The organism is Aeromonas sp. R5-3 (genome assembly GCF_040908225.1).
GTDB lineage: Bacteria > Pseudomonadota > Gammaproteobacteria > Enterobacterales > Aeromonadaceae > Aeromonas > Aeromonas dhakensis.
Map to the genome: position 1 here is coordinate 456,586 of NZ_JBFODH010000021.1, position 55,095 is coordinate 511,680.

The window sequence follows — 55,095 nt, forward strand, 5'->3', positions numbered from 1 at the left end:
GGCAGGCGCACTGGGTGGGCAGAGATGGCCTCAGGGCAGGTCGAGGGTGAAGCGGGCGCCGCCGAGCGGGGACTCGTCCACCATGATCTGGCCGCCGTAGCTGTGCACGATTTCGGTGACCACCGCCAGCCCGATCCCCTGGCCGGGGGAGCTGTCGGCGCGCACCCCGCGCTGGAAGATCTGCTGCGACTTGCCCGGGTCGATGCCGGGGCCGTCGTCCTCGATCTCGATCCGCAGTCGGTCGAGCCGGCGGCTCACCGTCACCTTGATCTCGCTGATGGCGAACTTGAAGGCGTTGTCGAGCAGGTTGCCCATCAGCTCCATCAGGTCCCCCTGCTCACCGGCGAAGAAGACGTCGTCGTCGAACTTGAAGCGGGTCTGCAGCTTCTTGTGGCGATAGACCTTGGCGAGGCTGGCCAGCAGCTTCTCGATGAGGGGCACCGGCTCGGTCCCCTTGCTGGCGAGGCGCTTGCGGCCGGTGACGGCGCGGCGCAGCTGGTACTGGATGATCTGATCCATGGTCAGGATCTGCTCATTGATGTTGTCGTGAATGTCGCGCCCGAGCTTGACCTCCTGCGCCGTCATCTGGATCAGCGCCAGCCGGGTTTTCAGGCTGTGGGCCAGGTCGTTGAGGGCATGCTGGTAGCGCTGGGTCTGCTGGCGCTCGTTCTCCAGCAGCTGGTTGACCGACTCGGTCAGCGGCGTCAGCTCCCGCTCATAGTCGTTGGAGAGCGCCTCCCGCTTGCCGGCCCGGATCTCGTCGATCTGGCGCGCCATGGTGCGCAGGGAGCCCAGGCTCCAGAAGCTGGTGAGCAGCAGCAGGGCGCCGAGCAGGGCGTAGGCGAGCAGGGCCTGGCGGATGCACTGGTAGAGGTAGTCGCGGGTCTGCAGCAGGTAGCGCTTGGCGGAATCGACCATCACCACGTAATAGGTGGTGGGGCCGTCACCGTGGTTGCGCAAGAAGCGCAGGCTGTAGATGAAGTAGCTCTCACCGTTCTTGATGGTGAGGCGCTTGAAGAAGTAGTCCTGATCCAGCCCGCCCAGGTACTTCATCAGATCGTCGCAGATGGAGTCCTTGACCTGGATTACCTCCGGCATGTGCAGGCTGGACCAGCTCAGCTGGCCGTCGGCCCGGCAGATAAGAGTGTCCAGGTTGGGGTCGATGGCATCCGGTGTGAGCCGGCCCAGATCCGTGCTGGCCTGGGCGTCCGGCATCTTGGAGGAGAACAGCTTGGAGAGGTTCTCTTGCATGCGGGTGCTGGCCTTCTGGGCCTGCTCATCGGTGTGGCCCAGATAAAGGATGTAGACCGAGAAGGACATGATGAGCGCGATGACCAGCATGGCGCTCAGCATCAGCTTGATGTGCAGCGAGCGGCGGATGAAGCGCATGGGGCGCGGCAGACGAAAGCTCATCAGCTGCACGACAGATTGAAGATGTAGCCCTGGCGGCGGATGGTGGAGATGGGCTGGATGAGCCCCTCCGGATCCAGCTTCTTGCGCAGCCGGCTCACCATCACCTCTATGGTGTTGGGGTCCCCCTCGCCGTCGCCGTAGAGCTGATCCAGCAGCTGCTGCTTGGAGACCACCTGGCGGGCGTTGCGCATCAGGTATTCGAGGATCAGGTACTCAAAGCTGGTGAGCACCACCGGCGTACCGGCGATGGTCAGCTCCTTGCGGGAGAGATCCAGCTCGTAGTCGCCAGCCTTGACCCTGGGAGAGATGAAGCCGGCGCTGCGGCGCACCAGGGCGTTGAGGCGGGCCAGCAGTTCGTCCTTCTGGAACGGCTTGACCAGGTAGTCGTCCGCCCCCGCTTCCAGCCCCTCCACCTTGTCCTGCCAGTTGCCACGCGCGGTCAATACGATGATGGGGAAGGGGATCTGCTGCTCGCGCAGCTGGCGGATGAGCTGCAGACCGTCCATGTCCGGCAGGCCCAGATCGATGATGGCCACGTCGATGGGGTAGTCAGCGGCGTAATGGAGCGCCACCTGGGCGCTCTCGGTGCTGTGCACCTGATTCTGGGCTTCGGTCAGCAGGGTGGTGAGGTGGTGATTGAGCAGCTTGTCGTCTTCGACCAACAAAATTTTCATAAGGTGCGCGATCATGGGGATCCAGGCTGTCAATTAGAGGGCTTATGACGGGGAGAGTCAATCCGGATCCTAACAGCCCCGCCTGTATCGGGACTGAATCAGCCCGCCATTGGTTATATGCCTCCAGACCATGCGCAGACGCTTCGAGCAATCATGGTTGAACACTTTTTTCCTTGCATTGCACCAACAAAAAAGCCAGTCAGGAGCTGACTGGCTTTTTATTGGCGCTTATCGGGGATCAGTCGATGAGACTGGCCCACAGGTCGTACTCGTCCGCTTCGTCGATGCGGACCTTGACCATGTCGCCGGGCTTGAGGCCGGTTTCACCGTTCAGGTAGACCAGGCCGTCGATCTCGGGGGCATCGGCGGCGGAGCGGCCTGTGGCTCCCTCTTCGTCCACCTCGTCGATCAGCACCAGCATCTCTTTGCCCACCTTGCGGGCCAGCTTGCGGATGGAGACCTGCTGTTGCAGCTCCATGAAGCGCTGGAAGCGCTCTTCCTGCACTTCGGCCGGCACCGGATCCGGCAGCTCGTTGGCCTTGGCGCCCTCGACCGGGCTGTATTTGAAGCAGCCGACCCGATCCAGCTCCGCCTTGTCGATGAAGTCCAGCAGCATCTGGAACTCTTCTTCGGTCTCGCCAGGGAAGCCGACGATGAAGGTGGAGCGCAGGGTTATCTCGGGGCAGATCTCGCGCCACTTCTGGATCCGCTCCAGGGTGCGCTCGACGGTGCCCGGGCGCTTCATCAGTTTCAGGATGCGCGGGCTGGCGTGCTGCAGCGGGATGTCGAGGTAAGGCAGTACCTTGCCGTCGCGCATCAGCGGGATGACGTCATCCACGTGCGGGTAGGGGTAGACGTAGTGCAGGCGCACCCACATGCCGAGCTTGGCCAGCTCTTCGCACAGGGCCACCATGCTGGTCTTGACCGGCATGCCGTCGTAGAAGCCGGTGCGGTGCTTGACGTCGACGCCGTAGGCGGAGGTGTCCTGGGAGATGACGAGGATCTCCTTCACGCCGGCCTCTTTCAGGCGCTTGGCCTCGGCCAGTACCTCGCCGATGGGGCGGCTCACCAGATCCCCGCGCATGGAGGGGATGATGCAGAAGGTGCAGCGGTGGTTGCAGCCTTCGGAAATCTTCAGATAGGCGTAGTGGCGGGGGGTCAGCTTGACACCCTGGGCCGGCACCAGGCTGGTGAAGGGGTTGTGGGTCGGCTTTTCCACGTATTTGTGGACGTGGCCGAGCACCTCTTCATAGGCGTGGGGGCCGGTGATCTCGAGCACCTTAGGGTGGATCTCGCGGATCTGGTTCTCTTTGGCGCCCAGGCAGCCGGTGACGATCACCTTGCCGTTTTCGGCCAGGGCCTCGCCGATGGCTTCCAGCGATTCCTGTACCGCGCTGTCGATGAAGCCGCAGGTGTTGACCACCACCAGCTCCGCATCGTCATAGCTGGGCACCACGTCGTACCCTTCGGTACGCAGCTGGGTCAGGATGCGCTCGGAATCGACCAGGTTTTTGGGGCAACCCAAGGAGACGAATCCTACTTTGGGGGCCTGTTTTGTGTTGGACATCGCTCAATCACTCTTAGGTGGCTCTAGTTTTAGGGCGCGGATTTTACCGGAATGGCTAACCAAAAACTATACAGCCGGCACGTTGGAAGCGAACAATCTCTTTGCCCGGGCCACAATGGGTCGTCAAAGGAGAAAACCATGGTGGCAACAGGCCTTGCCGGCCGGCCAGCGGGGTTGTGATCTCTGTTGCTGACGCTTGAGTCAATTTGGCAGGAGAGTAAAAACAGGGGTCACTATACTCCCTGCAGGAATAGCAGAAGGACGTGCGGGATGGAGAGTTCATTTGGCGAAAAAGTGCAGAACGTGCACGCCACGCTCAGGCAGCGGTTTGACAAGTTGAGCCGGGTTGCGGTCGCCATCTATGACCAGCAGACGGACAAGCTCAAGACCTTTGCCCACAGCACGGAGGGGGGCTCGCCGCTGTTGCAGTACGAGGTGAAGCTGAGCGAGGTGCCCTCCCTGCGCTATCTGGCCGAGCGCCAGCAACCCAGGGTGCTCGATACTCTGGGCTCGCTGCAGGGGTCCCCCGCCGAGCACAGCCGCAAGCTGCTGGCGGCCGGTTATGAGTCGAGCTACACCGAGCCGCTGCTGTTCAACAGCCGGCTGTTTGGTTTTCTGTTTTGCGATGCCAGGGAGCCCGGCTACTTCGATGCAGCCATTCGCGGTGAGCTGGCGGCTTATGCCCAGATCCTGGCAGCCATCATCGCCGTTGAGTTCTTCTCCATCCAGACCCTGAACGGGGCGCTGACCACGGCGCGGGAGTTCAGCCGCTACCGGGACGAGGAGACCGCCAACCATCTGCACCGCATGTCGGCCTATTCACGGCTCATCGCCTGCGAGGTGGCAGCCCATTACCCCCTCAACGACGAGGAGGTGGAGTTCATCCATCTCTTCTCCGAGCTGCACGACATCGGCAAGATTGCGGTGCCGGACGCCATCCTGCTCAAACCGGGCAAGCTGACCCCGGAGGAGTACGCGGTGATGAAGATCCACCCGCTCAAGGGACGGGAGATGATTGCCCTGATGATAAAGGAGTTTGGTCTGGACGGCATCCATCACACCGACATGCTCAAGAACATCATTGCCTACCATCATGAGCGTTTCGACGGCCAGGGCTACCCGGAGGGGCTGGCGGGGCAGGCGATCCCGCTGGAGGCCCGCATCGTCACGGTGGCGGATGTGTTCGACGCGCTCACCAGCGAGCGTCCCTACAAGCAGGCCTGGCCGTTCGAAACGGCCTTCGAGTACCTCAAGACCCATGCCGGCAGCCAGTTCGACCCCGTCTGCGTCGCGGCGGCGCTGCGCAGCAAGGAGGCGTTTCGCGCCATCCATCAGCAGTATCGGGATCCGGCCATAACCTGACCTCTCGTTCACGCTCTCGGTGCTAGGGTCGGCTTGCCTACCGGGGTGAATGCCTGGGGGCGGGCTCTGCAATTTGATAGAGATGCTCGGAACAAGCGCTTGCGCAGCCACAAGGCCGGTCGCTAGTGCCCTGGCGCTCTGCCGCTAGCCGGGTTTGGCGCCACCAGAGCAGGGCGCTCATGGCCAGGATCAATGCGAAGGCGGCCAGCATGCTCAGCAGCAGGTGTGACATGGTTCGTCCCCTTGTTGATGATTGCAGCCGCACTGCTCTGCCTGGTGACAACCACTTTCCCTACCGATCTGTTTTTCCTTGCGGCCGTTGCAGGATGGCCGGATCCCCTTGATAAGACTCCCGGCCTTGCTGGCCTTGCGGCGTGACGGACTGCCCTGGCTGGCGTCGGTCAGCGGCTGAAAGTGGGCAGCAGACAGATCAAGGTGCACCGAGCGGTACTGCCATACCGATATCCCGGCATCGAGCAGTCGGCCCAGCATGTGCTCACCGATGTTTCGCACCAGCACCTGAGTGACGGCATGGGCCTGTAGCGTCGCCAGCAGGGCCTGTTTGCCACGGCAACCCTCGCCGTTGGCCGGGTTGGACATGGTCGCGAGCACCTCGCCGGCTGGACTGACAATCTGCAGTTGCTCAGCCCGGCTGACGTGGGCGGATGGCCGGCCCCGGCTCAACAGGATGGCATGGTTGCCTGGCACGGCTGTTGTATTCACGTTCTGGTTCATTGCGCGGTTTCTCCACTGGGTTGCGGGGGGGCGGGTTGCATCAACAGGGCCTTACCTAAACTCAGGCACTCCACCACCTTGTAGCGGGCGCGCTTGAGGGTATTGGCCAAGGTCTGGCGAGAAACGCCCATGAGTCGGGCGGCCTCCTGTTGCTGCATGCCCTCCAGATCCACCAGGCGCAGCGCCTCAAACTCATCGGCGGCGAGGGCCACCTGCTCCAGTTCATGCATGGGGACACCATTGGGCTTGAAGCAGCTGTTGGCGGGGCGACCACAGATACGGCGGGCTATTTTTGGTCTCGGCATAACGACTCCTAATTTGCATATGCCACATATACGCCGCATAAATGGCATATGCAAGTTAAAGAAAAATGTAATTGAAAGGCATGATCTTGTTGAGAGGGAGGTTGCGGCTTCACGAGCAGAGTTGGCGGCAACTTGATCATTTCAATGATTCCTGTATAGTTGAAATGAAGGCGCATCCAACGAGAGACAAACATGAACAAAGAGACGGCCACCAAGGTCTTTGAATCGCTGGCATCCGGGATCCGGCTCGATGTGTGGCGGCTGCTGGTCAAGGCGGGGCTGGATGGGCGGGTCGCGGGCGAGCTGGCCGGCGAGCTCGACATCGCCCCCAACACCCTGTCGTTTCATCTCAAGGCGATGCTCAATGCCGGCCTCTTGTCGGTGGAGCAGGAGGGGCGCTTCCTGCGCTACCGCGCCAATATCCCCTTGATGCTGGATCTTATCGGCTATCTCACCGAGGAGTGCTGCGCCGGCCATCCGGAGGCGTGCGGCATGATGCGCGCCGAGTCTACTTGCTCACCCCATGTGCTGCCTGCGCAGCCCTGCTGCCACAAGGAGTAATGCCATGTCAGTCATTCAGATTTTCGACCCCGCCCTCTGCTGCGCCAGCGGCGTCTGCGGCACCGAGGTCGATCAGGCGCTGGTCACCTTTGCCGCCGATTTGGCCTGGGCCAGGGAGCAGGGCGTTGCCATCGAGCGTTTCAATCTGGCCCAGCAGCCGCTGCAGTTTGCCGAAACACCTGCGGTCAGCGCCTTTCTCACCCACGCCGGGGAGGAGGGGTTGCCGTTGGTGCTGGTGGAGGGTCAGGTTGTGCTGACCGGCCGCTATCCGAGCCGCGGCGAGCTGGCCCGCTATGCCGGACTGCCCGCGCCGCAGGCCACCATCAAGGGCATAGTGAAAGCGGCCTGCCGTCCTGGCAGTGGTTGCTGCTAAGACATTGATATTCCAAACCATGTCGTAACGGGAGAGGCTATGTATCACTTTCTGACCAATCCGCCGCCGTTTCTCTTTTTCACCGGCAAGGGCGGGGTGGGCAAGACCTCGCTGGCCTGCGCCAGTGCGGTGGCCCTCTGTGACGCCGGCAAGCGGGTGCTGCTGGTGAGCACGGATCCCGCCTCCAACGTGGGGCAGGTGTTTGCCACCGACATCGGCAATCGCATCACCGCCATCGCCGCTGTGCCCGGTTTGTCGGCGCTGGAGATAGATCCCCCGGCGGCGGCCAAAGCCTATCGGGAGCGGATCGTCGGGCCGGTGCGCGGCAAGTTGCCCGAGCGCGTGGTGCGCAGCATCGAGGAGCAGCTCTCCGGCGCCTGTACCACCGAGATCGCCGCCTTTGACGAGTTCACCGCCCTGCTCACCGACCCGGCGCTGCGCTCGGAGTACGACCATATCCTCTTCGACACCGCCCCTACCGGCCACACCATTCGCCTGTTGCAGCTGCCGGGGGCCTGGAGCGAATTTCTGGCGCAGGGCAAGGGGGATGCCTCCTGCCTGGGCCCGCTGGCGGGGCTGGAGAAACAGCGCAGCCAGTATGCCGAGGCCGTCGCGGCGCTGGCCGACGACGCTCGCACCCGGCTGGTGCTGGTGGCGCGCGCCCAGCACTCCACCCTGCGGGAAGTGGCCCGCACCCACGAGGAGCTGGCGGCCATCGGCCTGGCGAACCAGCAACTGGTGATCAATGGCCTCTTCCCCGCAGACGCTATCGCCGGTGACACGCTGGCGCAGGCCATCTGGCGGCGTGAGCAGCAGGCCCTCGCCGACATGCCGCAGGGAATAAAGGGGCTGGCCCGGGATCAGGTGCCGCTGCTGGCTACCAATCTGGTGGGCGTCGAGAGCCTGCGCCAACTTCTGCAGCCACAGGATGCTGGTGAGCAGGCACCACTGGCAACGTCAGCCCATCTGCCAGCCCAGCCCGAGTTGAGTTCGCTGGTGGACGAGCTGGCCGCCGACGGTCACGGCCTCATCATGTTGATGGGCAAGGGCGGGGTGGGTAAAACCACCCTGGCGGCCGCCGTGGCGGTGGAGCTGGCAAGCCGTGGCCTGCCGGTGCACCTCACCACTTCGGATCCGGCCGCGCACCTCGGCGAGACGCTGGCAGGCAGCCTGTCCCATCTCGAGGTGAGCCGCATCGACCCCCGCGCCGAGACCGAGCGTTACCGCGCCCAGGTGCTGGCCACCAAGGGGGCTGCGCTGGACGAGCAGGGGCGGGCGCTGCTGGAGGAGGACTTGCGCTCCCCCTGTACCGAGGAGATCGCCGTGTTTCAGGCCTTCTCGCGCATCATCCGCGAGGCGGGCAAGCGCTTCGTGGTGATGGATACCGCCCCTACCGGCCACACCTTGCTGCTGCTCGATGCCACCGGCGCCTACCACAGGGAGATCGCCCGCCAGATGGGGAACAAGGGGTTGCACTTCACCACCCCCATGATGCAGTTGCAGGACCCCAAGCAGACCAAGGTGCTGATCGTCACCCTGCCCGAGCCCACCCCGGTGCAGGAGGCGGCCAATCTGCAGGCCGATCTGCGCCGTGCCGGCATCGAGCCCTGGGCCTGGCTCATCAACCACAGTCTGCAGCAGGCCGCGGTCAGCTCGCCGCTGCTGCAACTGCGGGCCGAGCGCCAGTTGCCTCATATCGAAGCGGTCGAGCAGCAACACGCCAGCCGCTATGCCGTGGTGCCGCTGCTCGCCGAGGAGCCGGTGGGGGCGGATGCCCTGCGTCGCCTCTGCCTGCACCACTGAGCAGTCAGCATCACTGAACAAGTGCCCCGGCCGCTTGGTCGGGGCTGATGAACATTTGTCGTTAACGAAAGAGATGCGGGATGACCGCATCGGGAGTCGTCATGTCTGCAACCTGTGATGCCAAGAGCCAACCGGCGATTGGCTTTTTTGAACGTTACCTCACCGCCTGGGTGGCCCTCTGCATTCTGGTGGGGATTGGGCTAGGGCAGGGCCTGCCGGATCTCTTCAAGGCCATCGGCGCCATGGAGGTGGCCAAGGTCAACCTGCCGGTGGGACTGCTCATCTGGGTGATGATCATCCCCATGCTGCTCAAGATAGACTTTGGCGCCCTGCATCAGGTGAAGGGGCACCTTAAGGGGATTGGGGTCACTCTCTTCATCAACTGGCTGGTCAAGCCCTTCTCCATGGCCTTCCTCGGCTGGCTCTTCATCCGGGTGTTGTTTGCCGACTGGCTGCCGGCTGATCAGCTCGACAGTTACGTGGCGGGGCTGATCCTGCTGGCAGCGGCCCCCTGCACCGCCATGGTGTTTGTATGGAGCCGCCTCACCAATGGCGATCCTTACTTCACCCTGTCGCAGGTGGCGGTGAACGATCTCATTATGGTGTTTGCCTTCGCTCCGCTGGTGGCGCTGCTGCTTGGGGTCTCCAGCATAGTGGTGCCCTGGGATACCCTGCTCACCTCCGTGGTGCTCTACATTGTCATCCCCGTCATCATCGCCCAGCTGCTGCGCAAGGCCTTGCTGCAAAAGGGAGAGGCCCATTTTGACGGCGTCATGACCCGCATCCAGCCCTGGTCGGTGGCGGCCCTGCTGCTCACCCTGGTACTGCTGTTCGCCTTTCAGGGCAACGCCATCATCGAGCAGCCGCTGGTCATCGCCCTGTTGGCGGTACCGATCCTGATCCAGGTGCTGTTTAATTCGGGATTGGCTTACTGGCTCAACCGCAAGGTGGGGGAGAAGCACTCGGTGGCCTGCCCCTCCGCCCTCATCGGTGCCTCCAACTTCTTCGAGCTGGCGGTGGCCGCCGCCATCAGCCTGTTCGGCTTTCACTCAGGCGCCGCGCTCGCCACCGTGGTCGGGGTGCTGATCGAGGTGCCGGTCATGCTGCTGGTGGTGCGTATCGTCAACGCCAGCAAACCCTGGTACGAAGCGGGGCTAAGCCGTTAACAGATGGCCGCTAACCCTTTTTATCCAATGTTTTTATTCACTTAAGCCATGAGAGACATGCCAATGAGTGCGATCACCATCTATCACAATCCAGAGTGCGGCACCTCCCGCAACACCCTGGAGCTTATTCGCAACAGCGGCGTCGAGCCGACCGTCATCCACTATCTGGAGACGCCCCCCTCCCGCGATGAGCTGGTGGCACTGATCGCCGCCATGGGGATGCCGGTGCGCGAGCTGCTGCGCAAGAACGTGCCCCCCTACGAGGCGCTCGCTCTGGCAGAAGATCGCTTCAGCGATGACGAACTGATCGACGCCATGCTGGCCCACCCGATCCTCATCAACCGCCCCATAGTGGTCACCCCCCTTGGCACCCGACTGTGCCGCCCGTCGGAGTTGGTGCTCGATATATTGCCCGATCAGCAAAAAGGGGCCTTCGCCAAGGAAGATGGCGAGCAGGTGGTGGACGAGCACGGCAAGCGGCTGCGTTGACAGGGAGCGGGGCCGAGCGTCACCGGCTGACCCGGACGGTGCAGATGCACTTACCGGGTGGGCGCCGGATCTGCTACTGTGACCCTCGACTCATCACAGCGGGGGAAACAGCATGAAGATTCGATTCCTGGTGATAGCCACGGCACTGGCGCTGACCTCGGCCCCTGGCCTGGCCGACTGGGCCAAGGTGAAGGCGGCCGCGACCGAGCTTGGCAACGCGGTGAGCGACACCAGCAAGGAGGCGTGGCAGAGCGTCACCGATTTCTCCAAGGCGACCTGGGCCTCGGTCTCCCAGTGGGGCTCGGAAGCGTTCAATACCGCTGGCGCCTGGACCGACAAGAGCGTGGCCACCGGCAAGGAGTGGCTGGCGGTGGCCGACAAGAAGCTCGACGAGATGCTGGAGCCCAAGACGGCGGACGAGGCGCGCCTCGCCCTCAATACCATGGCCGACACCGCCCTGGTGCGGCTGTTCAACGAACAGCCCTCGGCCAAGCTGTTGTTTGACAAGGCATACGGCTATGCGGTGTTCGACTCGCGCAAGTTCTCCCTGATGCTGCACACCAACCAGGGGGCCGGGGTGGCCGTCAACCGTGCCACCGGCAAGCACACCTACATGAAGATGTTCGGCGCCGGGCTGGCGGCCGGGCTGGGTGGCAAGTTCTATCAGCAGGTGATCCTGTTTGAGGACAAGGCCAGGTTCGATGCCTTCGTCAGCCAGGGCTGGGAGGCGACCTCCGAGGTGGGTGCCGTGGCGGGCAAGGAGAGCGCCGAGTTGACCGCCAAGTACAACGGCGGCATGGCCATCTACCAGATCGGCGAGAAGGGACTGCTGCTGGACGCCAATATCTCGGGCTCCAAGTACTGGGTGGACAAGGATCTGACCCGCTGATTGAGCAGAGGCCTCGCCCTCGCCAGTTTTTCTTCACACGGCGCGGATTGCCGTCTGTTTAATTGGTGCGGATTACAGTAAAAAGAGGGCCTTAGGCCCTCTTTTTCATGGGCGCAGCCAGGTTCGTCAGCAAGACAAGGAGAGTGGCATGACACAAGCATCAGCACAGGACGGGGCGGACGGAGCCCTGCGTCGGGAGTGGGACAAGCAGAGCATCTATCTGCGCCTGCAGGAGGGGATCCCCACGGCCTTCTGGGTCAGCGGGGATCTGGTCTCCCCCCTCGAACCCGGCGCCGAGGGGTCGGCATACCAGGGCCACTTCGGCTGGGGGCGTGCCGACGAGGCGACCATGGCTCTGGCGCAGGCCATCGTCGCCAGGCTGGTGGCGGTAGGACTGGTTCCCCCCGAGCTGGCGGCGAGCCGCGCGGGCTACCTGCATGACGAGGTGCTGGTCAAGCTGCCCGCCGGGGAGCACTACGATCTCCACCTGAGCTATCTGAGGCTGCTGCTGGGGGAGGGGGCCGTGCCGCGCCCCTGAGGGGCCGGCCCATCATCCGGCGACCATAAGAACCCCAGCTTCGAGGGTACTTCTCCCTAATTGGCACTCTTATTGCTTGGAGCCTGTCAGTGTCAATGATTTGTCTGGGGATGAAATATGGAAATCAGTGCAAGCAGCCTGATGCAAGAGATGCAGGCCCTCAAGGTGGAAGCCGGCGCCACGCCGCTCACCCAGCCTGGCCGTCAGGTCAGCTCCGATTTTGGTCAACTGCTGCAGCAGGCCCTTGGCAACGTCAACGAGCTGCAAGGGGCTGCCAACGATCTGCGCACCCGTTTCGACATGGGCGACAACTCGGTCGACCTGTCCGAAGTGATGATCGCCGGACAAAAATCCTCCATCGCCTTCGAGGCGACGGTGCAGGTGCGCAACAAGATGGTCGATGCCTACAAGACCATCATGAACATGCCGGTGTAACTCAGGCCCATGGCGACTGAGCATCATGAACATGTCAGCAATAAGGACATAAATCGTGGCTACTGATCAAAACGGCGAACTGCTGATGAACGATGAGGGCACCGCCGCCCTCGATGAGAATGAGCAGAAGAGTTCGGCACTCGGCTTCCTCTCCAACACGGACGTGCTGCGCCAGATCACCCTGATCCTGGGGCTGGCCATCTGTCTGGCCATCGCCGTTTTCATCCTGTTGTGGGGCAAGGAGCCGGACATGCGTCCCCTTGGCACCTATACCACCCAGGAGCTGGTCAAGACCCTCGACTTCCTCGATCAGCAGAAGATCCCCTATCAGGTGGATGGCAAGAGCGTGCTGGTCAATGCCGAAAACTTCTCCAACATCCGGCTGGCGCTGACCCGTGCCGGTCTGGCCAACGCCACTGACGCCAGCACCGACGGGGAAGACATCCTGCTCAAGGACTCCAGCTTCGGGGTCAGCCAGCGGATGGAGAGCGAACGCCTCAAGCTGAGCCGCGAGCGCCAGCTGGCCAGCGCCATCGAACAGTTCCAGAACGTGGCCAAGGCCCAGGTGCTGCTGGCCATCCCGAAAGACAACGTGTTTGCCCGCAACGAACGCAAGCCCAGCGCCACCGTGGTGCTGAGCCTCAAGGGCAATGCCCTCGGTCAGGGGGAAGTGGACTCCATCGTCGACATGGTGGCCTCCGCCGTGCATGGCCTGGAGCCGACCCGCGTCACCGTGACCGACCAGAACGGCCGCCTGCTCAACTCCGGCTCCCAGGATCCCGTCTCTGCCCAGACTCGCAAGGAGTTTGCGATGCAGCAGAAGCAGGAGCTGGAATACAAACAAAAAATTGACGCCATCCTGATCCCGGTGCTCGGCGCCGACAATTATACGGCGGAGGTCGACCTCTCCCTCGATTTCTCCCAGCAGGAGCAGACCCGCAAGACCTACAACCCGGATCTGCCGGCGGTGCGCTCCGAAATGACCATGGAAGAGAACAGCGCCAATGGCAGCAACGGTGGCGTGCCCGGCGCCCTCTCCAACCAGCCGCCTGCCGCTTCCAACATTCCGCAGCAGGCGACCGGCCCCAACGCCGAAACCACCGCGTCCTCTTCCGGCCGCTCCCGCAAAGAGGCGACCCGCAACTTCGAACTGGATACCACCGTCAGCCATATCCGGCGCCAGATGGGTGGCATTCGCCGCATGACCGTCTCGGTAGCGGTGGACTACAAGTCGGCCACTGCCGCCGATGGCAAGGTGAGCCGCGAGCCGCGCACCCAGGCCGAACTCGATACCCTGCGTCGTCTGCTGAGCGGCGGCCTTGGCTTTGATGTGACCCGTGGTGATACTCTGGAGGTGGTCGCCATCCCGTTCAACCGGCCCGAGCTTGAAAACGTGGCCGAGGCGCCGCTCTACGAGCAGCCCTGGTTCTGGCGCGCGGTGCGCATCGCCGCCTCCGTGCTGGTCATCATAGTGCTGATCGTCACCGTGGTGCGCCCCATGCTCAAGCGCCTGCTCTATCCGGATGCCAAGCCGGAAGGGGAACTGGATTTCGACAACCACACCGTGCTGGGTGGGGATGACGAGCTCAGTCTGCTGGCGGCTCAGGCCGAAGCCGAGCCGGTGTTCGGGGTACGTGACGGCCATCTGAAACTGCCGGATCTGCACCGTGACGAAGACTTGCTCAAGGCGGTACGTGCCCTGGTGGCGAACGAACCGGATCTGGCCGCACAGGTCATTAAAGAATGGGTAGCGAACAAAGATGGCTGACGAAAACAAGACACAGGTCACCGGCAATGACATCACCGACAGTCAGCGCCAGATCCTGGATCAGATGAGCGGCATGGAGATGGCGGCGGTATTGATGCTGAGCCTCAACGAAGAGGACGCCGCCCAGATCTTCCGCCATCTCGAGCCCAAGCAGGTGCAGCGGCTCGGCATGTCGATGGCCTCCATGTCGGATTTCAGTCACGACCGGGTGGCGGCGGTACACCGTCAATTCATCGACGACATCCAGAAGTACACCAACATCGGTATCGGCAGCGAAGACTTCGTGCGCAAGGCGCTGGTGGCCGCCCTTGGCGAAGACAAGGCCAGCAACCTGGTGGACCAGATCATCCTGGGGTCCGGTGCCCGCGGCCTCGATTCCCTCAAGTGGATGGATGCCCGCCAGGTGGCCAGCATCATCCAGAACGAACACCCGCAGATCCAGACCATCGTCCTCTCTTATCTGGAGCCGGAGCAGTCCGCCGAGATCCTGAGCCAGTTCCCGGAGCAGGTGCGCCTCGATCTGGTGATGCGTATCGCCAACCTGGAAGAGGTGCAACCGGCGGCACTGCAAGAGCTCAACGACATCATGGAGAAACAGTTCGCCGGTGCGGCGGGTGCCCAGGCAGCCAAGATGGGCGGCCTGAAGGCGGCGGCCAACATCATGAACTACCTCGACACCAACATCGAGGGTCAGCTGATGGACTCCATCCGCGAGTCGGACGAGGAGATGAGCCAGCAGATCCAGGACTTGATGTTCGTGTTCGAGAACCTCATCGACGTGGACGATCGCGGCATCCAGACCATGCTGCGGGAAGTGCCTGGCGATCTGCTGCAGCGGGCCCTCAAGGGCTCCGACGACCAGATGCGCGAGAAGATTTTCAAGAACATGTCCAAGCGTGCCGCCGAGATGCTGGCAGACGATCTGGAGGCCATGGGGCCGATCCGGGTCTCCGAAGTGGAAGCCGCCCAGAAGGAGATCCTCTCCATCGCCCGCCGTCTGGCGGATGCCGGCGAGATCATGCTGGGTGCCGGTGGCGGCGAGGAGTTCCTCTGATGAACGCTTGGTTCGACGTGCATAGCACTCCCGGCAGCGTGATGACGAGGAGTGCGGCAGCCAGATGAACAACAACAAACTGCGCGGCTATGTCAGACCCGACGGGGACGAGAGCCAGGTTCAGGCCTGGGGCTGGCCGGAGATGGAGGTCGAGGCCGAGGTCGAGACCAATGCCCTCGGGCTGACCCCGGACTGGTATCGGCAGGAGGAAGAGGTGCCGGTCGAAGAGCCGGCCGAGGAGCCGGCCCCCAGCATCACCGCCGAGGAGCTGGAAGCCATTCGCCAGGCCGCCTGGGAAGAGGGGATGGCCGAGGGGCGTGAAGCCGGTTACGCCAAGGGGCTCGAGGAGGGCAAGCTGGAAGGCTTGCAGCAGGGCCATGCCGCCGGACTGGAGCAGGGCAAGGAGGAGGGGCTGGCCCTCGGCCGCGAGCTGGTGGAGCAGCAGATGAGCCACTGGCAGGGGCTGATCGATCGCCTCGCCAACCCGCTCAAGGAGCTGGACAGCGCGGTGGAGCAGCAGCTCATCGCGCTGGTGATGCAACTGGCCCGCGCCCTCATCCGTCACGAAGCCGAGACCTCGCCCAGGCTGCTGCTCGAAGCGCTCAAGCAGGGGCTGGCGCTGCTGCCCGCCGCCGAACTGGGGGTCACCCTGATGCTGCACCCGGACGATCTGGCCCGGGTCGAGCAGGCATTTGGCGCCGAGGAGTGCGCCAAGCGCCACTGGCGACTGCAAAGCGATCCCACCCTCTCCCCCGGCGATCTGCAACTGGCCACCGAACTCTCCAGCATCGATCTGACCCTCTCGGGGCGCATCGACCAGCTGCTGCGCAACTTTCTGCGGGACAACGCCGGCCAGGATGGCCGCGGCTAGCGGCCTTGCCTGCTTGCCCTGCCTATTTTTCAACGCATTCAACACCAGCTTTCAGGAGGCCGGATGAGCGGCTCGTTACTCAATCGGTTGCAGGGGTATCGGGTACGCGATATCGCCCCCAAACCCCCGGTGGCCGGCAAGCTCACCCGGGTGGTGGGCTTGACCTTGGAGGCCATCGGCTGCCGCGCCGCCATCGGGGCACTCTGTCGCATCGACACCCAGGATGGATCGCTTGAGGCCGAAGTGGTCGGCTTCTCCGGCGATCGCCTGTTTCTGATGCCGAGCGAACAGCTCAAGGGGGTCATTCCCGGCGCCCGGGTGGTGCCCATCACCGAGGAGCATGGCATTCCGGTCGGCATGAACCTGCTGGGCCGGGTCATCGACGGCATCGGCCAGCCGCTGGACGGGCTCGGTCCCATCCTCTCTTCCCAGACGGTGCAGTTTGCCCAGCACCGCATCAACCCGCTCTCTCGCCGCCCGATCCATCAGCCGATGGACGTGGGGGTGCGTGCCATCAACGCCGTGCTGACCGTGGGGCAGGGCCAGCGGATGGGGCTGTTTGCGGGCTCCGGCGTCGGCAAATCCGTGCTGCTCGGCATGATGACCCGCGGCTCGGTGGCCGACGTGGTGGTGGTGGGGCTCATCGGCGAACGGGGCCGCGAGGTGAAGGAGTTCATCGAGGAGATCCTGGGAGAGGAGGGGCGCGAGCGCGCCGTGGTGGTGGCGGCGCCGGCCGATGCCTCGCCGCTGATGCGGCTCAAGGGGTGTGAAACGGCACTGGCCATCGCCGAGTACTTCCGCGATCAGGGGCTCAACGTGCTGCTGCTGATGGACTCGCTCACCCGTTACGCCCAGGCCCAGCGCGAAATCGCCCTGGCGGTGGGCGAGCCGCCGGCCACCAAGGGCTATCCCCCCTCGGTGTTCGCCAAATTGCCGGCGCTGGTGGAGCGGGCCGGCAACGGCAGCGACGGCCAGGGCTCGATCACGGCATTCTTCACCGTACTGACGGAGGGGGACGATCTGCAGGATCCCATCGCCGACGCGGCGCGGGCCATCCTCGACGGCCACATAGTGCTGTCGCGCGAGCTGGCCGACTCCGGCCACTACCCGGCCATCGACATCGAGAAGTCCATCAGCCGGGTCATGCCCATGGTGACCTCGCCGGAGCACATGGAGCTGGCGCGCACCCTCAAGCAGTTCTACTCCCTCTACCAGCAGAACCGGGATCTCATCACCATCGGCGCCTACAGCCAGGGCTCCGACCCCCGCATCGACCGCGCCATCATCCAGAAACCCTATCTGGATCAGTTCTTGCAGCAGGGAATGCGCGAGGTCATTCACTACGATGCCGGCCTGCAGGCCCTGCAGCTGGTGGCCATGCCGCTGATGCGTTGACGAGAAGATGAAGGGGAGGCGTGACCATGAGTAAAGGCTTGATGATGTTGTCGGAGCGGCTGGTGGAGGCCGAGCAGCAGGCCGCGCTGGCGCTGGCCAAGGCCCAGCAGGATCTGAAGATCTTCTTGGAGCAGCAGGATGCGCTCAACCAGTACCGCCAGATCTACCACCAGCAGTGGACCGACCGCGGTCTGCAGGGGATCGGTGCCCAGCAGAACAGCCAGTATCACGCCTTCATCAACAAGCTCGAGCAGGCGGCGACCCAGCAGTACGAAGGGGTACTGCAGGTGCGCCAGGCGCTGGAGCTGCGCCGTGAAGAGTGGCTGGCCGCCCAGCAGCGGCGCAAGGCGGTGGAGCTGCTGCTGGCCAAGCAGGCGGGGCGCGAGCAGCTTAAAGCCCAGCGCCAGGAGCAGAAGATGCTGGATGAGTACGCCACGCTGCGCCGTTTCCACCATTCTGGCCTGTAACTTGCTTTCTTCTTGCCATCCCGTGTGCGCCTCACTCCCTGCGGGGAGCTGAGGAGAAACCCGAAGCCGAATGCCGTCAGGAATCTTCACCATGATGCAGACACTGTTAACCAATTCTTCCGCCGCACCGACAGCCGCCGCTGCCGACAAGAGTGCGGTGTTGACGGCGAGTCAGGATGGTAGCGAAGGAGCCCTGCAGAGCGACGGCAAGGGCGGCTTTTCTGAGGTGATGAACCGGGTGCAGCAGGCCGGCAAGGGCAATGCCAAAGCCGATGGCCATGTTGCCAACGCTGATGGCAAGACCGGGTCGCGGCCTGGCACCGGGCCGGAGCGTGCCGGTGCAGTGGAGAGCGACAAGCCGCTGCAGAACGCCAAGGGCGAGGCTGCCAAATCTTTGGCGAATGAAGCCGAAGAGGCCGCTGGCGCCGACGACAAGCCACAGAAGGGGAGCGATCCCGACCCCGCCCTCGCCCCCAACGACTTCCTGCAGCGTCTGCAGGATGCCCTCAAACAGGACACCTCCCTGGTCGCCCCGGCGGCCATCACTCTGGTCGCCAGCACACCCGTGGTCGAGACGGACGGCAAGATGTTGCCGCCGGATGACGCGCAGGCTGCGTCGGCCGAGACATCGGCCACCCTCACCCAGCCGCTCGCCGGCAGCGGTGACAAGCAGGGGACGACGACCGCTGCCGCCGCGCTGGCCCGTCAGGCTGCCAGCTTGCTCACGGGCGAAACCAATGCACCGGTTGATGCGAAAGCCGCGCAGCCGGATGCCGTCGTGACGGATGACGCCGCCCTGGCGGCTCAGTTGCAGGAAGCCGGGAAAGAGGGCAGTGGCAAGGAGAGCGGCGCCGGTGGCGCCAATGCCGACCAGCATGCCGATAAAAATGGCAAGGATGCCAAGGGAAGCAAAAGCGAGCTCTCCGCCGCCGAGCGGGCGGCCTTGCAGAGCAAGGTGCCAGCCGCTGCTGCGGTAAGCGGACAGGATAAGGAGAACGCCCAAATCCAGATGGAGGGTGCCGACAAGGGGGCCAAGCCTGTGGTGCCGCCCATGGCCGGCAAGGGTGAGCCTGCCAGACCTTCCCCGCTGCAGACCACCCACAGCACAGTGGCGGCTCAGCCGGGCGCAGCCAGGGCGTTTGCCGAGGGGATGAGCCGGGCCGATGGCGAGGCGAACCTGACCTCTGAAAAGGCGCAGCCGCAGAGCGTTGTCGAGGGGGATGGCCACTCCAAACCCGCAACGGCGGCCAAGACGGAGAGCCAGCCCGCGCCTGCTGCCGGCAGCACGCCGGCGCCGGCCGCCACCCCGAACGAACCCGTGCTGGTGGCGCCGCAGCAAGTGCTGGCCAGCAGTGAACCCCAGGGCCCGCAAGCCTCCCTGGCCAGCCTGTCGGCCGGACTCAAGCAGATGGAAGCCACCGAGCGCAGCGACAGCGCCAGAGGCAGAAGCGAGGTCAAGGTTGACCTGAAACAGAAGGCGGCAGAGCTGGCTCGCGGCACCAGCCAGGGCAGCAGTGAGACGACCGCCACCCCGGATAGCAGCCACAGCCAGCAGGTACAACAGAACAGCCAGCCCCAGGCGGTTGGCCATGACAACCGGCCTGCCACCGCCGAACTGGCCGCGCGGCGGGATCCCGCCAATCTGCCCCACCTTAAGCTGGCCGACCCGGAGGCGCCGGCCCAGCTGCACCAGAAGGTGAACCTGATGCTGGCGGACAAGCTGCAGCAGGCGGAGATCCAGCTTGACCCGCTCGGGCTTGGCAAGATGAAGATCCAGATCCAGATAGACTCCTCCAACCAGGCCAACGTGCACTTCGTGGTCCAGCACGGCCAGACCCGGGAAATGCTGGAGCAGGCCATGCCCCGGCTGCGTGATATGCTGGCAGGGCAGGGCATCCAGCTTGGCCAGACCCAGGTGCAGCAACAGCCGCAACAGCAGTCACAGGGGCAGTCTGGCTTCTCCGGTCAGGGCCAGCAGGGACAAAAAGGCAGCGGATCTTTTGCCGAAACAGGCCAAACTGAGGCAGAGGTCACGGGCGCCGGCATGAGTTTGTCGAGGGAATCGACAAACGACCGCGGAATTGATTTCTATGCTTGATGCCAGCCCGAGTAAGTTTATGATATCGAACAAGTTTGAGACTAGGGTGGACAAGGGATGGCAGACGATAACGAACTGACGCTGAAAGATCCGGCGGCAGGCAAGAAAAAGAAGCTGATCATGATTATCGCCCTGGCCGTGATTGTGCTGGGCGGCGGTGGCGCCGGTGCCTGGTTCATGCTGGCCGGCGGTGACAAGCCGGCGGCGGAAGCTGCGGGGGAGGGCAAGGATGCCAAACCCAAGGAGGCGGCGCCTCAGCCCTCGCTCTACGTGGGCATGCCGCGCCCCTTCGTGTTCAACGTCTCCGGCGGTCAGCGCGACCGGCTGGTGCAGATCAAGATCCAGCTGATGGTTCGCGGTACTGCCGACGAAACGCTGGCCAAGCAGAATATCCCCCTCATCGAAGGCACCCTGCTGCGGGTCTTCAGTGCGGCCACCAGCGAGCAGCTGATGACCTTCGAGGGCAAGGAGAAGCTGCGCAAGGATTCACTGGAAGAGTGCCGTCGGGTGCTCAATGACCTGGTCTCTTCCCCCGTTATCGAACAAGTGCTGTTTACCGGCTTTGTCATGCAATAAGGGTGAAGCGTGAGCGATCTGTTAAGTCAGGACGAAATTGATGCCCTCTTGCACGGGGTCGATGATGTCGAAGAGGAGGAGATAGGCGCGGCGGGGGATCCCGGTGTCGCCCAGTTTGACTTCTCCTCCCAGGACCGCATCGTCCGTGGTCGCATGCCAACCCTGGAGCTGGTGAACGAGCGTTTCGCCCGCCACATGCGGATCAGCCTGTTCAACATGATGCGCCGCACCGCCGAGGTCTCCATCAACGGCGTGCAGATGCTGAAATTCGGCGAATATGTCCACACCCTGTTCGTGCCGACCAGTCTCAACATGGTACGTTTCCGCCCCCTCAAGGGGACGGCACTCATCACCATGGAGGCGCGGCTGGTCTTCATTCTGGTGGAGAACTTCTTCGGTGGTGACGGCCGCTACCACGCCAAGATCGAGGGGCGCGAGTTCACCCCCACCGAGCGACGCATCATCCAGATGCTGCTCAAGCTGGTGTTTGAGGACTACAAGGATGCCTGGGCGCCGGTGATGGACGTGGGCTTCGAGTACCTCGACTCCGAGGTGAACCCGGCCATGGCCAACATCGTCAGCCCCACCGAGGTGATCGTGGTGAGCTCGTTCCACATCGAGCTGGATGGCGGCGGCGGTGACTTCCACGTGGCCATGCCCTACTCCATGCTGGAGCCGATCCGCGAGCTGCTGGATGCCGGCGTGCAAAGTGACAAGGGCGACACCGACGTGCGCTGGAGCAAGGCGCTGCGCGACGAGATCATGGACGTCAAGGTGGAGCTGCGGGCCAAGTTGCTGGAGACCGAGCTCACCCTGCGCGAGCTGATGGAGCTGCAGCCTGGCGACATCATCCCGGTGGAGATGCCGGAGAACCTGCTGGTGTTCGTGGAGGACTTGCCCACCTTCCACGCCAAGATGGGCCGCACCAAGGACAATGTGGCGCTCAAGATCACCGACAAACTCAAACGCCCGGAAGGGGTCAAGACAGAGATGCATCTGGTGACCCGGGGCGGCGTACGCATCGATGGCGAGGCCGAGCTGGAAGAGCTCGAGCGCAGCATCGGAGACCAACAGCAATAAACGACGGCCTGCCTGGGCAGACCGTCACGAAAACAGCATAAGGAATTCAAGATGAGCGGAACTGAGGAAGAGGATCTGATGGCGGATGCCTGGGCTGCCGCGCTGGAAGAGCAGGTGACTGCCGAAGCCAAGCCCGCTCCTCTCGAGGAGCTCAAGGACGATGCCCCCATCAGTGCCGAGGAGCGGCGCAAGCTGGATACCATTCTGGATATCCCGGTCACCATCGCCATGGAGGTGGGCCGCAGCCAGATCAGCATCCGCAACCTGCTGCAGCTCAACCAGGGCTCGGTGGTGGAGCTGGATCGGGTGGCGGGCGAGCCGCTCGACGTACTGGTCAACGGCACCCTGATCGCCCACGGCGAGGTGGTGGTGGTGAACGACAAGTTCGGTATCCGATTGACCGACGTCATCAGCCAAATCGAAAGGATCAAGAAGCTCAAATGACCAGACTCATAGTGTCACCGTTTGAGGGGCCCCGGATGCTGACCAAGAAGTTCGGTATCCCTTCTTTGTTGGCCGACGTTATCAGCCAGATTGAAAGGATCAAGAAACTCAAATGATCCGTCTCTTTCCACTGTGGCTGCTATCCCTTCCCGCACTGGCCGAACCCGGTGCGGGCGCCAATCCGCCCAGCCTCACCTCCTGGCTGCTCTCCAGTCTGATGGTGATTGGCCTCATCCTGGTGCTCGGTTTCCTGCTCAAGAAAAGCAAGATTGCCACCGCCATGGGCGGCGGCCAGATGCGCGTCATCGCCAGCCTGCCGGTGGGCTACAAGGAGAAGCTGCTGGTAGTCAAGGTGGGCGAGCAGCAACTGCTGCTCGGGGTGACGCCGCAGCAGGTCAACTTTCTCTATCGCCTGGAAGAGCCGCTGGACGAGAGCCAGCCCCAGGCATTTTCCCAGCAGCTTGGCAAATTGATGGGCAAGCATGAAAAAAGCTAACGGCTCACGGCCGCACGGTGGGCTGCTGGTCGGCCTGTTATCCCTCCTGATCCTCTGCTCGCCGCTGGCGCTGGCCCAGGACGGCATGTCGGCGGTCACCATCAAGACCATGGCGGACGGCAGCCAGGAATACAGCCTGACCCTGCAGGTGCTGGCGCTGATGACGGCGCTCTCCTTCCTGCCGGCCATGGTCATCATGATGACCTCCTTCACTCGCATCATCATAGTGCTCGGCATCCTGCGCCAGGCCATCGGCCTGCAGCAGAGCCCCTCCAACCAGGTGTTGATCGGTATCGCCCTGTTCATGTCGTTCTTCATCATGTCGCCGGTGCTGGATCGCATCAACAACGAGGCGCTGCAACCCTATCTGGCCGAGACCATCCAGGCCAAGGAGGCGCTGGAGCGGGCCGAGCTGCCTATCCACCAGTTCATGCTGGCCCAGACCCGGATCAAGGATCTCAACACCTTCATGGAGATAGCGAACGTGCAGGTGGACAAGCCCGCCGACGTGCCGCTGCGGGTGCTGATCCCGGCGTTCGTCACCAGCGAGCTCAAGACCGCCTTCCAGATAGGCTTCATGCTGTTTCTGCCCTTCCTGGTGATAGACCTGGTGGTGGCCAGTATCCTGATGGCGATGGGGATGATGATGCTATCACCCATGCTGGTGTCGCTGCCGTTCAAGCTGATGCTGTTCGTCATGGTGGATGGCTGGAACCTCATTCTGGGGTCCCTGGCCAACAGTTTTGGTCTGGGTGCCGGTGGTTAAGGGCGAACGACGCAAGGAGCGAATGGCATGAGTCCTGAAACCTTTATCGACGTGTTTCGCGAGGCGCTCTGGCTGGTCACCATCATGGTGTGTGCGGTGATCCTGCCGAGCCTCTGCGTCGGCTTGCTGGTGGCCATCTTCCAGGCTGCCACCTCCATCAACGAACAGACTCTGAGCTTTCTGCCCCGTCTCATCGTCACCCTGTTTGCGCTGGGGGCGGGGGCGCACTGGGGCCTGCAGAGTCTGATGGACTTCTTCATGCTGATGGTGAGTCAAATTCCCGAGGTGGTGGGATGAGTAGCCAGGCCGTGCGCCTGCCGCTGCCGCAGGCCGGCAAGGTGCCCGCATGACCTATACAACCGCTCTCATCATGGAGTGGTTGTCTTCCATCGTCTGGCCGTTGGCGCGAGTGAGCGGGCTGCTGATGGTTATGGCAGTGTTCGGCAGCCGGCTGACACCGGCCCGCATTCGTATCAGCCTGGCGCTGGCGCTCACCCTGATGATCGCCCCTCTCTTGCCAGCCATGCCCAGGATAGAGCTCTTCTCCGTCGGCAGTTTTCTGGTGCTGGGGCAGCAGCTGCTCATCGGCATCGCCCTCGGCCTCATGACCCAGTTTCTGATGGAAAGCTTCGTGATGGCCGGCCAGATCATCGCCATGCAGACCAGCCTGGGTTTCGCCACCTTGGTGGATCCCATGAACGGCCAGTCGGCCCCTGTGGTGGGTCAGTTTTATCTGATGCTGGCGACCCTGGTGTTTCTGGCGGTGGATGGCCACCTCATCATGCTGCGCATGGTGGTGTTGAGCTTCGAGACCCTGCCGGTGTCGGACAGCGGCCTCAGCCTGCCCTCCATCCGCGATCTGATCGGTTTTCTCGGGGTCATGTATCAGGCCTCGCTGGTGATGGCGCTCTCCGCCATCGTCGCCCTGCTGCTCATCAACTTTGCCTTCGGCGTCATGACCCGCGCCGCCCCCCAGCTCAACATCTTCAGCATCGGTTTTGCGGTCAGCATGATGTCGGGCCTGCTGATCCTCTGGCTCACCATAGGTGGCTTCCTCGGTCACTTCGACAGCATGTGGGAGCGGGTGCAGGAGACCAGCTGCACCCTCATCGGCACCCAGTGTCTGGGGGGCCAGTAAGATGGCAGTGGGGCGCCGTTATCTGCCGCAGGCCGCGCTGGCCTGCGCCCTTGCATTCGCTCTGCTGAACGGCGGCGAGCGGGCGGGCGTTTCGGCTCGCCCACTCAACCTGTGCGGGGGTCAGCATGGCTGATACTGATCAGGAACGTACCGAACAACCCACGGGCAAACGACTGCAACAAGCCCGGGAAAAAGGGCAGATTGCACGATCCAAGGAGCTGGGCACCGCCAGCGTCCTGCTGGCGGCCGTGTTTGGCCTGCTGATGGTCAAGGAGAGCCTGGCCGGCGCCATGGTCAAAGTGCTCACCATGGGCTTTACCCTGGACAGGGAGCAGGCGTTCGATCCCAACGCCATGATGACCATGCTGCCGGCCCTGCTGCGCGAACTGCTGCAGCCTCTTGGTCTGCTGTTCATGCTGGTGGCCATTGCGGCCTTCGTCGGCAACGTGCTGATGGGGGGGATGAACTTCTCCTCCGAGGCCATGCTGCCCAAGTGGAGCAAACTGAGCCCCCTCAACGGCATCAAGCGGATGTTCGGGGTGCAGTCCCTGGTCGAGCTGGTCAAATCCATCGCCAAGGTGGTGTTCATCACCTTGTTCGCCTGGTGGATGCTCTCCAGCCAGTTCAACCACCTGCTCAACCTCTCCCTCGAGGGCTACCCGGGCGGCATCATAGACGCGCTGGATCTGCTGCTGTGGATGCTGATCATCCTCTGTTGCGCCCTCATTCCCATCGTCGCCATCGACGTGCCGTTCCAGCAGTGGAACCACATGCGCCAGCTCAAGATGACCAAGCAGGAGGTCAAGGACGAGTTCAAGGACAGCGAGGGCAAACCCGAGGTGAAAGGGCGGATCCGTCGCCTGCAGATGGAGATGGCGATGCGCCGCATGATGGGGGACGTGCCCAAGGCGGACGTGGTGATCACCAACCCGACCCACTACTCGGTGGCGCTCAAGTACGATTCCGCTAAGCCTGGTAGCGCGCCCAAGGTGGTAGCCAAGGGTACCGATGAAATCGCAATGAAGATCAGGGAGATAGCCCGGGAGTACGAGATCCCTGTGATGCCCTCTCCGGCGCTGACCCGCGCCATCTATCACGCTACCGAGATAGGCCACGAGATCCCGGAGGGGCTGTTTGCTGCCGTGGCCCAGGTGCTGGCCTATGTCTATCAGCTCAGGAAGTTCCGCCGTGGCCGTGGTCGTCGCCCCAACCCGCTGGCCAAGGATCTGCCCATCCCGCCCGAATTTCGCAAATGACAAACTTCTGACACAGTCAAAATAAAAGCATTGTATTTCAATGCGTTGCATTATTGGCTTGATGTTTGCTTTAATCTGGCATCAGCGGTTTGAGATTGAGAAAAACGATGAAACTCCAGGCATCATTGGGCCGTATCAAAGAGTACAAGTGGCTGTTGACCAAGGGCGTGGGGACGCCGCTGCTGGTGCTGGCCTCCCTTGGCATGGTGGTGCTGCCCATCCCGCCGCTGATGCTGGATATCCTCTTCTCCTTCAACATCGCCCTCTCCATCGTGGTGCTGCTGGTGGCTGTCTACACCCGCCGGCCGCTGGAATTTGCCGCCTTTCCGACCGTGTTGCTGATAGCAACCCTGCTGCGTCTCGCCCTCAACGTCGCCTCCACCCGGGTGGTGCTGCTGGAAGGCCACAACGGCAGTGCGGCGGCCGGCCACGTGATCGAGGCCTTCGGCAACGTGGTGATCGGCGGCAACTACACGGTCGGCATCATCGTCTTTATGATCCTGATGATCATCAACTTCGTGGTGGTCACCAAGGGTGCGGGCCGGATCTCCGAGGTGAGTGCTCGTTTTACCCTGGACGCCATGCCCGGCAAACAGATGGCCATCGACGCGGATCTGAACGCCGGCCTCATCAATCAGGAAGAGGCCAAGAAGCGTCGTCAGGACGTGACTCAGGAAGCCGACTTCTACGGCTCCATGGACGGCGCCTCGAAATTCGTGAAAGGGGATGCGGTGGCGGGGATCATGATCCTCTTCATCAACATCCTGGGCGGCTTCATCATCGGCATGGTGCAACACCAGCTGAGCTTCGGCGAAGCGGCCCAGATCTACACCCTGCTGGCGATAGGTGACGGTCTGGTCGCCCAGATCCCGTCGCTGCTGCTCTCCATCGCCGCCGCCATCATCGTCACCCGTCAGAATACCGATCAGGACATGGGTACCGCTGTGCTGGGTCAACTGTTCGACAACCCCAGAGCCCTCATCATCTCGGCCGGTATCCTGCTGATGATGGGCAGCGTGCCCGGCATGCCCCATCTGGCGTTTCTTAGCCTGGGTGGCGTCGCCGCCGCCGGCGCCTGGTGGCTGCTACGCCGCGAGAAACAGCTGGCCGCCAAGGCCGCCAAGGGCGAGCTGATGCCGGCGAACGCGGAGCAGCCTCACGAGCAGAAAGACTTGAGCTGGGACGACGTGATGCCGGTGGACATCATAGGACTGGAGGTGGGTTATCAGCTTATCCCGCTGGTGGACCGCAATCAGGGCGGCGAGCTGCTCAACCGGATCAAGGGGGTGCGCAAGAAGCTCTCCCAGGAGCTGGGTTTTCTGGTGCCTGCGGTGCATATCCGTGACAACCTGGATCTCGCCCCGAACCAGTATCGCATCACCTTGATGGGAGTCAGTACCGGCGAGGCTAATGTTTACCATGATAAGGAAATGGCCATCAATCCGGGTCAGGTGTTCGGCCAGATCCAGGGGATTGCCACCCGGGACCCCGCCTTCGGGCTGGAGGCGGTCTGGGTTGCCAAGGAGCAGGTTTCCCAGGCGCAGACCCTGGGCTATACCGTGGTGGATACCGCGACCGTGGTGGCCACCCACCTGAGTCAGATCCTCTCCAACCATGCCGCCCTGCTGCTGGGTCACGATGAAGTGCAGCAACTGCTCGACATGATAGGGAAGCATCAGAACAAGCTGGTGGAAGGGCTGGTTCCTGAGGTCATCTCCATGGGTAACCTGGTGAAGGTATTGCAGAATTTGCTCAATGAAGGCGTGCCAATCCGCGATATGCGCACTATCCTGCAGACCCTGGTGGAATATGCCCCGCGCAGCCAGGATCCGGAAGTGCTGACGGCCGCCTGCCGTATCGCCCTGCGGCGCCTGATCGTGCAGGAGATTGCCGGACCGGATCCCGAACTGCCAGTGATCACCTTGGCACCGGAATTGGAACGCATATTGCATCAATCCCTGCAGGCAGGGGGTGGTGATGGCGCCGGCATCGAGCCGGGACTGGCGGAGCGGATGCAGCGCTCGCTGGTGGAAGCCACACAACGACAAGAACTGGAAGGCCAGCCGGCCGTGCTTCTGACATCAGGGATACTGCGCAATACCCTGGCGAAATTTGTCAAGAATGCCATTCCTGGATTGCGCGTTCTGTCTTATCAGGAAGTGCCTGATGACAAGCAAATCCGCATCGTCAGTGCGGTAGGACAGAACTAGTTAGCGGAGATGACGGGTGAAGATTAAGCGGTTTTTTGCCAAGGACATGCGAACGGCTCTGGCCGAGGTCAAGGAGACTCTCGGGCCCGATGCCGTCATCATGTCCAACAAGAAGGTCACCGGTGGGGTGGAGATAGTCGCCGCTGTCGATTATCAGTCCCAGGTGCCGGGACCCAAGGACGCGCCGGTTCGCCGTCAGTTGAACGATGAGAGCGTCAATATCTCGTCTGCCGGCCGGCAGATGACGCGCTCCGCGCCGAGCCCGGCCAAAGAGCAGAATGAACACTATGCCGATACCCTGGCCGCCCTGCTGGCCCGCCAGCAAAAACTGAACCCGGCCGGCCAGGGACTCAACGGCGCTGCGCCTGCCGCCGCCAGCGGTGCTCCCCGCACCCTGGCCGAACAGGGACAGTGGGGAAATGCTCCCGAACCGGCCAAGCCGAAGGCGAGGGCTGCCGCGCCCGGCCGTGCTCCCCAATCCCCTCAGCGGGATCAGGAGATGGAAGGGATGCGCAAGGAGATGGCCAGCATCCGCAAGCTGCTGGAGCACCAGATCTCCGGCCTGATGTGGCAGGAGGTGGAGCGCCGCGAGCCGATGCGTGCCCTGCTTATCAAGGAGCTCAAGAAGATGGGCTTCGACGATGCCTTCGCCGATCAGCTGGCCGGCATGATCCCCGAGGATATGCCGATCCATCAGGCCATGGCCCAGCTGGCCGAGGTGCTGACGGCCCAGCTCAAGATCAGCGAAGACGAGATTCTGCGCCAGGGCGGAGCGGTTGCTCTGCTCGGGCCGACCGGGGTGGGCAAGACCACCACCATCGCCAAACTGGCGGCGCGGTTTGCCATGAAGTACGGTGCCGAGCAGGTGGCCCTCATCACCACCGACAACTACCGGATCGGGGCCCATGAACAGCTGCAGACCTATGGTCGCATCATGGGCTGCCCGGTGCGCCAGGTGCGTGATGCCGAGGAGCTGGCCAATGCACTCTATCAGTTCCGCCACCGCCGGCTGGTGCTGATCGACACGGCGGGGGTCGGGCAGCGGGATATCCGGCTGACCGAACAGCTCGATACCCTGGTCAAGAATGCCAAGGTGCGTATCCGCAGCTACCTGGTGATGTCGGCCACCTCCCAGCGTCGAGTGATGCAGGAGGCGGTGGACCATTTCCGGCGTATTCCATTGAGCGGCTGCATACTTACCAAATTGGATGAGAGTCTGAATCTGGGCGAAGTGATTAACGTGTGTATCCAGAATGCGTTGCCCATCAGCTATATCACTGATGGACAAAGGGTTCCGGAAGATATTCAGGTCGCCAATGCGGCGCAGCTCGTCGGAGCTGCCATGGGCTCGCTGGAGCGGGAAACAGAAGAACCCTATTTCTGGGGCACAGGCTTTGGCGAGGCCGAAGATTCGGAGTTTTATGAGTAACATGTATATGGATCAGGCGAGTGGTCTGCGCAAAATGCGTCAAAACAATCGAGTAAAAGTGATCGCCGTGTCTGGTGGCAAGGGGGGCGTAGGCAAGACCAACGTAACCCTGAACGTGGCGGGAGCCATGGCCGCACAAGGCAAACGGGTGATGGTGCTGGACGCCGACCTTGGCCTCGCCAACGTGGACGTCATGCTGGGGCTGCGGGTGCATCGCAACCTCTCCCATGTATTGGCGGGTGAATGCACCATCGACGACATCATAGTCGAAGGCCCTTACGGCATGATGATAGTGCCGGCGACCTCGGGCACCCAGTCCATGGTCGAGCTCTCGCCGGTGCAACACGCCGAGCTTATCCGCGCCTTCAGCGAGATGAAGACCCAGGTCGACATCCTGCTGGTGGATACGGCTGCCGGTATCTCCGACATGGTGCTGAGCTTCACCCGCGCCGCCCAGGACATCATGGTGGTGGTCTGCGATGAACCGACCTCCATCACGGATGCCTACGCCCTCATCAAGATCCTCTCCAAGGAGCACGGAGTGTTTCGCTTCAAGGTGGTGGCCAACATGGTGCGCTCCTTGCGCGAAGGGCAGGAGCTCTACGCCAAGCTGACCCGGGTGACCGACCGCTTCCTGGATACCTCGCTGGAGCTGGTCGCCTGCGTGCCTTATGACACCAATCTGCGGGCTGCCGTGCGCAAGCAGAAGCTGATTGTCGAAGCCTTCCCCAAGTCTCCGGCCGCACTGGCATTCAGAGCGCTGGCCAACAAGGCGGCAAGCTGGCCCATTCCTAACCAACCCGGCGGTCATCTCGAATTTTTCCTGGAAAATTTGCTGCAAAAGCCGGTCATAGCACAGGAAGGTTCCCGTGAATAAAGCCCAAGCGTACTTGCGTCATCAGGATTCCTACGTGCTGGTCGAGCGCCATGCTCCGCTGGTGAAGCGGATCGCCCAGCATTTATTGGCTCGCCTGCCAAGCAGTGTCTTGCTGGATGACCTGATCCAGGCAGGTATGATTGGGCTGCTCGAAGCCTCCCGCAACTTTGATGGCAGCAAGGGGGCCAGTTTTGAAACCTACGCTGGGATCCGCATCCGCGGCTCCATGCTGGACGAGATCCGGCGCGGTGACTGGGTGCCGCGCTCGGTGCACCGCAACAGCCGCACCATAGCCGAAGCCATCGAAAATGTTGAACAAACCCACGGTCGTGATGCTCGCGACACCGAAGTGGCCGCCCAGATGGGGGTCAGCCTCGCCGAGTATCACACCATGCTGCAGGATGTGTCCTGCGGCAAGATCATCGGCATCGAGGATCTTGGCGTCAGCGAGGATGTCATCGGTCACCCCGATGACGAGCCGGGCAGCAACGGCTTTGATGAACTGGCGGCCGAACGTTTCCAGGGGGCGCTGGCCGAACACATTGCCCGCCTGCCGGAACGGGAAGCGCTGGTGCTCTCCCTTTACTACGATGAAGAACTGAACTTGCGTGAAATAGGCGAGGTATTGAACGTCAGCGAGTCTCGCGTGAGCCAGATACATAGTCAGGCGATGCACAGATTACGCGCGCGTTTAAGAGATTGGCATGTATAAGTGTTTGTACTGGCTACACTGAAACAAAACTCTAAGGCATAATCCGCAAAACAAAACCTGCGATCTGCATCATGTAAGTGAGCCGCTCTGGCGGCTATTTAGGAGGGAATTTTGGACAAGAACATGAAAATCCTCATTGTTGACGATTTTTCAACGATGCGCCGGATTATCAAGAACTTGCTGCGTGACCTGGGATTCAACAACACCCACGAAGCAGACGATGGCAACACGGCCTTGCCAATGTTGAAAAATGGCGATTTTCAATTTGTCGTGACCGACTGGAACATGCCTGGCATGCAAGGCATCGACTTGCTCAAGGCTATTCGCGTCGATGACAAGCTCAAACACCTGCCGGTACTGATGGTGACTGCCGAAGCCAAGCGCGAGCAGATCATTGAAGCCGCCCAGGCAGGCGTCAATGGTTATATCGTCAAGCCTTTCACTGCTGCAACGCTCAAAGAGAAACTCGACAAAATCTTTGAACGAATCGGCTAAGGAGCAGCAGGGATGAAGGCCAAAACGAGTGCAATGATTTCGCTCGATCAGGCAAGGATGCTTGTTGCCCATCTTGAGCAAGGTGAATTCGAACAGGCCGACACTCTCATCGCCGATGCGTGTGCACCCAATGCGGCGGCCCTGTTTGACAAAGTGGGTCAATTGACCCGACAACTGCATGATTCCCTACAAGATTTTCGGCTGGATCCCAGGATCCCCGATCTGGCCACCCATGAAATTCCCGATGCGCGGGAGCGCCTCAGCTATGTCATCGACATGACGGACAAGGCTGCCAATCGCACCATGGATGCGGTGGAAGCCAGTCTGCCTATTGCCGATCGGTTAAATGACAACATTCAACTCGTTCTGCCCAACTGGAATGCCCTGATGAGCAGAGACATGAGTGTTGGGCAATTCAAGTCTTTGTGTCACCAACTGGATGATTTTATTAAGGCTTCTGAATCTGATGCCGATAAATTACGGCAACTGCTGACAGAAATCCTGATGGCGCAAGATTTTCAGGATTTGACCGGCCAAATGATCCGCAAGGTCATCAAGTTGGTCCAGGAAGTTGAAACTAAATTAATAGAAATGCTGACTATGTTTGGTGAGGCATCTGCCGAGCATTCTTCTCGCAGCCTTCCTGTAAGCGGGATTGAAGCCGAAGGCCCCATCATGAACCCTGAGACTCGTTCCGATGTGGTCAATGGTCAGGATGATGTGGACGATCTGCTGTCTAGCCTGGGATTTTAATGGAGTGACGCATGGCCTTCGAAGTTGATGAAGACATACTGCAAGACTTTTTGGTCGAAGCATCCGAAATATTGGAACAGTTGTCTGAACAACTGGTCGACTTGGAAAAGCGACCCGATGACAAGAATCTGTTGAATGCCATATTTCGCGGCTTCCATACCGTCAAGGGCGGCGCCGGTTTTCTCTCGCTGACCGAACTGGTGGACGTCTGCCACGGTGCCGAGAACGTGTTCGACATCTTGCGCAACGGCAAGCGGACCGTGACCGCCGAGTTGATGGACGTGATCCTACAGGCCCTGGATGCCATCAATGTGATGTTCGCCCAGGTGCAGAATCGCGAACCGCCTAGCCCTGCGTCCGCCGAAATCCTTCATGATCTGCACGAGCTCTGCAAACCCGAAGGGGAAGAGCAGCTGTTGACTGCCTCTGCAGGCAGCAGTGCTCCGGTGGAGGCTGCCGCTCCCGTGGTTGAAGAGGTGGCTGTGATTGCCGAGCCGGAGCCTGCGGCCGTGCCGGAACCCGCGCAGGAGGCCTCCGTGGTCAGCGGTGGTGGTTCCATCGATGAGATCTCGGCCGATGAGTTTGAACGCCTGCTTGACGAGTTGCATGGCGTCGGGGGGGCACCTACCGCAGCGGCTAACCCTGCCGCGCCGAGTTCCGGCGACATCACAGATGACGAATTTGAAGCCTTGCTTGACCAGCTCCATGGTCAGGGTCAGCACGGTGGTGCTCCCGAAGTCAACCCGCTGAAATCGGTACAGAAAGAGGTGGACGAGCTGATCGATGACGATGAGTTCGAACGTCTGCTGGATGAACTGCACGGTCGCGGCCAGAGTCCGCAGAGCAGCATGTCTGCCCCGGCGGCGCCCCAGACTCCAGCACCGGCAGCACCGGTTACTCCGGTGCCGGCAGCCAAACCTGCTCCTGCACCTGCTGCGGCCAAGCCAGCCGCCGCGCCGGCAGCGGCAAAACCGGCTCCTGCCCCGGCGCCATCGAAGCAGGCTGCGCCAGCGCCCGCCGACAGTGCGGTGCAAAGCGACACTACGGTACGGGTGGATACCAAGACGCTGGATGTCATCATGAACATGGTGGGTGAGCTGGTGCTGGTACGAAACCGTCTGGTGAGCCTCGGCATCGCCAGCAACGATGAAGACATGTCAAAAGCCGTTGCCAACCTGGATGTGGTGACGGCGGATCTGCAAGGCGCGGTGATGAAGACCCGCATGCAGCCTATCAAGAAAGTATTTGGTCGCTTCCCACGGGTGGTGCGGGATCTTGCCCGAACTCTCAAGAAAGAGATTGAGCTGGTGATGGTGGGTGAAGAGACCGATCTCGACAAGAACCTGGTGGAGGCCCTTGCCGACCCGCTGGTTCACCTGGTGCGCAACTCTTGCGACCACGGCGTCGAGATGCCGGATGTCCGCGAGAAGGCGGGCAAGCCACGGCAAGGTACCATTACCCTGAGCGCGTCCCAGCAGGGCGATCATATCCTGCTCTGCATCGAGGATGATGGTGCTGGGATGGATCCCGAGAAGCTCAAGTCCATCGCCATCAGCCGCGGTGTGCTGGATGCCGATACTGCGGCACGCATGAGCGACAACGATGCCTACAACCTGATCTTTGCTCCCGGCTTCTCGACCAAGTCAGAGATCTCCGATATCTCCGGCCGTGGCGTCGGGATGGATGTGGTGAAGACCAGCATCGTCAGCCTGAATGGCTCGGTGCATATCGATTCGACCTGGGGCAAGGGCACCCGTCTCGAGATTAAGGTGCCGCTGACCCTGGCGATCCTGCCGACCCTGATGGTGGAAGTGGGCGAGCAGACGTTCGCTCTGCCGCTGGGCTGTGTGAACGAGATTTTCCATCTGGATCTGAAAAAGGCCAACATGGTGGATGGACAGCTCACCATCATAGTGCGCGAGAAGGCCATCCCATTGTTCTATCTGCACAACTGGCTGGTCAGAGGCAAAAACCGAAAATCGCGTCAGGACACGGGCCACGTGGTGATTGTCCAGATTGGTACCCAGCAGATCGGTTTTGTCGTGGACAATCTGATTGGCCAGGAAGAGGTGGTGATCAAGCCGCTGGACAGCCTGCTGCAGGGGACTCCCGGCATGGCCGGGGCGACCATCACTAGCGATGGCGGTATTGCGCTCATTCTGGATGTGCCGAGTCTGCTCAAGGCGTACGCCCGTAGACATTGATACCCCAGGCTCAAGGAGTTAGAAGAATAACAATGGCAATCAAGGTATTAGTTGTCGACGATTCAAGCTTCTTCCGTCGTCGGGTCAGCGAGATCATCACTCAGGATCCCATGCTGACGGTCATCGACACGGCCCAAAATGGGCGGGAAGCGGTAGAAAAGGCACAGCAGTTGCGTCCTGACGTGATCACCATGGACATAGAGATGCCGGTGATGGATGGCATCAGTGCCGTGCGTGAGATCATGGCCAAGTGCCCCACGCCGATCCTGATGTTCTCTTCTTTGACCCATGAAGGGGCCAAAGCCACGCTCGATGCGCTCGATGCAGGGGCGCTCGACTTTCTGCCCAAGAAATTCGAAGACATTGCCCGTGACAAGGATGAAGCCGTCCGTCTGCTGCAGCAGCGGGTCAAGGAGATTTCACGCAAGCGCTTCCTGATGTCTGCGCCGGCACGCCCGAAGGCGCCCGAGCCTGTGGCCAGGACACCTCTGAATGCGCCACGTCCGGCAGAACGTCAGGGAGAGCCGCAGCGTGCTGCTCCGGTGGCCGCATTCAAGCGCAGCGGCAAGAGTTATCAGCTGGTGGCCATTGGTACTTCCACCGGCGGCCCGGTCGCCCTGCAGAATGTGTTGACCAAGCTGCCCGGCGATTTCCCGCATCCGATCCTGCTTATCCAACACATGCCGGCGACCTTCACCGCGGCCTTTGCCGCACGTCTCAATGGCCTGTGCCAGATAGGCGTCAAGGAAGCGGAAGACGGCGATGTGCTCAAGCCCGGTCACGCCTACCTGGCACCTGGTGGTAAACAGATGCTGCTGGAAGGCCGTGGTGCCGGTGCCCGTATCCGCATCGTTGATGGCAATGACAAGGTCAACTACAAGCCGTGCGTCGACATTACCTTCGCCTCTGCCGCCAAGACCTATGCCGACAAGGTGCTTGCCATCGTGTTGACCGGGATGGGGGCGGACGGTCGGGATGGTGCGCGTCTGCTCAAGGAGCAGGGCTCCACCATCTGGGCTCAGGATGAAGCGTCCTGCGTGGTTTATGGCATGCCGCAGGCGGTTGCCAAAGCCGGTATTGCCACTGAATCGCTGCCGCTGGATCGAGTCGCACAACGTATCCTGGTTGAGCTGGGTCGCTAACGATGGGCATGTTTGGCCTGATCCTGGCACTGGGAGCCATTGCCATTGCCCAATTGTGGCATGGCGGCAACCTGTTGACCCTGCTCGATGGACCCGCGTTTGTCATCGTGGTGGGGGGAACCTGGGGGGCGGTCATTTTGCAGACGCCGCGCAAGTTCCTGCTGGAAGCGCTCAGGCAGACCCGCTGGATGGTGCTGCCGCCGGACTGGGATCTGGTCGCTCAGGCCGAGAGATTGCAATCCTGGGCTATCTTTGCACGCCAGCAAGGGTTGCTGGCGCTGGAGAATCAGGCCGAGCAGGAGAGTGACGAATTTACCCGTCATGGCCTCACCATGATAGTGGACGGGGTTTCGGTAGACGACATTCGCATGTTGCTGGAAGCGGATATCGATATCGAGCAGGAGCGCAACGAGCACTCTGCCAGGGTCTTCGAGGCCATGGGAGGATACAGTCCGACCATCGGCATCATAGGTGCCGTCATCGGGCTGATCCAGGCGATGTTTCATCTGGAGGAGCCCGCTGCTCTCGGTGCCGGCATTGCCGTCGCCTTCGTTGCCACCATTTACGGGGTCGGCTTTGCCAACCTGCTCTACTTGCCGATCGCCAATCGCCTGCGTGCTTTTCACTATCATTACGCCCTGTTTCAGGAGATGACGCTGGAAGGCCTGATGGCCATCGCCCATGGCGAGAATGGCCCCCAGGTTGAACGGCGGTTGAAGGCTTATCTGAAGGGAGAGTAGCCATGCGCAAGCGCTATCGTTTGCATCTGCAAGGTCGGGAACACCTCGATCGCTGGCTGGTTTCCTACGCCGACTACATGACGCTGATCTTCGCCCTGTTCGTGGTGCTCTACTCGGTGGCACTGGTCAACAAGGACAAGTATCGCGCCGTCATCGACGGCATGACCCAGGCATTCAATCTGATGCAGCCCCGCAGCGATGGCTTGCTGGAGGGGCAGGGCAAGTCGCTGCTGAACAATGAAGTGTCCGCCGCAACCTCTGTGCTGGAAAGTGCCAAGGCCCGTTCACCCTCGCAGGCTCCTATTTCTGGTGTTCCCACTCTGCAAGATGGTATGACTCTTGCGAAGATAGATTCGCAACTGCAGGAGAACATGGGGTCTCTGGTGGATGCCGGAGTAGTCAAGTTGACACAGGATGACAACTGGCTGACGGTGGAGCTGAGTTCCGGCCTGCTGTTTGGCAGTGGCAGCGCGTTTATGAGCTCCAATGCAGATCCGGTGCTCAATACTCTTTCAAGTATCCTGAAACCGGTCGATAACTATGTGAGAGTGCGGGGTTACACGGATAACCAGCAGATAAATAATGAAATTTTTCGCTCCAACTGGACGTTGTCGGCAGCAAGGGCGGAGGCCGTACTCACTGCCCTGATCGCCAAGGGGATAGCCCCGCAACGACTTGCCTACGAGGCGTACGGGGAGTTCTCTCCCTTCTCGGACAACAGTACCGAGCAGGGGCGTTTACAGAATCGCAAGGTGGTGGTCGCTATCTCCAAGTTCGCCTGGGTACCACCTCCGACGCCGACTCCTCCCGTTCAGCCAGTGACGGAGGAGCCGGTCCCGGCAGTTCAGCAGGCAGTCGAGGCAGGAGAGGTCAAGGTGATCTCGCTGCCAGGTGGTGGCATACGCATAACAACGAGGCAGGATTGATACAGTGATTGTTTGGACGGTTGCCAACCAAAAAGGTGGGGTCGGTAAAACCACCACGGTGGTCTCGTTGGCCGGTATTCTGGCTCAGCGTGGTCAGCGGGTGCTGTTGATCGACACCGACCCTCATGCTTCCCTGACCTCATATCTCGACTTTGACTCCGATCGGCTGGATGGCACCCTCTATGAGCTGTTCCAGGCGGTCAAGCCCACGGCGGAGCTCGTCAATAAACTGACGCTGCGTACCAAGTTTGAAAACATCCACCTGCTGCCCGCTTCCATTACCCTGGCCACACTGGATCGGGTGATGGGCAATCGGGAAGGGATGGGGCTGGTGCTCAAGCGGGCACTGCTGCGCATCCAGGATCAATACGACTATGTGCTGATCGACTGCCCGCCCGTGCTGGGGGTCATGATGGTGAATGCGCTGGCGGCCTGTGACCGGATCCTGGTGCCGGTGCAGACCGAGTTCCTGGCGCTCAAGGGGTTGGAGCGGATGATGAAGACGTTTGAAATCATGCAGCGCTCCAAGCGGGAGAAGTTCCGCTATACCGTCATTCCCACCATGTTTGACAAGCGAACCCGTGCCTCGCTGATGACCCTGCAGTCCATCAAGGAGCAGCACGGGAGCGCGGTCTGGAATGCCGTCATACCCATAGATACCAAGTTTCGGGATGCCAGTTTGCTTCACATTCCTCCCTCCATCTATTCGCCGAGCAGCCGCGGCACCTACGCCTATGAGACGCTGCTCAACTATCTTGATGCGCAAGAGCGCCAGCGTGCTCATGAGGTGACATCATGAGAGATACCACCCAAGTCCGGGCCATGGATGATTACTTCCACTCCCTGCTGCTGGAGGATGCCCTGCTGCTTGATGCCGACGAGCCTGACTCCGCGCCCGTCATCCAGCTGCAACGCAAGCCCCAGCCGGTTGCCGAGAAAGTGGCCCAGCCCTATCTGGAGGCGGATCAGCGGCTGGAACAGTTGAGTGAACTGCTGGCCCAGGTCGGTCAGGTACAATATGAAATCGACGCCCTGAGCCATGAAGAGGTGGTCACTGAACCGCTGCAGATCGAGGCCGAAGATGCCCTGCTGCCGGTTGAGCCGGTCTGGCCCGAGGAGATGCCTGAGCCGGTGGCGGCGGATCCCGCGACTCTGGTGGTGACGGAGACCGAGGTGGCGCTGGCGCCACAGGAGGAGGTTGCCCCCTCCACCTGGGAAAACATCGATACCGGCAAGGAGTTTCAGGCCCTGTTTTTTGAAGTGGCCGGCGTCACCTTTGCCGTGCCGTTGACCGAGCTTGGCGGTATTCATCAGCTGGGAGAGGTGTCATCCCTTTTTGGCCAGCCCGGCTGGTACAAGGGGATCATGACGTCCCGCGAGCAGAAGATGAACGTGGTGGACACGGCACAGTGGGTCATGCCGGGCCAGCATCTGGAAATGGATGACTACAAGTATCTGATCATGTTGGGTGAATCCCCCTGGGGACTGGCCTGCCATCATCTGAAGGGAACCGAGTTATTGCACCGTGATCAGGTCAAATGGCGCCATCAGGAGGGCAAACGTCCCTGGCTGGCCGGCATGGTCAAGGAGAAGATGTGTGCCCTGCTGCACGTGAAGGAATTGCTCCTGTTGCTGGAGCGTGGGGTCAACATAGAAGGTCGCTGATAACTTCTGCACTCGGGCTGTTTTATTGCTAGTTTTACCAGTAGACGTTTTCATAAAAGGAATAAAAACATGACAGAAAAGCGCAATATTGCACAGAATCTGGCTGAAGACGAAGTGCTGCAATGGGTCACCTTCCAGCTGGAAAATGAAACCTACGGCATCAACGTGATGCAGGTGCAGGAGGTGCTGCGCTACACCGAGATCGCCCCTGTGCCGGGTGCCCCCGAATACGTGCTGGGCATCATCAACCTGCGCGGCAACGTGGTGACCGTCATCGACACCCGTTCCCGCTTCGGTCTGCCTTCTGGCGATGTGAGTGAAAACTCGCGCATCGTTATCATCGAGGCGGAGAAGCAGGTGATCGGCATCATGGTCGACAGCGTGGCCGAGGTGGTCTATCTGCGTTCGTCCGAGATCGATGCGGCCCCGGCCGTGGGTACCGAAGAGAGCGCCAAGTTCATTCAGGGGGTCAGCAATCGCGATGGCCAGCTGCTGATCCTGGTCGATCTGAACAAGCTGCTCTCCGATGAAGAGTGGGAAGATATCGGTTCCCTCTGATAGGAAGATGATGTGTTGATGATTGAAATTGCCGCCTTGGGGGTGTCCTTGCTGGCGTTGGCGCTAGCCCTGTACGGGGTGTTAGGCAGCCGACGTGGCCAGCGAGAGTCCGAGGCCAGGGTGGAGCTGCTGCAGGGTCAGCTCGAGAGTCTGCGCAAGCAGATGATGGAGCTGCATACCGGAGCCATCGGCATGGGCCAGCGTCTGCAATCCGTCGAGGGGGCCATGCAGCAGGTCAATGACCGCCAGCAGGAGCTGACCCTGCAGGATCCGGAACGTCGCCTGTACAGCCGGGCCGCCAAGATGGTGGAACTCGGTGCCGACCTCGACGAGGTCATGAACGAGTGTGAATTGCCAAAGGCCGAGGCTGAATTGTTGATTTCATTGCGAAAAGGCCGCTCATGATCTATCGGGAAGGCGTCTGCCTTCCTGATTTTCCCGCCCCGCTTTGCGGCTCTTCAAGGCGGGATCTCCCCCACAAATCCTGCTGATAATTGGCATCTTTGAAAAGACGCTTCCCGATACTGTGTTAATATGCAGGCCGCTTCTTTTCACTGATTACATCCTCATGCTGCTTCAAATTCACAACCTGAGCTGCGTGCGTGAAGATCGCACTCTGTTTGAACATCTCTCCTTTGCGGTGGCTCCCGGTGATCTGGTGCAAATTGAAGGTCCCAACGGCGTGGGCAAGACCAGCCTGCTGCGCCTGCTGACCGGCCTGTCTCAGCCTTTTGCCGGTGAAGTGTGCTGGAATGGCGAGAATATTCGCCATTGCCGCGACGAATATCACGCCAATCTGCTCTATCTCGGTCATCAGCCAGGCGTCAAGGCTGCCCTGACACCGCTCGAAAACCTCGCCTTCTACCAGAAACTGCACCATGCGGCCGGTACCAGCGTGGATCTGTGGCGGGTGCTGGCCCAGGTTGGTCTGGCCGGCTTTGAAGACAACCCCACCGGTCAGCTCTCCGCCGGTCAGCAGCGCCGCGTCGCGCTGGCTCGTCTGTGGCTGAGTGACCAGCCGGCACTCTGGATCCTGGACGAGCCGTTCACCGCCATCGACAAGCAGGGGGTGAAGGTGCTGGAGCGGCTGTTCCTGACCCATGCCGAGCGGGGGGGCATGGTGATCCTCACCACCCATCAGGACATGACCCTGATGCAGGGACGGCTGAAGACCCTCTCTCTCACGCCCTTGCTGCAGGAGTAGTTCTGATGTTGCGCGCCGTAATGCACCTGATCCACCGTGAGCTGCTGATGGCCCTGCGCCAGCGCTCCGACATCCTCAATCCGCTCTGGTTCTTTCTCATCGTCATCACCCTGTTTCCGCTGGGGATCGGCCCCGAGCCCAAGCTGCTGGCCCGCATTGCCCCCGGCATCATCTGGGTGGCGGCCCTGCTGGCGGCCATGCTCTCCCTGGAGCGGCTGTTTCGCGACGACTTTGGCGATGGCGCGCTGGAGCAGATGATGTTGATGCCCCATCCGCTGGGCTTGCTGGCGCTGGCCAAAGTGATCGCTCATTGGTTGCTGACCGGCCTGCCGCTGTTGCTCATCTCCCCGTTGCTCGCCATCCTGCTGTCACTGGACATGAACACCTATCTGGCGGTGGTGGCAACCCTGGCGCTGGGCACACCCGTGCTGAGCCTGCTCGGGGCGATCGGGGTGGCCCTCACCGTGGGTCTGCGCAAAGGGGGAGTGTTGCTCAGCCTGCTGATCCTGCCGCTCTATATTCCGGTACTGATTTTTGCCACCTCCGCCATCGATGCGGCGGGGATGGGGCTGCCCTATTCGGGGCAGCTGGCGATTCTGGGGGCCATGCTGGCCGGTGCGCTCACCCTGACCCCGTTGGCGGTCTCGGCGGCGCTGCGGGTCAGCGTGAATTGATGAAAGCGTCTGAAAAAGTGGCCATGGAAGGGCCGTTATAAAAAATATAATTGAGATAGATCAAGAGGATGGCTGCTTATTGCTTTCGGGGGATGTGATGTTTTCCGGCAGTGGGTAAGGTAGGCCTCGCCACGATATTAATAACAGAAAGGTTTTGTGAGCTATGTGGAAATGGTTGCACCCTTACGCTAAACCCGAGCGCGCTTACCAGCTGGCAGGGACCTTGCTGCCCTGGTTTGCCGTGACCAGCCTGCTGGCATTCATCATCGGCACCCTCTGGGGGTTGGCGTTCGCCCCTGCCGATTACCAGCAGGGTGACTCCTTCCGGATCATCTACATCCATGTTCCCGCCGCCATTCTCTCCATGGGGGCCTACTCCACCATGGCGGTCGCGGCCTTCATCGGTCTGGTGTGGCAGCTGCGGATGGCCGACATGACGGTGGCCGCCATCGCGCCGGTCGGCGCCGTGTTCACCTTCATCGCGCTGTTTACCGGCGCCGCCTGGGGCAAACCCATGTGGGGCACCTGGTGGGTGTGGGATGCGCGGCTCACCTCGGAGCTGATCCTGCTGTTCCTCTACCTGGGGGTCATCGCCCTCTACAATGCCTTCAGCGACAAGGTGCTGGCCGGCCGGGCCGCCGGTATCCTGGCGCTGGTGGGGGTGATCAACCTGCCCATCATTCACTACTCAGTGGAGTGGTGGAATACCCTGCATCAGGGCGCCACCATCACCAAGTTTGACAAGCCCTCCATCTCCCCCGAGATGCTGTGGCCGCTGCTCATCATGATCCTGGCCTTTGCCGCCTTCCTCGGGGCTCTCTCCCTGATGCGTTTTCGAAACGAGCTCTTGATGCGGGAGTGGCACCGCCCCTGGGTCAAAGAGATAGCCGAGCAGGAGAAGTAAGCATGCACTTTGCCTCATTCAGTGACTTTCTGGCGATGGGCGGTTACGCCTTCTACGTCTGGCTCTCCTTCGGTCTGACCCTGCTCTGCCTGGTCGGCATCGTCATTTCCACCCGTATGAAAACCCGCGCCCTGCTCGGTGAACTGCGCAGCAAGCAGGCGCGCGAGGCTCGTCGCAAGGCGGCCCAGCAGATGGAGAACACCCTATGAACCCGAGACGCAAAAAACGCCTCACCATCATCCTGGCGATCAGTGCCGGCCTCGCCGCCGTGATCGGCCTGGTGCTCTATGCCCTCAGCCAGAACATCGATCTCTTCTATACCCCGAGCGAGCTGGTGGAGGGCAAGGGGCCGGACAAGATCAAGCCGGAAGAGGGGCAGCGCCTGCGCATCGGGGGTCTGGTGGTACCTGGCTCGGTGCAGCGGGATCCCCAGAGTCTCAAGGTGGCCTTCAAACTGGTGGACAATGGCGGGCATCTGGTGACCGTCGAGTTTGACGGCATCCTGCCGGATCTGTTCCGCGAAGGGCAGGGCATCGTCGCCCAGGGCACCCTCAAGGATGCCACCACGGTCGCCGCCTTCGAGGTGCTGGCCAAGCACGATGAGAACTACATGCCGCCGGAAGTGGCCGATGCCACCAACGGCATGCACTTCAAGCCGGAATATACCGACGCGCAGTTGAAGGGGAGCAAGCAATGATCCCGGAATTAGGACAGTTCTCGCTGATCCTGGCATTTGCCACCGCCCTGCTGCTGGGCAGCTATCCGCTGCTCGGGGCCAAATGGGGGCGCCTTGGCATGATGTCGGCGGCCCGCCCGCTCGCCTATGCCCAGTTTCTGCTGTTGCTGCTGTCGTTCCTCTGCCTGACCTGGGCCTTCATCGACAACGACTTCACCGTGCAGTATGTGGCCACCAACTCCAACAGCCTGCTGCCGCTGGCCTATCGCATCTCCGCGGTATGGGGGGCTCATGAGGGCTCCCTGCTGCTGTGGGTGCTGACGCTGGGGGGCTGGACCGCAGCGGTCGCCATGTTCAGCCGCCGCCTGCCGCTCGACGCGGTGGCGCGGGTGCTCGGGGTGCTCGGCCTCATCTCGGTCGGTTTCACCGCTTTCGTGCTGTTTACCTCCGACCCCTTCACCCGCACCTTGCCCTACTTCCCGGTGGATGGGCGCGATCTCAACCCGCTGCTGCAGGATCCGGGTCTCATCTTCCACCCGCCCATGCTCTACATGGGCTATGTGGGCTTCTCGGTGGCGTTTGCCTTTGCCATCGCCTCCTTGATGACCGGCCGGCTCGATGCCACCTGGGCGCGCTGGTCCCGTCCCTGGACCATGGCCGCCTGGGTCTTCCTGACGCTGGGTATCGTGCTCGGCTCCTGGTGGGCCTATTACGAGCTCGGCTGGGGCGGCTGGTGGTTCTGGGATCCGGTGGAAAACGCCTCCTTCATGCCCTGGCTGGCCGGCACCGCCCTGCTGCACTCGCTGGCAGTCAGTGAAAAACGCGCCACCTTCAAGGCCTGGACCGTGCTGCTGGCGCTTTCGGCCTTCTCCCTGAGCCTGCTGGGTACCTTCCTGGTGCGCTCCGGCGTGCTGGTCTCGGTGCATGCGTTTGCCTCCGACCCGACCCGCGGCCTGTTCATTCTGGGCTTCTTGCTGGCGGTAATTGGTTCATCCTTGCTGCTGTTCGCCTTCAAGGGCTCCCAGGTGAGAAGTCATGGCAAGCACGAGCTGTGGAGCCGCGAAACCCTGCTGCTTGGCAACAACATCATGCTGGTGGCGGGCCTGCTGACCGTGCTGCTCGGCACCTTGCTGCCGCTGGTGCACAAGGAGCTGGGGCTGGGCAGCATCTCCATCGGTACTCCCTTCTTCAACCACATCTACAGCTGGCTGATCATCCCGTTCGCCCTGTTGCTGGGGGTCGGTCCGCTGTTTCGCTGGCGTCGTCAGGAGCTGGGCGAGCTCAAGGGCAAGGTGATGCTGGCGCTCCTGCTGAGCCTGGCCGCCGCCATCCTGCTGCCGCTGCTGCTGGCCGAGGAGTTCAAGCCCTGGGCTGCGCTCGGTATCGGGCTTGGCGCCTGGATCATAGTGACCAGCGTGCAGGAAACCTGGGCGCGCGCCACCCACAAACACAGCTTTGCCGTCGGTGTACGGCGCCTTGGCAACAGCCACTGGGCCATGATCCTGGGCCACGTGGGTCTCGCGGTGAGCATCATCGGCATCGCCTGTACCCAGAACTACAGCATCGAGAAGGACTTGCGCATGCAGGCCGGCGATCGGGTCCATTTTGCCGATTATGAGTTCGTCTTCACCGGTATCAAGGAGAAGAACGGCCCCAACTACGACGGCTTCAAGGGCGTGCTGGAAGTGCACAAGGATGGCAAGCAGGTGGCCCTGCTCAAGCCGGAGAAGCGCATGTACAAGGTGACCCGGATGCCGATGACCGAGGCGGCCATCGATGCCGGCTTTACCCGTGACCTCTATGCGGCCCTTGGCGAGCAGCTCGACAACGGCGCCTGGGCGGTGCGGATCTACTACAAACCCTTCGTGCGCTGGATCTGGTTCGGCGGCGTCTTCATGGCCATTGGCGGCGTGCTGGCGATGCTGGACAAGCGCTACCGTTTCGGTCGTCGTGAAGAGGAGGCCAAGGCATGAGCAAGAAGACCTGGTTGTTTCTGATCCCCTTCATCGTCTTTCTGCTGGGGGCCGTGTTTCTGTTCAAGGGGCTCTACTCCGATCCCACCAAGCTCGAATCCGTGATGGTGGGCAAGGAAGTGCCCGTGTTCACCCTGCAGGATATCTATGACCTCAATAAGCAGCATGACAGGAGCATTCTCAAGGGACGCCCCATGCTGCTCAACGTCTGGGCCACCTGGTGCCCGACCTGCTACGGGGAGCACACCTACCTCAAGGAGCTGGCGGGGCAGGGGATCTATATCGTCGGCATGAACTACAAGGATGAGCGGGCCAAGGCCATCAACTGGCTGGCGGAGCTCGGCAATCCCTATCAGATCAATCTGTATGATCCCGACGGCATGCTGGGGCTGGATCTGGGGGTTTACGGCGCGCCGGAGACCTTCTTCATCGACAGTCAGGGCATCATCCGCTATCGCCACGTGGGTGACGTCAACCCCGAGGTGTGGGCATCGACCCTCAAACCCATCTATGACGCCATGAAGTGAGGGAGAACCCGATGAGAATCTTGATTGCATCCCTGCTGCTGCTGGCGGGACTGGGCGGGGCAGGTCAGGCGCTGGCCGCCATCGATGTCTACACCTTCGACAACGACGCCCAGGAGCAGACCTTTCGTGAACTGACCAAGGAGCTGCGCTGCCCCAAGTGCCAGAACCAGGACATCGCCGACTCCAATGCGGGCCTTGCCAAGGACTTGCGTGACAAGACCTACCAGATGGTGCGTGAGGGCAAGGAGAAGCAGGAGGTGGTGGACTACATGGTGGCCCGCTACGGCAACTTCATCCTGTACAACCCGCCGCTGATGGCCTCCACCCTGATCCTCTGGCTGGGGCCGCTGCTGGTGATCGTGGTGGGCATAGTCCTGGTGGTGGTGCGCAGTCGCCGTCGTCCCGCGGCAGCTACGCCGGCGGATAGCGCCCTGAGCGCGGAGGAGCAGCGTCGTCTGGCTGCCCTGCTCAAAGAGGAAGAGAAACAATGACCGCATTTTGGATAGTGATCGCGGCCCTGCTGGTGCTGGTGAGCCTGGCACTGGTGTTGCCCCTGTGGCGGGGAGAGGGCCGGCAGAGCATCAGCCGCTCGGCCCTCAACAAACAGCTCTATCGTCAGCGTCTGCTGGAGATCGGCGAAGAGCGCGAACAGGGGGTGCTGGCGGAAGAGCAGGACACCCTGATCGAGTTGCAGCGCAGCCTGCTGGACGACATCCCCGACGTGGAGCAGACCGCTCGCGGCGGCAAGAGTCTGATCTGGATCCCGGGTGTGCTGGTGCTGCTGGTGGTGAGCCTGGGGCTCTACTACAAGCTCGGCGCCTGGCAGGAGGTCAGCCGCTGGCAGGACGCCAGCAGCCGGTTGGGCGAGCTCAGCAACCGCATCTTGGTGGAGCGCAATGCCGAGGTCACCGAGCAGGATCTGCTGGACTTCACCCTGGCCCTGCGTACCCGCCTGAAAGAGGAACCGAACGATTACCGCGGCTGGCTGCTGCTGGGCCGACTGTCGCTGGATGGCAATGATCCCGATATGGCCCGCGAGGCGCTGGAGCGGGCCTACGGGTTGGCACCACAGAAGGGGATGGTGGCGGTGCCCTATGCCCAGGCGCTGATGATGACAGGGGATGACGCGCAGGCCGATCAGCTGCTACGGGGGGTCATCGCCCAGGATCCGGCCAATATCGAGGCGCGCTCCGTCTACGCCTTCATGGCCCTGCAAAAAGAGGACTTCAAGACCGCCCTGCAACGCTGGCGCGAGATGCTGCCGCTGATGGAGAAGGGCTCGACCCGTTACACCATGGTGGAGCGCTCCATCGACTATGCCGAGCAGCAGTTGAAGAAACGCGGCATGGCCAGTGCGGCCGTGCCGGCAGAGGCGAGCGGACAGAGCACCGCCTCCGCCCAGGTGCTGGAGGTGAAGGCCGGTGAGTTCCCGCTCAAGGTGACGCTGGCCGATGGCATTGCGCTGCCGGAGGATGCCCATCTGTTCGTGTTTGCGGTGATCCCCAACGGGCCGCCCATGCCCATCGCGGTCAAGCGCATCCCAGGCCCGCACTTCCCGGTGACGCTGTCGCTGGGTGACGGCGATGCCATGATGGAGGGCTACAAGCTGGCTGCCTATCCCGAGCTGCAGTTCAAGGCGCGCCTCTCCCGTGGCGGCAACGTCATGAACAAGGAAGGGGCGTTCGAAGGGGCCTCGGTCCCGGTCGCCACCGGCTCAATTCCTTCAGCGCCGATTGACATCCGCATCGATCACGCCCTCTAATACGCCTCTGGCCCGGCCCTCGATGGGGCCGGGCTGCCTATAATTCAGATTAATCACAATAAAAAGCTAGGACTTCCATATGCATGTGCGTGTAGGGGCATTGACGGTGGCCTTGTTGCTGGGTGGCTGTGCTGGCGGCCCGCCCAAGCCGGGCCCCGAGAGCCTTGACCTCAAGGAGACGCCGAGCCGGCCCGAAGCGACCAGCACGGCCAGTGACAGCCGTGACCCGTTTCAGGGTGCCAACCGGGCCATGTGGGCCGTCAACTACGATGTGCTGGAGCCCTACGTGGCTCGCCCCGTGGTGCACGGCTACGCCCGCTACGTTCCGCAGGGAATGAAGGATGGCATCGAGAATCTGGTGGAGAACTTCAACGAACCGAGCAGCATGGTCAACCACCTGCTGACCGGCGACTTGAAGGGGGCGGGTACCAACCTGGGCCGCTTCACCCTCAACACCACTGTGGGTCTGCTGGGTATCTTCGACGTGGCCAAGCATGCGGGCCTCGAGCGCAACAAGCTGGAGCTCTCTACCGTGCTCGGGCGCATGGACATAGGCGAGGGGGCCTACGTCATGGTGCCCGTCTATGGCCCCACCACCACCCGCGAGATAGTGGGGGATACCATAGACGTGCTCTACTTCCCCTACTCGCTGCTGACTTTCCCGCTGAAAGCGGTGCACTGGGCGCTGAATGGTCTGGGTACCCGTTCCAAGCTGATCGATCAGGAGCGGATCATAGACAACGCGCTCGATCCTTACGCCCTGACCAAGGACTTCTATCTGCAGTACAACCAGAACAAGGTGACCGGTCGTCAGACCGAGCTCAAGCAAGAGCAGCAGGAGAAGAGCGACGACAGCAACCTGGATGACTATCTGGACGAGATTGACCAGTGATGCCTGTGCATCCCGGCTCGAATGACAAAGGCGCCTGCGGGCGCCTTTTTGCTGCGCTGGCTGCCCTCGCGCCCATAAAAAACGCCCCGCAAGAGCGAGGCGTTCTGGCAAGAGTGTGGCGCTATCAGGCAGCCAGGTTCTTGGCCACGAATTCCCAGTTGACCAGGGCCCAGAAGGTTTCCATGTACTTCGGACGCAGGTTGCGGAAGTCGATGTAGTAGGCGTGCTCCCACAGGTCGACGGTCAGCAGCGGGGTGGTACCGGCTTCGGTCAGCGGGCAACCGGCGTTGGAGGTGTTGACGATGGCCAGGGAGCCGTCAGCCTTCTTCACCAGCCAGGTCCAGCTGGAGCCAAAGTTGCCGATGGCAGACTTGGTGAACGCATCCTTGAACTCGGCGAAGGAGCCGAACGCCTTGGTGATGGCATCGGCCAGGGCGCCAGTGGGCTCGCCACCGCCGTTCGGGGAGAGGCAGTGCCAGTAGAAGGTGTGGTTCCAGATCTGGGCGGCGTTGTTGAAGATGCCACCAGTGGAGGTCTTGATGATCTCTTCCAGAGACTTGCCTTCAAACTCGGTACCCGGCACCAGGTTGTTCAGGTTGACCACGTAGGTGTTGTGGTGCTTGCCGTGGTGGTATTCCAGAGTTTCCTGGGAGATGTGCGGTTCCAGAGCATTGATTGCATAGGGCAGAGCGGGAAGTTCGAATGCCATTTTCTACTCTCCATTGGCTGGCCGTGCGAAGGCGACGGTTGCAAGACATTGCGTACTCTTTTCTATTTTGAAAAGAATTGTTCTTGAAGTGATGGGGCCAGTTGGCCCAAAGCCCATCGATTGTACCAGCATCAAAGATGGCCTAACAACTCTTGATTCTCGCCATGATCCGGATCAAGCTGCGGCGTATTGATTCGTCACTTCTTGCTGTTGCCGCGGTTTGCCAGTTTGTGGTCTGCCCGGATTGCAGTAGAATGGCCGCCGAAATCGCTCTAGTGAGGCACCTATGGAAACTATTGAAAAGATCAAACAGCAGCTGGCTGAAAACCCCATCATTCTGTACATGAAGGGCTCCCCCAAGCTACCCAGCTGCGGTTTCTCTGCCCAGGCCTCCCAGGCCCTGATGTCCTGTGGCGAGCCGTTTGCTTACGTCGACATCCTGCAAAACCCGGACATCCGCGCCGAGTTGCCGAAGTTTGCCAACTGGCCCACCTTCCCGCAGCTGTGGGTCGAGGGTGAGCTGGTCGGCGGCTGCGACATCATGATCGAGATGTTCCAGGCTGGCGAACTGCAAACCCTGATCAAGGAAACTGCCGCCAAGCACAAGCAGGATGACGCTGCCGCCGAATAAGGCCGCCATCGCATCATGCAAAAAGGGGAGCCATTGGCTCCCCTTTTCTTATGCTGCAAGCAGGTATCAGGCGATGCGCTCGATGCGCGCCAGATAGAAGCCGTCGAAACCGGTGGCCGCCGGGCTCACGGTGTGATCACTGAGCAGGCGGAAGTTGTCGTTGGCGGCGAGGAATTTGTCCACCTGCTGGCGGTTCTCCTCGGGCAGGATGGAGCAGGTGGCGTAGACCAGCATGCCGCCCACTTTCACCATCTGGCTGTAGCGCTGCAGGATCTCTTCCTGCAGGGCGACCAGCACCGGCAGCCGCTCGGCGGTATCGCGCCACTTGGCATCCGGATTGCGCTTGAGCACGCCAAGGCCGGAGCAGGGCACGTCCAGCAGCAGGCGATCCGCGCTCTCTTTGAGGCGCTTGACGGTCTTGCTGCTGGTGATGACCCGGGTCTCCACGTTGTGGGCACCGGCGCGGCGGGCGCGTTGCTTGAGGTTTTCGAGCTTCCACTCTTCCACGTCCATCGCCAGCAGGCGGCCCTTGCCCTTCATCATGGCGGCCAGATGCAGGGTCTTGCCGCCGGCACCGGCACAGGCGTCGATAACCCGCATGCCGGGGGCTACGTCCAGCGCCGCCGCGATGTGCTGGGAGCCGGCATCCTGCTGCTCGAACCAGCCGTCAGCAAAGGCGTTGGTGCGAAACAGGGCGGCATCCGAGGTCACTTCCAGGGCGCTCTCAACCCCTTCCACCGGTACAGTGGTGACCTGCTCTTTGGCCAGCGCCGCCTGCAGCTCGTCACGGGGGCACTTGAGGGTGTTGACCCGCAGGTAACGCTTGGGCATGGCGGTCAGGGCGGCACGCTCGGCCGGCCAGGCATCGCCCAGCTGTTCGCTGCCGAGCTTTTCCAGCCAGGTCGGGCAGCCATCCATCAGCACCGGGTTTTTCTTGGCTTCGGTCAGGCGGCGACGAAACGCCTCTTCATTGAAGCGATCCAGGGTCGGGTGGTTGGGTTGAGCTATCTTGTGGAAAGCATGCCAGCTATGCAGCAGCGGCCAGACGTGCTTCTCGGCCTGGCGGACCTGAATACCGGTCAGGGCGCAGTAGAGGCTGAGGCGACGCAGCAGATCGCCGGTGACCAGGGCAATCCTTGCCTGTTCTTGCGGTTTGAGTTCGATGCCGGAGAAGTGACGGGCATAGGCGCGATCCAGGGTGAGACCCTGGCCCAGCACATCGTCAACAATGGCAACGACCAGGTCCCCGAGACGGGGCAACAGTGGGGATTTGAGCATGAGATTAACCTTGGTCAGAAAAAGACGAACCGTCGCCATGGTGACGCGGCTCAAAAACTGATAAATCCGCGCAATGATAGGGGCTAGACAGGGTTGGTGCAACACTCCCCATTCGGGGAAGATAGGGTGGATGCTGCTGGACTAATCGGACCAGCAGGCGAATGATGCCGGTTGCAGTTCAGGTGAGTGCATTTTAAAAGGACTAAAAAGATGCAGTTGATGAAATTTTCTCCCTTGGCGCTGGTGGTTGCCAGCTTGATGAGTTCGGGCGGTCTTGCCGCCAAAGAGTGGGATACGGTCGCGGCGCGCGCCACTGCCGCCGACGGTTATGAAGTGCGGGCCAACCAGTTTCGGGTGGCCAAGGTGCCCATCGATTATTTTGCCGGACTGCAAGCCGGGGCGCGTTCGCTGACCCTGCCGCTGCCCGACGGGGGAGAAGTGACCTTCACTCTGCAGGCCTATGACCTGCTGCCGGCCGATCAGGCGGCCAAATTCCCCGAAATCAAGACCTTCAAGGGTCACAATCCGGCGGCGCCGGTAGAGACGGGGCGCTTTGATCTGGGGCCGCTGGGTTTCCACGCCATGTTCACCCATCAGGGCAAGACGGTGTTCGTCGATCCCCTCAGCAATGCCGAGGGGTATGCCGTCTATTACCAGCAAGACGCCTACAGCAGGTTGGCGGAGGAAGCGGACAAGGTTATCGGCAGCGATGCCAGCAAGGCGCTGGCGCACAAGGTGCAGGTGGATGGCAACGCGCGCAAGCGCTACGTCATCGCCATCTCGGCGGCGGGGGAGTACACACAGTTCCATGGCGGCTCCAAGGTGCTGGCCACCGCGGCCATCGCCACCCTGCTCAACCGGGTCAACGAGGTGTACCAGCGCGACGTGGGGGCCGAATTTCAGTTGGCCAGTGGCAACGACAACATCATCTTTACCGATCCGGGCAGCGATCCCTTCACCAATAGTGACGCCGACGTCGATATCAACAGCGTGGTGCAGGCCAATGCCCAGACCCTGCCCAGCACGCCGCTGGGACCGTTCGACATTGGCCATGTGGTCAATACCGGAGGCGGCGGTCTGGCCGGCCTCGGCGTGCTCTGTATGGCTGACAAGTCGGCCGGCATGACAGGTTCCGCCACCCCGGTGGGGGATGCCTTCTTTATCGACTATGTGGCCCACGAGATCGGCCACCAGTTCGGCGCCGATCACACCTTCAACGGCACCACCAACAGCTGTGGCGGCGACAACCGGACGCCAGAGCAGGCCTGGGAGCCGGGCAGCGGTACCTCCATCATGGCCTATGCGGGCATCTGCGGGGAGGAGAACATCCAGCCCCACAGCGACCCCTATTTCCACAGCAAGTCCATCGAGCAGATGCGGGCGCATATGGCGACCGTGCCGACCTGTGGCACCTCCATCGATCTTGTCAACAACGCGCCCCAGGCGGCGGCCGGGGCCAGCCGCATCATTCCGGCCAACACGCCGTTCGCGCTCAAGGGGGCCGGCGCCGATCTGGACGGTGATCCCCTGACCTACACCTGGGAGCAGATCGATCTGGGGACTGAGTCGAGCAGCCTGGCCACCATGGTGGACGACGGCAGCCGGCCGCTGTTTCGCTTTGTCTCCCCCACCAGCTCACCGGAGCGGATCCTGCCGAGCCTGCCCTCCCTGCTCTCGGGCACGCTCGCCAAGGGCGAGGCCTGGCCCACCACCAACCGGGATCTCAACTTCCGGCTGACGGTGCGTGACGGCAAGGGCGGTGTCGCCAGCGACGACATGAAGGTACAGGTGGTCAATACCGGCAGCGCCTTCCGGCTGACTGCGCCGCTTGGGGTGTCGTTGACGCCGGGGGCAAGTCAGGCGGTCAGCTGGGACGTGGCCGGCACCAACCTGGCACCGATCAGCTGCAGCAAGGTGGACCTGCTCCTGACCCAGAGCGAGGGAACCAGCTGGAGCAGCCTGGCGGTCAGCCAGCCCAACAGCGGCTCGGCTACCGTGACCCTGCCGGCGGATCTGGCCAGCGACGCCCGTCTGAAGGTGGCCTGCAGCGACAACATCTTCTTCGCCATCAGCCCGGCCAAGCTGCCGGTCGTCCAAAGCGGCGGCAGCTCGGGCGGTGGCGGTGGTGGCGCCCTCGGTCTCTGGACCCTGGCGCTGGCCCTGCTGGGCTGGCAGCGGAGGCGCGGATGAGGGCGGCCTGGCTGGTGTTGGCGTCCCTGCTCGGCGGCTGTCAGGCTGACGCCGATACCCTGGAGCAGGCGGTCAGCGCCAGCCTGGCCAAGCAGGATTACCGGCTGATCGTGCGGGCCGGGCGAGGCGAGGTGGCGCCCGGCATAGCGCCGGCAGAGCAGGCTTCGGCCAAGGCCCGCTGCGGCGTGCGCTATCTGGAGGGGCTGGGGGATGTAATCAAGCCAGGCCAGCAGGAGGCCCAGGCCAAGCTGGCGGCCTACGCGGCCGACTACAACCGGCGCATGCTGGCGCACTGCCCACCATTACCGGCAACGGATCGGCAGTGACAGAGGGTCGTCAAGGTCAACAGGGGGAGGCGCTAGCCTCCCTCTTTTTTACGGCTGTCATTTGCCGGTCACAAGGCTTGTACCCATGGCGTGCTCGTCGCACAATGCCTGCACGCATGGCCGCATGGGCGGCAAAGAGAGAAGGAAAATCAAGATGATGGATGTAGCCGATCTGCGCCGTGAATACACCCGGGGTGGACTGCACAGGGCCGATCTGCCGGCCGAGCCCCTCGCCCTGTTCGAGAAGTGGCTGGCCCAGGCGTGCGAAGCCAGGCTGACCGACCCCACTGCCATGGTGGTGGGCACAGTGGATGCCGACGGCCAGCCCTGGCAGCGCACCGTGCTGCTCAAGCACTACGACGCCGAAGGCATGGTGTTCTACACCAACATGGGCAGTCGCAAGGCGCATCAGCTGGAGGGCAACCCCCGCATCAGCCTGCTGTTTCCTTGGCACACCCTGGACAGACAGGTGCACGTGACCGGCCGGGTGGAGAAGATGAGCACCTTCGAGGTGATGAAGTATTTCCACAGCCGCCCCAAAGACAGCCAGATCGCCGCCTGGGTCTCCAAACAGTCGACCCGCATCTCGGCGCGCGGCGTGCTGGAGGCCAAGTTCCTCGAGCTCAAGCAGAAGTTTGCCAATGGTGAGGTGCCGCTGCCGAGCTTCTGGGGCGGTTTCCGGGTGCGCATCGACACGGTCGAGTTCTGGCAGGGGGGCGAGCATCGCCTGCACGACCGCTTCTACTACACCCGCGAAGGGGAAGGGTGGCACATCGAGCGGCTGGCGCCCTGAGTGCCCCGCTAGCCTTTTGCTGCTGACAAGGAGTCTGTATGCGTCTGTATGGCGATCTGAAGTCCGGCAACTGCTACAAGCCCTGGCTGCTGGCCCGCTGGCTTGAGCTGCCCCTCGAATGGGTGCCGGTGGATGTGCTGGCGGGGGAGACCCGCACCCCCGACTTTTTGGCCCTGAACCCCAACGGCAAGATCCCGGTGCTGGAGCTGGCCCAGGGCGACACCCTGGCGGAGTCCAACGCCATCCTCTTCTACCTGGCGCAGGGGTCGTCCCTGTGGCCGGCCGAGCCGCGTCAGCAGGCCGAGGTGCTCAAGTGGCTGTTCTTCGAGCAGTACAGCCATGAGCCCTATATCGCGGTAGCTCGTTTCATCGTTCACTATCTGGGGCGGCCGGAGTCCCAGGAGGCGCGCCTCGACGGACTCAAGGCCGGCGGCGAGAAGGCGTTGGCGGTGCTGGAGCAGCGGCTCAAGCAGAGTTCCTACCTGTGCGGTGAGGCGCCGACCATCGCCGACATCGCACTGTACGCCTACACCCATGTGGCGGAAGAGGGGATCTTCTCGCTGCAGGGCTGGCCCGCCATCCGGACCTGGATTGCCCGTATCGAGGCGCATCCCCGCCACCTGAGCCTGCCTGCTGCCTGTCAGGCCGGCTGATGGAACTGCTGATCGAGCGCGCCCTGTGGCAGCCCCACTGGGCACCGGTGCTGCAGGCCTGGCAGCGGCAGGGCCATGGCTGGCAGTTGCTGCAGAGCAAGGTTGATGAGCGTTTGCCGAGCGATACCGGCGGACTCTGGTCCTGTTGCCCGCCCGATGGCGTGTGTTCGGCCAGCGCGCTGCTGGCCGCCTGGCTGGACGGCGATCTGCCCGGCCAGCAGGCCGTTGATCCGAGCCGGCAGATCCTCATCTGCGGATCGGCCTCTCTGCTGACCCTGGCGCGAGAGGAGGGGCTGCTGACCCTGGGAGGGCTGGGGGCCGATCTGGCGCTGACGGCGCAGGACGATCTGGGCGCCGTGCTCAACCGCCTGCTGGCCCGCCGCCTGACGGTGCCGGTGCTGGCCGAGCCTCCCTCCCGGTCGGAACCCGCCCTGCAACTGCGCCCCCTGCTGGCGTGCGATGAAGCCGAGGTG

At 62.0% G+C, this 55,095-nt stretch carries 60 protein-coding genes (1 of these 60 only partly in view); 53 read left to right on the forward strand and 7 right to left on the reverse strand.

Annotation, left to right across the window (positions count from 1 at the left end):
- Positions 1–30: 30 nt before the first annotated feature.
- From AB5Y95_RS13970 to rimO, 3 genes are all read right to left on the reverse strand, one after another.
- A complete protein-coding gene (locus AB5Y95_RS13970) occupies positions 31–1,413 on the reverse strand; it encodes an ATP-binding protein (RefSeq protein WP_244365021.1) in 1,383 nt (460 codons plus the stop codon).
- Complete coding sequence (locus AB5Y95_RS13975) at positions 1,413–2,087, reverse strand: response regulator transcription factor (protein ID WP_010634645.1); 675 nt, start codon at positions 2,085–2,087, stop codon at positions 1,413–1,415. The genes AB5Y95_RS13970 and AB5Y95_RS13975 overlap by 1 nt, the downstream gene beginning before the upstream one ends.
- Before the next feature lie 238 nt (positions 2,088–2,325).
- Positions 2,326–3,654, reverse strand: a complete 1,329-nt coding sequence (gene rimO, locus AB5Y95_RS13980) for a 30S ribosomal protein S12 methylthiotransferase RimO (RefSeq protein WP_010634637.1) — start codon at positions 3,652–3,654, stop codon at positions 2,326–2,328.
- 270 nt (positions 3,655–3,924) lie between these two features.
- Between rimO and AB5Y95_RS13985 the strand changes: the two genes are divergently transcribed.
- On the forward strand, positions 3,925–5,016 hold the full coding sequence (locus AB5Y95_RS13985) for an HD domain-containing phosphohydrolase (RefSeq protein WP_124249750.1): 1,092 nt from the start codon (positions 3,925–3,927) through the stop codon (positions 5,014–5,016).
- A gap of 213 nt (positions 5,017–5,229) precedes the next feature.
- On the opposite strand, the gene AB5Y95_RS13990 is transcribed toward AB5Y95_RS13985, so the two are convergent.
- On the reverse strand, positions 5,230–5,751 hold the full coding sequence (locus tag AB5Y95_RS13990) for a NifB/NifX family molybdenum-iron cluster-binding protein (protein ID WP_368161431.1): 522 nt from the start codon (positions 5,749–5,751) through the stop codon (positions 5,230–5,232).
- Complete coding sequence (locus AB5Y95_RS13995) at positions 5,748–6,056, reverse strand: DUF134 domain-containing protein (protein WP_126882254.1); 309 nt, start codon at positions 6,054–6,056, stop codon at positions 5,748–5,750. The genes AB5Y95_RS13990 and AB5Y95_RS13995 overlap by 4 nt, the downstream gene beginning before the upstream one ends.
- Positions 6,057–6,248: 192 nt before the next feature.
- On the opposite strand from AB5Y95_RS13995, the gene AB5Y95_RS14000 reads away from it, so the two are divergent.
- The 46 genes from AB5Y95_RS14000 (at position 6,249) to AB5Y95_RS14225 (ending at position 48,042) form a co-directional block, all read left to right on the forward strand.
- Complete coding sequence (locus tag AB5Y95_RS14000; RefSeq protein ID WP_005298747.1) at positions 6,249–6,617, forward strand: helix-turn-helix transcriptional regulator; 369 nt, start codon at positions 6,249–6,251, stop codon at positions 6,615–6,617.
- A gap of 4 nt (positions 6,618–6,621) precedes the next feature.
- Positions 6,622–6,990: an arsenite efflux transporter metallochaperone ArsD gene (gene arsD / locus AB5Y95_RS14005; protein ID WP_005298749.1), complete on the forward strand. Its 369-nt coding sequence runs from the start codon at positions 6,622–6,624 to the stop codon at positions 6,988–6,990.
- 39 nt (positions 6,991–7,029) lie between these two features.
- A complete protein-coding gene (gene arsA / locus AB5Y95_RS14010; RefSeq protein ID WP_368161432.1) occupies positions 7,030–8,793 on the forward strand; it encodes an arsenical pump-driving ATPase in 1,764 nt (587 codons plus the stop codon).
- Positions 8,794–8,894: 101 nt separating this feature from the next.
- Entirely contained in the window at positions 8,895–9,959 is a 1,065-nt protein-coding gene (gene arsB / locus AB5Y95_RS14015) for an ACR3 family arsenite efflux transporter (RefSeq protein WP_368161433.1), read from the forward strand.
- Positions 9,960–10,022: 63 nt separating this feature from the next.
- A complete protein-coding gene (arsC, locus tag AB5Y95_RS14020) occupies positions 10,023–10,448 on the forward strand; it encodes a glutaredoxin-dependent arsenate reductase (RefSeq protein ID WP_026141739.1) in 426 nt (141 codons plus the stop codon).
- Positions 10,449–10,560: 112 nt separating this feature from the next.
- Positions 10,561–11,337, forward strand: a complete 777-nt coding sequence (locus AB5Y95_RS14025; protein ID WP_010634629.1) for a hypothetical protein — start codon at positions 10,561–10,563, stop codon at positions 11,335–11,337.
- A gap of 148 nt (positions 11,338–11,485) precedes the next feature.
- A complete protein-coding gene (locus AB5Y95_RS14030) occupies positions 11,486–11,875 on the forward strand; it encodes a hypothetical protein (protein ID WP_054545275.1) in 390 nt (129 codons plus the stop codon).
- 117 nt (positions 11,876–11,992) lie between these two features.
- Complete coding sequence (gene fliE, locus AB5Y95_RS14035; protein WP_005298759.1) at positions 11,993–12,310, forward strand: flagellar hook-basal body complex protein FliE; 318 nt, start codon at positions 11,993–11,995, stop codon at positions 12,308–12,310.
- Between the two features lie 55 nt (positions 12,311–12,365).
- Positions 12,366–14,078 (forward strand): flagellar basal-body MS-ring/collar protein FliF, encoded by a 1,713-nt coding sequence (gene fliF, locus AB5Y95_RS14040; protein WP_005298761.1) that lies wholly within the window; start codon positions 12,366–12,368, stop codon positions 14,076–14,078.
- On the forward strand, positions 14,071–15,132 hold the full coding sequence (gene fliG, locus AB5Y95_RS14045; protein ID WP_005298762.1) for a flagellar motor switch protein FliG: 1,062 nt from the start codon (positions 14,071–14,073) through the stop codon (positions 15,130–15,132). Before fliF ends, fliG begins: the two co-directional genes overlap by 8 nt.
- 64 nt (positions 15,133–15,196) lie before the next feature.
- The gene (fliH, locus tag AB5Y95_RS14050; RefSeq protein WP_336288947.1) at positions 15,197–16,003 is read left to right on the forward strand and encodes a flagellar assembly protein FliH; all 807 of its coding nucleotides are present in this window, start codon (positions 15,197–15,199) and stop codon (positions 16,001–16,003) included.
- 63 nt (positions 16,004–16,066) lie between these two features.
- Positions 16,067–17,398, forward strand: a complete 1,332-nt coding sequence (fliI, locus tag AB5Y95_RS14055; RefSeq protein ID WP_005298767.1) for a flagellar protein export ATPase FliI — start codon at positions 16,067–16,069, stop codon at positions 17,396–17,398.
- A gap of 26 nt (positions 17,399–17,424) precedes the next feature.
- On the forward strand, positions 17,425–17,865 hold the full coding sequence (fliJ, locus tag AB5Y95_RS14060; RefSeq protein ID WP_005298769.1) for a flagellar export protein FliJ: 441 nt from the start codon (positions 17,425–17,427) through the stop codon (positions 17,863–17,865).
- Positions 17,866–17,956: 91 nt separating this feature from the next.
- A complete protein-coding gene (locus tag AB5Y95_RS14065) occupies positions 17,957–19,963 on the forward strand; it encodes a flagellar hook-length control protein FliK (RefSeq protein ID WP_368161434.1) in 2,007 nt (668 codons plus the stop codon).
- A gap of 57 nt (positions 19,964–20,020) precedes the next feature.
- A complete protein-coding gene (gene fliL, locus AB5Y95_RS14070) occupies positions 20,021–20,539 on the forward strand; it encodes a flagellar basal body-associated protein FliL (protein WP_005298773.1) in 519 nt (172 codons plus the stop codon).
- A gap of 9 nt (positions 20,540–20,548) precedes the next feature.
- Positions 20,549–21,619, forward strand: a complete 1,071-nt coding sequence (gene fliM, locus AB5Y95_RS14075) for a flagellar motor switch protein FliM (protein ID WP_005298775.1) — start codon at positions 20,549–20,551, stop codon at positions 21,617–21,619.
- Positions 21,620–21,670: 51 nt separating this feature from the next.
- Positions 21,671–22,063: a flagellar motor switch protein FliN gene (gene fliN / locus AB5Y95_RS14080; RefSeq protein WP_005298791.1), complete on the forward strand. Its 393-nt coding sequence runs from the start codon at positions 21,671–21,673 to the stop codon at positions 22,061–22,063.
- Between the two features lie 112 nt (positions 22,064–22,175).
- Positions 22,176–22,559, forward strand: a complete 384-nt coding sequence (gene fliO, locus AB5Y95_RS14085; RefSeq protein WP_005298795.1) for a flagellar biosynthetic protein FliO — start codon at positions 22,176–22,178, stop codon at positions 22,557–22,559.
- Positions 22,546–23,325 (forward strand): flagellar type III secretion system pore protein FliP, encoded by a 780-nt coding sequence (gene fliP / locus AB5Y95_RS14090; protein ID WP_010634623.1) that lies wholly within the window; start codon positions 22,546–22,548, stop codon positions 23,323–23,325. Before fliO ends, fliP begins: the two co-directional genes overlap by 14 nt.
- Before the next feature lie 27 nt (positions 23,326–23,352).
- The gene (fliQ, locus tag AB5Y95_RS14095; RefSeq protein WP_005298799.1) at positions 23,353–23,622 is read left to right on the forward strand and encodes a flagellar biosynthesis protein FliQ; all 270 of its coding nucleotides are present in this window, start codon (positions 23,353–23,355) and stop codon (positions 23,620–23,622) included.
- A 49-nt stretch (positions 23,623–23,671) separates the two neighbouring features.
- A complete protein-coding gene (fliR, locus tag AB5Y95_RS14100; RefSeq protein ID WP_017766596.1) occupies positions 23,672–24,463 on the forward strand; it encodes a flagellar biosynthetic protein FliR in 792 nt (263 codons plus the stop codon).
- 125 nt (positions 24,464–24,588) lie between these two features.
- Complete coding sequence (gene flhB / locus AB5Y95_RS14105) at positions 24,589–25,719, forward strand: flagellar biosynthesis protein FlhB (protein WP_368161435.1); 1,131 nt, start codon at positions 24,589–24,591, stop codon at positions 25,717–25,719.
- A 107-nt stretch (positions 25,720–25,826) separates the two neighbouring features.
- Positions 25,827–27,929 carry a flagellar biosynthesis protein FlhA gene (gene flhA / locus AB5Y95_RS14110; RefSeq protein ID WP_005298806.1) on the forward strand — a complete coding sequence of 701 codons (2,103 nt, stop codon included), beginning with the start codon at positions 25,827–25,829 and terminating at the stop codon, positions 27,927–27,929.
- 16 nt (positions 27,930–27,945) lie between these two features.
- Positions 27,946–29,358, forward strand: coding sequence for a flagellar biosynthesis protein FlhF (gene flhF / locus AB5Y95_RS14115; RefSeq protein ID WP_005298808.1), 1,413 nt, complete (start codon positions 27,946–27,948; stop codon positions 29,356–29,358).
- A 1-nt stretch (position 29,359) separates the two neighbouring features.
- Positions 29,360–30,235: a MinD/ParA family protein gene (locus AB5Y95_RS14120; protein ID WP_010634619.1), complete on the forward strand. Its 876-nt coding sequence runs from the start codon at positions 29,360–29,362 to the stop codon at positions 30,233–30,235.
- Positions 30,228–30,947, forward strand: a complete 720-nt coding sequence (locus tag AB5Y95_RS14125) for an RNA polymerase sigma factor FliA (protein WP_005298811.1) — start codon at positions 30,228–30,230, stop codon at positions 30,945–30,947. The genes AB5Y95_RS14120 and AB5Y95_RS14125 overlap by 8 nt, the downstream gene beginning before the upstream one ends.
- A 111-nt stretch (positions 30,948–31,058) precedes the next feature.
- Positions 31,059–31,442 (forward strand): chemotaxis response regulator CheY, encoded by a 384-nt coding sequence (gene cheY / locus AB5Y95_RS14130; RefSeq protein WP_010634617.1) that lies wholly within the window; start codon positions 31,059–31,061, stop codon positions 31,440–31,442.
- A gap of 12 nt (positions 31,443–31,454) precedes the next feature.
- Positions 31,455–32,195: a protein phosphatase CheZ gene (locus tag AB5Y95_RS14135; RefSeq protein WP_005298816.1), complete on the forward strand. Its 741-nt coding sequence runs from the start codon at positions 31,455–31,457 to the stop codon at positions 32,193–32,195.
- A gap of 11 nt (positions 32,196–32,206) precedes the next feature.
- Entirely contained in the window at positions 32,207–34,399 is a 2,193-nt protein-coding gene (locus AB5Y95_RS14140) for a chemotaxis protein CheA (protein WP_368161436.1), read from the forward strand.
- Positions 34,400–34,431: 32 nt separating this feature from the next.
- Entirely contained in the window at positions 34,432–35,541 is a 1,110-nt protein-coding gene (locus tag AB5Y95_RS14145) for a chemotaxis response regulator protein-glutamate methylesterase (protein ID WP_201971955.1), read from the forward strand.
- Positions 35,542–35,543: 2 nt separating this feature from the next.
- Positions 35,544–36,281, forward strand: a complete 738-nt coding sequence (locus tag AB5Y95_RS14150) for a flagellar motor protein (RefSeq protein ID WP_026140851.1) — start codon at positions 35,544–35,546, stop codon at positions 36,279–36,281.
- A gap of 2 nt (positions 36,282–36,283) precedes the next feature.
- Positions 36,284–37,207: a flagellar motor protein MotB gene (locus tag AB5Y95_RS14155; RefSeq protein ID WP_368161437.1), complete on the forward strand. Its 924-nt coding sequence runs from the start codon at positions 36,284–36,286 to the stop codon at positions 37,205–37,207.
- Positions 37,208–37,211: 4 nt separating this feature from the next.
- Positions 37,212–38,006: a ParA family protein gene (locus AB5Y95_RS14160; RefSeq protein ID WP_005298826.1), complete on the forward strand. Its 795-nt coding sequence runs from the start codon at positions 37,212–37,214 to the stop codon at positions 38,004–38,006.
- Positions 38,003–38,872, forward strand: a complete 870-nt coding sequence (locus AB5Y95_RS14165; protein ID WP_368161438.1) for a chemotaxis protein CheW — start codon at positions 38,003–38,005, stop codon at positions 38,870–38,872. The genes AB5Y95_RS14160 and AB5Y95_RS14165 overlap by 4 nt, the downstream gene beginning before the upstream one ends.
- 69 nt (positions 38,873–38,941) lie before the next feature.
- Positions 38,942–39,430, forward strand: a complete 489-nt coding sequence (locus AB5Y95_RS14170; RefSeq protein WP_005298836.1) for a chemotaxis protein CheW — start codon at positions 38,942–38,944, stop codon at positions 39,428–39,430.
- 18 nt (positions 39,431–39,448) lie between these two features.
- On the forward strand, positions 39,449–39,835 hold the full coding sequence (locus AB5Y95_RS14175) for a DUF2802 domain-containing protein (protein WP_010634610.1): 387 nt from the start codon (positions 39,449–39,451) through the stop codon (positions 39,833–39,835).
- A 163-nt stretch (positions 39,836–39,998) separates the two neighbouring features.
- A complete protein-coding gene (ccmA, locus tag AB5Y95_RS14180; RefSeq protein ID WP_368161439.1) occupies positions 39,999–40,634 on the forward strand; it encodes a cytochrome c biogenesis heme-transporting ATPase CcmA in 636 nt (211 codons plus the stop codon).
- 5 nt (positions 40,635–40,639) lie between these two features.
- Positions 40,640–41,308, forward strand: a complete 669-nt coding sequence (ccmB, locus tag AB5Y95_RS14185) for a heme exporter protein CcmB (RefSeq protein ID WP_017766603.1) — start codon at positions 40,640–40,642, stop codon at positions 41,306–41,308.
- Positions 41,309–41,471: 163 nt separating this feature from the next.
- Positions 41,472–42,212: a heme ABC transporter permease gene (locus AB5Y95_RS14190; protein WP_005298843.1), complete on the forward strand. Its 741-nt coding sequence runs from the start codon at positions 41,472–41,474 to the stop codon at positions 42,210–42,212.
- Between the two features lie 2 nt (positions 42,213–42,214).
- Entirely contained in the window at positions 42,215–42,421 is a 207-nt protein-coding gene (gene ccmD, locus AB5Y95_RS14195; protein ID WP_010634608.1) for a heme exporter protein CcmD, read from the forward strand.
- Complete coding sequence (ccmE, locus tag AB5Y95_RS14200; protein ID WP_005298847.1) at positions 42,418–42,909, forward strand: cytochrome c maturation protein CcmE; 492 nt, start codon at positions 42,418–42,420, stop codon at positions 42,907–42,909. Before ccmD ends, ccmE begins: the two co-directional genes overlap by 4 nt.
- Positions 42,906–44,861 carry a heme lyase CcmF/NrfE family subunit gene (locus tag AB5Y95_RS14205; protein WP_126882243.1) on the forward strand — a complete coding sequence of 652 codons (1,956 nt, stop codon included), beginning with the start codon at positions 42,906–42,908 and terminating at the stop codon, positions 44,859–44,861. The genes ccmE and AB5Y95_RS14205 overlap by 4 nt, the downstream gene beginning before the upstream one ends.
- On the forward strand, positions 44,858–45,388 hold the full coding sequence (locus tag AB5Y95_RS14210) for a DsbE family thiol:disulfide interchange protein (protein WP_010634605.1): 531 nt from the start codon (positions 44,858–44,860) through the stop codon (positions 45,386–45,388). The genes AB5Y95_RS14205 and AB5Y95_RS14210 overlap by 4 nt, the downstream gene beginning before the upstream one ends.
- 11 nt (positions 45,389–45,399) lie before the next feature.
- Positions 45,400–45,879 (forward strand): cytochrome c-type biogenesis protein, encoded by a 480-nt coding sequence (locus AB5Y95_RS14215; protein WP_005298856.1) that lies wholly within the window; start codon positions 45,400–45,402, stop codon positions 45,877–45,879.
- A complete protein-coding gene (ccmI, locus tag AB5Y95_RS14220; RefSeq protein ID WP_368161440.1) occupies positions 45,876–47,150 on the forward strand; it encodes a c-type cytochrome biogenesis protein CcmI in 1,275 nt (424 codons plus the stop codon). Before AB5Y95_RS14215 ends, ccmI begins: the two co-directional genes overlap by 4 nt.
- A gap of 79 nt (positions 47,151–47,229) precedes the next feature.
- The gene (locus AB5Y95_RS14225) at positions 47,230–48,042 is read left to right on the forward strand and encodes a VacJ family lipoprotein (protein WP_368161441.1); all 813 of its coding nucleotides are present in this window, start codon (positions 47,230–47,232) and stop codon (positions 48,040–48,042) included.
- Between the two features lie 124 nt (positions 48,043–48,166).
- Here the strand turns inward: AB5Y95_RS14225 and sodB are convergent, their stop codons facing one another.
- Positions 48,167–48,751 (reverse strand): superoxide dismutase [Fe], encoded by a 585-nt coding sequence (gene sodB, locus AB5Y95_RS14230; RefSeq protein WP_005298860.1) that lies wholly within the window; start codon positions 48,749–48,751, stop codon positions 48,167–48,169.
- Between the two features lie 286 nt (positions 48,752–49,037).
- Between sodB and AB5Y95_RS14235 the strand changes: the two genes are divergently transcribed.
- Positions 49,038–49,382 (forward strand): Grx4 family monothiol glutaredoxin, encoded by a 345-nt coding sequence (locus tag AB5Y95_RS14235; RefSeq protein WP_010673955.1) that lies wholly within the window; start codon positions 49,038–49,040, stop codon positions 49,380–49,382.
- A gap of 66 nt (positions 49,383–49,448) precedes the next feature.
- On the opposite strand, the gene AB5Y95_RS14240 is transcribed toward AB5Y95_RS14235, so the two are convergent.
- A complete protein-coding gene (locus tag AB5Y95_RS14240) occupies positions 49,449–50,660 on the reverse strand; it encodes an RsmB/NOP family class I SAM-dependent RNA methyltransferase (RefSeq protein ID WP_368161442.1) in 1,212 nt (403 codons plus the stop codon).
- Positions 50,661–50,870: 210 nt separating this feature from the next.
- On the opposite strand from AB5Y95_RS14240, the gene AB5Y95_RS14245 reads away from it, so the two are divergent.
- From AB5Y95_RS14245 to AB5Y95_RS14265, 5 genes are all read left to right on the forward strand, one after another.
- Positions 50,871–52,850, forward strand: a complete 1,980-nt coding sequence (locus tag AB5Y95_RS14245; RefSeq protein ID WP_368161443.1) for a reprolysin-like metallopeptidase — start codon at positions 50,871–50,873, stop codon at positions 52,848–52,850.
- Positions 52,847–53,176: a hypothetical protein gene (locus AB5Y95_RS14250; RefSeq protein WP_216974063.1), complete on the forward strand. Its 330-nt coding sequence runs from the start codon at positions 52,847–52,849 to the stop codon at positions 53,174–53,176. Before AB5Y95_RS14245 ends, AB5Y95_RS14250 begins: the two co-directional genes overlap by 4 nt.
- Before the next feature lie 154 nt (positions 53,177–53,330).
- The gene (gene pdxH / locus AB5Y95_RS14255) at positions 53,331–53,969 is read left to right on the forward strand and encodes a pyridoxamine 5'-phosphate oxidase (protein ID WP_005298871.1); all 639 of its coding nucleotides are present in this window, start codon (positions 53,331–53,333) and stop codon (positions 53,967–53,969) included.
- 38 nt (positions 53,970–54,007) lie between these two features.
- A complete protein-coding gene (locus AB5Y95_RS14260) occupies positions 54,008–54,622 on the forward strand; it encodes a glutathione S-transferase family protein (protein ID WP_208199781.1) in 615 nt (204 codons plus the stop codon).
- On the forward strand, positions 54,622–55,095 hold the beginning of the coding sequence (locus AB5Y95_RS14265) for a GNAT family N-acetyltransferase (RefSeq protein ID WP_368161444.1). Its footprint extends 1,161 nt past the window's final position; the window shows 474 of its 1,635 coding nt (coding positions 1–474); it begins with the start codon at positions 54,622–54,624; the stop codon falls past the right edge of the window. Before AB5Y95_RS14260 ends, AB5Y95_RS14265 begins: the two co-directional genes overlap by 1 nt.

Coding starts and splice junctions, on each gene's coding strand:
- ccmB (WP_017766603.1), top strand. CDS start 40,640: ATGTTGCGCGCCGTAATGCACCTGATCCACCGTGAGCTGCTGATGGCC.
- fliQ (WP_005298799.1), top strand. CDS start 23,353: ATGAGTCCTGAAACCTTTATCGACGTGTTTCGCGAGGCGCTCTGGCTG.
- AB5Y95_RS14205 (WP_126882243.1), top strand. CDS start 42,906: ATGATCCCGGAATTAGGACAGTTCTCGCTGATCCTGGCATTTGCCACC.
- fliN (WP_005298791.1), top strand. CDS start 21,671: ATGAGCGGAACTGAGGAAGAGGATCTGATGGCGGATGCCTGGGCTGCC.
- AB5Y95_RS14135 (WP_005298816.1), top strand. CDS start 31,455: ATGAAGGCCAAAACGAGTGCAATGATTTCGCTCGATCAGGCAAGGATG.
- AB5Y95_RS14250 (WP_216974063.1), top strand. CDS start 52,847: ATGAGGGCGGCCTGGCTGGTGTTGGCGTCCCTGCTCGGCGGCTGTCAG.
- fliH (WP_336288947.1), top strand. CDS start 15,197: ATGAACAACAACAAACTGCGCGGCTATGTCAGACCCGACGGGGACGAG.
- AB5Y95_RS14030 (WP_054545275.1), top strand. CDS start 11,486: ATGACACAAGCATCAGCACAGGACGGGGCGGACGGAGCCCTGCGTCGG.
- AB5Y95_RS14260 (WP_208199781.1), top strand. CDS start 54,008: ATGCGTCTGTATGGCGATCTGAAGTCCGGCAACTGCTACAAGCCCTGG.
- arsB (WP_368161433.1), top strand. CDS start 8,895: ATGTCTGCAACCTGTGATGCCAAGAGCCAACCGGCGATTGGCTTTTTT.
- AB5Y95_RS14155 (WP_368161437.1), top strand. CDS start 36,284: ATGCGCAAGCGCTATCGTTTGCATCTGCAAGGTCGGGAACACCTCGAT.
- AB5Y95_RS14000 (WP_005298747.1), top strand. CDS start 6,249: ATGAACAAAGAGACGGCCACCAAGGTCTTTGAATCGCTGGCATCCGGG.
- AB5Y95_RS14120 (WP_010634619.1), top strand. CDS start 29,360: ATGTATATGGATCAGGCGAGTGGTCTGCGCAAAATGCGTCAAAACAAT.
- flhA (WP_005298806.1), top strand. CDS start 25,827: ATGAAACTCCAGGCATCATTGGGCCGTATCAAAGAGTACAAGTGGCTG.
- AB5Y95_RS13990 (WP_368161431.1), bottom strand. CDS start 5,751: ATGAACCAGAACGTGAATACAACAGCCGTGCCAGGCAACCATGCCATC.
- ccmI (WP_368161440.1), top strand. CDS start 45,876: ATGACCGCATTTTGGATAGTGATCGCGGCCCTGCTGGTGCTGGTGAGC.
- AB5Y95_RS14235 (WP_010673955.1), top strand. CDS start 49,038: ATGGAAACTATTGAAAAGATCAAACAGCAGCTGGCTGAAAACCCCATC.
- fliG (WP_005298762.1), top strand. CDS start 14,071: ATGGCTGACGAAAACAAGACACAGGTCACCGGCAATGACATCACCGAC.
- fliP (WP_010634623.1), top strand. CDS start 22,546: ATGAAAAAAGCTAACGGCTCACGGCCGCACGGTGGGCTGCTGGTCGGC.
- AB5Y95_RS14170 (WP_005298836.1), top strand. CDS start 38,942: ATGACAGAAAAGCGCAATATTGCACAGAATCTGGCTGAAGACGAAGTG.
- arsA (WP_368161432.1), top strand. CDS start 7,030: ATGTATCACTTTCTGACCAATCCGCCGCCGTTTCTCTTTTTCACCGGC.
- pdxH (WP_005298871.1), top strand. CDS start 53,331: ATGATGGATGTAGCCGATCTGCGCCGTGAATACACCCGGGGTGGACTG.
- AB5Y95_RS14025 (WP_010634629.1), top strand. CDS start 10,561: ATGAAGATTCGATTCCTGGTGATAGCCACGGCACTGGCGCTGACCTCG.
- AB5Y95_RS14215 (WP_005298856.1), top strand. CDS start 45,400: ATGAGAATCTTGATTGCATCCCTGCTGCTGCTGGCGGGACTGGGCGGG.
- AB5Y95_RS14245 (WP_368161443.1), top strand. CDS start 50,871: ATGCAGTTGATGAAATTTTCTCCCTTGGCGCTGGTGGTTGCCAGCTTG.
- AB5Y95_RS14210 (WP_010634605.1), top strand. CDS start 44,858: ATGAGCAAGAAGACCTGGTTGTTTCTGATCCCCTTCATCGTCTTTCTG.
- flhB (WP_368161435.1), top strand. CDS start 24,589: ATGGCTGATACTGATCAGGAACGTACCGAACAACCCACGGGCAAACGA.
- AB5Y95_RS13995 (WP_126882254.1), bottom strand. CDS start 6,056: ATGCCGAGACCAAAAATAGCCCGCCGTATCTGTGGTCGCCCCGCCAAC.
- rimO (WP_010634637.1), bottom strand. CDS start 3,654: ATGTCCAACACAAAACAGGCCCCCAAAGTAGGATTCGTCTCCTTGGGT.
- fliI (WP_005298767.1), top strand. CDS start 16,067: ATGAGCGGCTCGTTACTCAATCGGTTGCAGGGGTATCGGGTACGCGAT.
- fliJ (WP_005298769.1), top strand. CDS start 17,425: ATGAGTAAAGGCTTGATGATGTTGTCGGAGCGGCTGGTGGAGGCCGAG.
- AB5Y95_RS14145 (WP_201971955.1), top strand. CDS start 34,432: ATGGCAATCAAGGTATTAGTTGTCGACGATTCAAGCTTCTTCCGTCGT.
- AB5Y95_RS14240 (WP_368161442.1), bottom strand. CDS start 50,660: ATGCTCAAATCCCCACTGTTGCCCCGTCTCGGGGACCTGGTCGTTGCC.
- ccmD (WP_010634608.1), top strand. CDS start 42,215: ATGCACTTTGCCTCATTCAGTGACTTTCTGGCGATGGGCGGTTACGCC.
- AB5Y95_RS13975 (WP_010634645.1), bottom strand. CDS start 2,087: ATGAAAATTTTGTTGGTCGAAGACGACAAGCTGCTCAATCACCACCTC.
- AB5Y95_RS14190 (WP_005298843.1), top strand. CDS start 41,472: ATGTGGAAATGGTTGCACCCTTACGCTAAACCCGAGCGCGCTTACCAG.
- AB5Y95_RS14150 (WP_026140851.1), top strand. CDS start 35,544: ATGGGCATGTTTGGCCTGATCCTGGCACTGGGAGCCATTGCCATTGCC.
- fliL (WP_005298773.1), top strand. CDS start 20,021: ATGGCAGACGATAACGAACTGACGCTGAAAGATCCGGCGGCAGGCAAG.
- fliE (WP_005298759.1), top strand. CDS start 11,993: ATGGAAATCAGTGCAAGCAGCCTGATGCAAGAGATGCAGGCCCTCAAG.
- fliR (WP_017766596.1), top strand. CDS start 23,672: ATGACCTATACAACCGCTCTCATCATGGAGTGGTTGTCTTCCATCGTC.
- arsD (WP_005298749.1), top strand. CDS start 6,622: ATGTCAGTCATTCAGATTTTCGACCCCGCCCTCTGCTGCGCCAGCGGC.
- AB5Y95_RS14225 (WP_368161441.1), top strand. CDS start 47,230: ATGCATGTGCGTGTAGGGGCATTGACGGTGGCCTTGTTGCTGGGTGGC.
- fliO (WP_005298795.1), top strand. CDS start 22,176: ATGATCCGTCTCTTTCCACTGTGGCTGCTATCCCTTCCCGCACTGGCC.
- AB5Y95_RS14140 (WP_368161436.1), top strand. CDS start 32,207: ATGGCCTTCGAAGTTGATGAAGACATACTGCAAGACTTTTTGGTCGAA.
- AB5Y95_RS14065 (WP_368161434.1), top strand. CDS start 17,957: ATGATGCAGACACTGTTAACCAATTCTTCCGCCGCACCGACAGCCGCC.
- arsC (WP_026141739.1), top strand. CDS start 10,023: ATGAGTGCGATCACCATCTATCACAATCCAGAGTGCGGCACCTCCCGC.
- ccmE (WP_005298847.1), top strand. CDS start 42,418: ATGAACCCGAGACGCAAAAAACGCCTCACCATCATCCTGGCGATCAGT.
- AB5Y95_RS14165 (WP_368161438.1), top strand. CDS start 38,003: ATGAGAGATACCACCCAAGTCCGGGCCATGGATGATTACTTCCACTCC.
- AB5Y95_RS14175 (WP_010634610.1), top strand. CDS start 39,449: ATGATTGAAATTGCCGCCTTGGGGGTGTCCTTGCTGGCGTTGGCGCTA.
- ccmA (WP_368161439.1), top strand. CDS start 39,999: ATGCTGCTTCAAATTCACAACCTGAGCTGCGTGCGTGAAGATCGCACT.
- AB5Y95_RS13970 (WP_244365021.1), bottom strand. CDS start 1,413: ATGAGCTTTCGTCTGCCGCGCCCCATGCGCTTCATCCGCCGCTCGCTG.
- sodB (WP_005298860.1), bottom strand. CDS start 48,751: ATGGCATTCGAACTTCCCGCTCTGCCCTATGCAATCAATGCTCTGGAA.
- AB5Y95_RS13985 (WP_124249750.1), top strand. CDS start 3,925: ATGGAGAGTTCATTTGGCGAAAAAGTGCAGAACGTGCACGCCACGCTC.